The organism is Burkholderia diffusa (genome assembly GCF_001718315.1).
Taxonomy (GTDB): domain Bacteria; phylum Pseudomonadota; class Gammaproteobacteria; order Burkholderiales; family Burkholderiaceae; genus Burkholderia; species Burkholderia diffusa_B.
On sequence record NZ_CP013364.1, the window covers coordinates 229886 to 284363 of the forward strand.

Sequence of the window (54478 nt, forward strand, 5' to 3'; positions counted from 1 at the left end):
CAATCGCGCGATGATCGCGCCGCTGGTGGCGTCGACGTTGTCGGTCCTCGCGAGCGTGCACGGCCACGCGGACGACACGCCCGAACGCCACCGGCTGCGCGACGCGGTGCATGTGGCATCGGCTGCCGTGGGCATCGCCGGGTCGGCGTTTCACCTGTACAACGTGACGAAGCGGCCGGGCGGTTTCAGCTGGCACAACCTGTTCTACGGTGCGCCGCTCGGCGCGCCGTTCGCGCTGCTGCTGTCGGGCATGCTCGGCGCGGCCGGCGAGCGGCTGCGGGCGTGCCCGGCCGACGCGCCGCAGCTCGTCGGCTTGCCGGCCGGCCGTGCACTGGCCGGCTTGGTCGCGGCAGGGCTCGTCGGCACGCTCGGCGAAGTCGGATTGCTGCATTTTCGCGGCGCGTTCCAGCATCGCGCGATGTTCATGCCGATCGTCGTGCCGCCGGTGGCCGCGCTGACGGCCGCGCAGCTCGCACTGTCGCGGCCGTCCGCCGACCGGCGTTGGTGCCGCTGGTCGATGCGCGTGACGGCGCTGCTCGGCTTCGTCGGCGTCGCGTTTCATGCGCGCGGCATCGCGCGGCAGATGGGCGGCTGGCGCAACTGGTCGCAGAACGTGCTGTCGGGGCCGCCGCTGCCGGCGCCGCCGAGCTTCACGGCGCTCGCGATCGCAGGCCTCGCCGCGACGGCGCTTGCCGAACGGGAGGCGCGATGAAGCCCGCGAACGACAAGGCGCTCGCGCTGCCGCGCTATTCCGGATACGACGTACTGGCCAAGCGCGACACGCCGTCGTGGAACGATGCGACGCGCCGCGCGATCGACGCACGAATGCGTGTCGCCGCGTCCGCGCCGCGCCATCTCGATGCCGCGCAGTTCGCGACGCTCGACGCGCTGTGCGCGCGCATCGTGCCGCAGCAGCAGGGCGGCGCCAGCACGGTGCCGACTGCCGCGCTGGTCGATGCGCGGCTCGCGGCCGACGAGGGCGACGGCTATCGCGACGCGCGTCTGCCGCCGCTGCGCGCCGCGTGGCATACGGGGCTCGCGGCGCTCGACGCGATGGCGCGCCATGCGCACGATCGCCCGTTCGCATCGCTCGACGCGAAGGCGGCCGATGCGCTGCTGCACGCGGTCCAGCAAGGCCGGGTCGATCGGCAGGTCGAATCGGCGTGGGCCGGCATGGATCCGCGCACGTTCTTCGCGAAGCGCGTACTGATGGACCTGTGCGGCGCGTACTACAGCCATCCGTTCGCATGGAACGAGATCGGCTTCGGCGGGCCGGCGAGCCCGCGCGGCTACGTGCGGATGGATTTCAACCGGCGCGATCCGTGGGAGGCACAAGTGGACGGGGAGGGCGATCGTGATGGCCGCTGACGCATCGTCGTTCGACGGCAGGCCGCGCGGTTGCGACGGCCGTGCACCCGATCCGCTGCGCGTGGGCGGCTGGTCGCCGATGCGGATGTTCCGCGACGACGAGCCGGTCGACTTCGTGATCGTCGGCACCGGCGCCGGCGGTGGCACGCTCGCGTGCCGCCTCGCCGAACACGGGTTCTCGGTCGTCGCGCTCGATGCGGGCGCATGGTGGCGCCCGCTCGAGGAATTCGCATCGGACGAGTCGCATCAGCACAAGCTGTTCTGGACCGACGAGCGCATCTGCGACGGCGCCGATCCGCTGACGCTCGGCACCAACAACAGCGGGCGGGCGGTCGGCGGCAGTACCGTCCACTTCGCGATGGTGTCGTTGCGCTTTCGGCCCGAGTGGTTCCGCTCGCGCACCGCGCTGGGCTACGGCGTCGACTGGCCGCTCGACTGGCGCGAGATGTGGCGCTACTACCGCGAGGTCGAGCAGGCATTGAAGATCAGCGGGCCGGTGCGCTACCCGTGGGGCCCGCCGCGCCCGCGCTATCCGTACCGCGCGCACGAACTCAACGCGGCCGCGCTCGTACTCGCGCGCGGCGCCGAGGCGCTCGGCATCGACTGGACGCCGACGCCGCTCGCGACACTGTCCGCGCCGCGCGGCCGCGCCCATCCGTGCGTGTATCGCGGTTTCTGCATCGCCGGCTGCGCGACCAACGCGAAGCAGAGCGCGCTCGTCACGTGGATTCCGCGCGCGGTCGCGGCGGGCGCCGAAGTGCGCGACCTTGCGATGGCGTTGCGGATCGAGGCGGAAGGCGATCGCGTGACGGGCGTGCATTACCGGCGCGACGGCCGCACGCATTTCCAGCGCGCGCGCAACGTCGTGGTCGCCGGTTATGCGATCGAGACGCCGCGGTTGCTGCTGCTGTCCGCGACCGGACGCCATCCGCAAGGGCTCGCGAACAGCTCGGGTCTCGTCGGCCGCTACATGATGGCGCAACTGAACCAGGCATCGTGGGGAACGATGGACGACGAGGTGCGCTGGTACAAGGGACCGCCGTCGCTGTCGCTCACCGAGCACTGGAATTACGCGGACGAAGGCAAGGATTTCTTCGGCGGCTACTGCTGGATGAGCCAGGGGCCGCTGCCGATCGAATGGGCGCGCAAGATCGCCGGACGCGGGCTGTGGGGCGACGCGCTTAAGTGCGAAATGGCGCGCTACAACTTCCAGGCCGGACTGAAGATCGTCGGCGAGACGCTGCCGCGCGCGGAGAACCGCGTGACGCTCGCCGACGAGCGCGACCCATTCGGGCTGCCGATCGCGCGCGTCACCTATTCGTACGACGACAACGACCGCCGGATGATGCGTCACGCATTCGCGCAGATGGGACGATCGCTCGAAGCCGCCGGCGCGCGCGACATCTGGCACGAGCAGGACGACACCTGCCATCTCGCGGGCACCGCGCGGATGGGCGACGACCCGGCGACGAGCGTCGTCGACGCCGACTGTCGCAGCTGGGACATCCCGAACCTGTGGGTCTGCGACGGTTCGGTGTTTCCGACCGTCGGCGGCGTGAATCCGTCGCTGACGATCCAGGCGATCGCATGCCGCACGGCCGATCGCATCCGCGCGCTTGTCGCGCGCGGCGACGCGCATGCGCGCGCACGCTGGCGATAGGTGACGGCCTTCCACGCACGGCCTGCGGCCGCGCACTTCTCTTTCAACCATCCAGGAGCCACGACATGGACGTTTTCATTCGCCGCCCGGCCCGCGCGATCCGGCGCTGCGCCGCATGCGCGCTGCTGGCCGCGTCCGCGACAGCAGCCGTAGCGCCGGGTTGGGGCCAGCTGCGCCCGCCGGACACCGCGCACGTGCCCGACACGTCGACGCAGGCGTACAAGCGCGCGGATAGCAAGATGATGGACGCGATGGAGGGCGCGCGTTACACCGGCGACGCCGATCGCGATTTCGTGTCGCACATGGCGCCGCATCATCAGGGCGCGATCGACATGGCGCAAGTGGAGTTGAAGTACGGCAAGGACCCGACACTGCGGCAGCTCGCGACGCGCATCATCGCCGCGCAGCGAGACGAGATCGCGCTGATGGAGCGCTGGCAGAAGGAGCATGGCGCGACGCCCTGACCCGCGATCACCGCGCACCGCCGATCGTGGAACGACGATTCGCGGCTGCGTGCCGAGGCGGTACCGCCCGTGCGCGATACCGCGCATCGAAGCCGGAAGGAATCCCATATGGAAATCGATGCATTGCTGTTGTCGCGGTTGCAGTTTGCGTGGGTGATCGCGCTGCATATCCTGCTGCCGGCGTTCACCGTCGGGCTGTCGTGCTACATCGCGACGCTGGAGTTGCTGCACTGGGCGACCGGACGCGACGTGTACGCGCGGCTCTCGCGGTTCTGGTTGCGGATCTTCGCGGTGTCGTTCGGGATGGGCGTCGTGTCGGGCATCGTGATGCCGTTCCAGTTCGGGACGAACTGGAGCCGCTTCGTCGCGGCAACGTCGAACGTGGTCGGCGGGTTCATGGCCTACGAGGTGCTGACCGCGTTCTTCCTCGAATCGGCGTTTCTCGGCGTACTGCTGTTCGGCCGCGCCCGCGTGCCGCGCTGGGCGCATGCGATGTCCGCCGCGATGGTCGCGCTCGGCACGCTGCTGTCGTCGTTCTGGATTCTCGCGGTCAACAGCTGGATGCAGACGCCCGCCGGCTACCGGATCGTCGACGGCCGTTTCTATCCGGACAGCATGCTGTCGGTGCTGCTGAGCCCGTCGTTCCCTTATCGCCTCGCGCATACCGTCACCGCGTTTCTCGTGACGACGGCATTCGTGATACTCGGTGTCGGTGCGCATTACCTGCTGCAACGGCGCGCGGTGGAGGAAAGCCGCGTGATGGTCAGGATGGGGTTGCTGTTCCTGACGATCGCGGTGCCGGTGCAGATCGTGCTTGGCGACGCGCATGGACTCAACACGCTCGAACACCAGCCCACCAAGCTCGCCGCAATGGAGGGGCTGTGGGACACGGGGCGCGGCGTGCGCGCAACGCTGTTCGCGTTGCCGGACGACGCGAACGAGACGAATCGCTTCGAGGTGTCGATTCCGAAGCTCGGCAGTCTGTACCTGACGCACGACTGGAACGGCCTCGTGCACGGATTGAAGGACTGGCCGCGCGACCGGCGGCCGCCTGTCGCGGTCGTTTTCTTCGCGTTCCATCTGATGGTCGGGCTCGGCGTCGTGATGCTGCTGATCGTCGTGCGCGGGCTCACGCTATGGCGCGGCAGACGGCTTTATGAAGCGCGCGGCTGGCTCGCCGCGTGCCGCACGGCCATCCCGATCGGTTTTCTGGCGGTGCTGGCCGGCTGGACGACGACCGAGGCAGGACGGCAGCCGTGGACCGTGTACGGGCTGATGCGCACCGCGGATTCGGTCACGCCGTCGCTGACGACGGGCGATGTCGCGCTGTCGCTCGCGCTGTATGTGATCAGCTACATCGCGATCTTCGGCTCGGGCTTCGTGCTGCTGCGCCGGCTCGTGCGGATCGGCCCGGCCGCGCCCGTGCGCCCGCACGCCGCCGCATCGGAGGACGACGTGTCGGCGCGTTCCGCGCGGCCGCTGTCGGCCGTGTCGGGCAGCGGCGCCGTACCACAGGAGGCGAACGATGAGCGGACTTGATCTCGTACCGCTGTGGGCCGCCGTGCTCGCGCTGTCGGTGCTGATGTACGTGCTGCTCGACGGCTTCGATCTCGGCGTCGGGATGCTGTTCTTCTGGCGCACCGACGAGGCCGAGCGCGACCGGATGATCGCGTCGGTGTCGCCGGTATGGGACTTCAACGAAACGTGGCTCGTGCTCGGCGGCACGCTGCTGCTCGCCGCGTTCCCGGGCGCGTTCTCGGTGATCGTGCCGGGTGTGTATTTCCCCGTGTTGCTGATGTTGCTCGGGTTGCTGTTTCGCGGCGTCGCGTTCGAGTTTCGCGGTGTGACCGGCGCGCGCAAGCGACTGTGGAGCGGCGCGTTCGCGTGCGGATCGCTGGTCGCGACCGCCGCGCAGGGCGCGGTGCTCGGCATGTTCGTGCAGGGCTTCAAGGTCGCCGACGGCCGTTTCGCCGGCACCAGCTGGGACTGGCTCGCGCCGTTTCCGCTGTTGACCGCGGCCGGGCTCGTGGTCGGCTACCTGCTGCTCGGCTCGACATGGCTCGTGATGAAAACCGAAGGGCCGTTGCACGCGGCCGCGCAGCGCGGCGCGCGTCGTGCGCTCGTCGGCGTGATCGTGTTCATCGTCGCGGTCAGCATATGGACGCCGCTCGCCGATCCCCGCATCGCCGCGCGCTGGTTCGCATGGCCGAATCTGCTGTTCTTCTCGCCGGTGCCGGTGCTGACCGCCGTGCTCGCGTGGCTCGCCGAACGGGCGCTGCGGCGCGGTCGCGACGTGTTGCCGTTCGTCGCGTCGATCGGGCTGTTCTTTCTCGGTTTCACCGGGCTGACGATCAGCCTGTGGCCGCACGTCGCGCCGCCGTCGGTTACGTTGTGGTCGGCGGCGTCCGCGCAGATGTCGCAGGAATTTCTGATGATCGGCACCGCGTTCATGCTGCCCGTGCTGCTGCTCTACGTGTGCTGGTCGTATTGGGTGTTTCGCGGAAAGGTGCGCGGCGATGTCGGCTACGAGCACATGTGACGATGCAGCGCGGAGGCGGCAATGGGGAGTGAACGACGCGTGACGAGCGACGCGATAGAAAGCGTCGCCGATTACATGAGCATGATCGGCACCGCGAAGGATGCGACCGCTTCGCGGCTGTTTCGCGGCCAATGCAATGTCGGCTGGCCGCTCGTGCCGAGCATCGCCAGGCAACGCGCGTCGCCCGACGTGGAGGCGCGCATGCTCGACGAGTTCATGCGGCGCGCGCTGCCGCACCTCGACCCGGCGCCGAATCTCGACGCGTGCGACTGGCTTGCGCTCGCGCAGCAGCACGGGATGCACACGCGATTGCTCGACTGGTCGGGCAATGCGCTGGCGGCGCTATGGTTCGCGGTCAGGAACGCGAACGGCACCGGCGACGACGGGGTGGTGTGGTGCCTGTCGTACGACGCGGACGACATCGCGATGGCCGGCGAGCGGCGCGCGCCGCTCGAGGTGACTCGCACGAAGGTGTTTCGGCCGCGTCACGTGATGCCGCGAATCACCGCGCAGGACGGCTGGTTCACGATTCACCGCTACGATGCCGGCGCGCGGCGCTTTCAGCCGCTCGACGAGGATCCCGATCTGGCCGGGCGGCTCACGCGCATCGTCGTGCCGGGCGAGCGCTTTGCCGCGATCCGTCGCCAGCTTGCCGGCGTTGGCGTGAGTATCGGTACGATCTTTCCGGACCTCGACGGCATTGCGCAACTAACGGTCATCCGCTTTTTTCCCGACGACGAGGATACGCATGCGCCGCGATGAGCGCGGCGGTATGGCCTGCGTGTCTACAGGGACGTGAGCGCGCTCATGCCCGGCAGGCGGGTTTGACGTGCCATCCGCATTCGTTGTCCGATCGCCGGGAATGGCTGCGCGCGGCCGGTGGATGCGCCGAGCGCCATCCTTCGGGCATGCCGGGCGAATGCGCAAACCGGGCGATCCATCAAGCGCCAGCGGCCCGCATGACGTGCGGTGCGGGTCAGCCCGCGCGCCGCGCGAACCGATGATTTTTCAAGCGCTTGTCATTTCGGGCGCGTCGCGTTGCCGGGCGACGGGCCGCGGCTGCCGGCCGCCGCGCCCGCGCATCGCCATGCGGCCGAGGAACGGCGCATGCTGCCCGTGACGACGAAGCCCGGCGGTTCCGGGTATCGATTACGGTGCTCACATGACTTCCAGAACACGTTCGAACAACCCGCTGTTGAATCTTGCGGTGGCCGTCGCGTGCGGGGCGGCGGCAATGTATTTCCTCGATCCGGCGTCGGGCAGGCGGCGGCGCGCCTATGTGCGCGACAAGGCCGTTGCCGGCCAGCACGGCGTGGCCCACTACGCGAGCACGCAGGCAAAGCGCGCGGCCGACCGTGCGCGTGGCACGATTGCCGGGCTGCGCGCCGACTGGCTCGCCGGCGACGCGGACGATGCGCAAGTCGCCGAACGCGTGCGCGCCGCGCTGGGCCATCTGGTCGGCCGTCCGCGCGACGTCGACGTGACGGTCGAGCATGGACATGTGCGCTTGAGCGGGCAGGTGGAAGAAGCGGAACGTCATGCCGTCGTCGACGGCGTGGCCGGACTGCGCGGCGTGCAGACCGTCGAGGACGCGATGGGCGCGCGCAGCGAATACAAGGCGCCGCCCGGCAGCCCGATGCACTGACGCTGCGCGGCGGCGTGCCGCGCGGCTGCGGCGCATGTCGGCGGCGCGGCCCCCGGCCGCTGCCGGCCGGCAATTTCCGCTACGGCGCGCGTACGCCGAACGCGGGCATCGACGCCGAGGCCAAATGGTCGCGGCCCGACTACGTTGCGCCGCCCGATGCGGCGCCCCATCCGGAGAAAAGCTGATGGCCGAACGCCTGCCCCACGATGTGACGCCTCCCCAGACAGAGCCCGATGCGCACGACGCGCTCGAACGCCTGCTCGGCAGCCTGCACCGGCACGGTTTCCTGCGCTTCGCAAACGATGTCGTAAGCGCGAACGCGCGCATCGCGGAGGTGCTGGTCGGCGCGCTCGACAAACCCGCCACGCAAAGCGGCGTGCAGAACCTCGCAATGCTGGTGATGGCGTTGTCAAGCATCCCGCCTGAGCAGTTCGGCAAGACGATGTTCGCGGCAGCCGATGCACTGCGTCACGTCGGCGCGTGGGAGCCGTCCGAACACGAGCATGCGGCGCCTGGCGTGAGCGGCGTTTATCGGCTGCTGCACGACGAAGCGTTGTGGGATGCGCTTGCACCGCTGCTCGAAGGGTTGAAGGTATTCGCCCAAGGCCTCGCGCGGGAACCGGAGAAGCCGATCACCGCGTTCAGCGGGAAGCCGACCGACGCGTGACGCGGCTGCCCGCCGACATCTCCTGCGCGTGAATCAGGCTTGCGATCCGCTGCACGATCCGCTGCGTCGGCGCGCTTGCGGGCCAGCGCGATACCGCGTCGAGGTGCGCCCAGCGGCACAATGCGATCTCGTGGCCCGGACACGCACGGCGGCCGGGCGGCAGCATCGCGACGAACACATGATGACGCTTGACGCTGCCGTCCACGTAGAAGAAATAGGCGAGTTCGAGATCGACGAGCCCGGTCTCCTCCCGCAATTCGCGATGCGCGGCGTCGAGCGCCGATTCCCCGCGCCGGATCACGCCGCCGGGCAGCGTCCATCGCGACGTCGGCCGGCGTGCGACCAGCAGCACGCGATTGTTGCGGTGGCACACGATCGTCGCGCGCTCCTTCGCGAGCGGGGCCAAAGGCACCGCGCGCACGGGGAAGTCGGACGGGTCGGGGAGTGTCATGCCGGGCAGGCGGCGAAGAAGTGCGAGGTCCATGGCGACTGCTGTCGCAACCGGCGTGCCCGCGCGCGGCTGCCCGCCGTCCCGTCTCGTTGCGCGACGGCGGGCCGCGCTGCGCGCCGCGCATTCACGCGGCGCACGGGCGCTCAGGGCTTGGCTGGCGGCGTGTTGCCCGGCGACGCGGCGACGCTGTCGCGTGGCGCGCCTGCGCCCAGCTCGGCGCCTGTCACCGGATCGCAACGCGGGTCGGACGCGAGTCGCCGCGCCATTGCTTCGAGTGCCTGCGACTGCTGCGGCTCGACCGTGCCCTTCGCGGCGCCGTCGCCGCCATCAACCGCCGGCTCGCCGCGCCGCAGCGACAGCGAATCGCCGCGATTCCACGGGCCCGGCACCGGCTCGCCATCCTGCATCCGGAAGTACACGCGGTCGTACGGGGGCTTCGGCGGCAGCTTGCCCGGCGGGAAATTGCCGGTGATCGCATACAGCGCCTTCTCGAACGAGACCTGATGCGAGACCTCGCGCGTCATCAGGAAACCCAGTGCGTCGCGGATGCCCGGATCGTCCGTCACGTTGATGAGCCGCTCGTAGATGATCTTCGCGCGCGCTTCGGCCGCGATGTTCGAGCGCAGGTCGGCCGTCGGTTCGCCGATCGTGTCGATGTACGCGGAGGACCACGGCACGCCGCCCGAATTGGTCAGCGGCGCGCCTGCGCCGTACAGCACCTGCGTCACGTGGCTGTCGTTGCCCGCGCCGTGCAGCTTGCGGTAGAGCTCGGCCTGTTCGTCGACGGCTTCGGCGAGCTCGCCCTTCGCGCCGCGGTTCAACATCGCGGCCATCGAGCCGATGACTTCGAGATGGCTCAGTTCCTCGGTCGCGATGTCGAGCAGCATGTCCTTGCGACCGGGATCCTCCTCGGTGATCGCTTGCGTGAAATAGCGCATCGCGGCCGCGAGTTCGCCCTGCGGCCCGCCAAACTGTTCGAGCAGCAGGTTGGCAAGCCCCGGATTCGGCGCGCCGACGCGCACCGTGTACTGAAGCCGTGTGTTGTGGATGAACATGAATCCTCCGTTGAAGAAGTGGACGGCACCTGCGACGCAGGCAGAGCACGACGCGCGCCCATAGTGACGGCGTCGTGCGTTGCGAATGCACGCTTGCTTCCGTGCGCGCTGCGGCCGACGGGTCTGCGCCCGTGCGCATGGGCGAACGGGCGCCGGCCCCGCATCGGCGATGCCTGCATGCGACGCATCCGTCCGCGATTTTTCAACGCGTTGTCATTTCTGCCGGGGGCCTGCGCGCTCGTCATCGGCGAGCCGGACTGGCGCTCGTCGTCGCGCCGTCCGGCGACGTGCGATGTTGCTGCGTGTCGGATTGCTGCGACGGCTGTCGGCCGTCGGGTGTCTGCCGCTTGCCTTCGGCGGGATCGTGCGCGCTACGCGGCGGCGGCGTATCCGTGCCGCGACGCTTGCCTTCGGGGCCGGGTGTGCTGTCGCCGCGGTCCTGTCCTTGCGAATCGGTGTCGAGCGAAGTCGATCGTGTCATCGGGCGAGTGTCCTGTCGTGATGAGGGGCGCAAGCGCGACGCATCGGGCGTGCCGCCGCATGCGGGCGGCGCTTCGCACCACGACATGCCCGCCGGGCGCGACGTTTGCTTGCTCGCCCGCCCGAGGCCGGCGCGTGCAATGGCGCACGCGGTCCATGCCCGGGAGAATCTTCGATGTCCGATGCGACCCTGTTCCCTTTGTCCGTTCGTGAGCAATTGCGCGTGGTGTTCCGGCGTGCGTTCACGCCCGGGCAGCGCGGTGCGCAGGCGCGGAAAACCGACTTCGTCTGCTTCCCGGCACGCGCGGAACCGGCATTTGCAGCAGCCGGCCTGCCGGGCGGGCTCGCGCCGTCAATCGCCGTCGCGCGCGCGGGCGATGGCGGTGCCGACGGCGGCAGCGGCGGCAGCACCGGACAACGCCACCAGGACGACCGCGACACCGACGCGCCCGGCGGTGGCGGAGGCGACGGCCATCCGCACGACGATCGCGGCGGCCGCACCGGCGGCGATGGCGATGGCGACAACGGTGAAGGCGAGCGCAAGCGGCCCGGCAAGAAGCCGTTGATCATTCTGGGCGCGGTGCTGTTCGTGCTGGTGATCGCGGGGCTCGTGTGGTGGCTCATGACGCGCGATCAGGAAAGCACCGACGATGCGTATACCGACGGCAACGCGGTGGCCGTCGCGCCGCACGTGTCCGGCTATGTGACACGGCTCGCGGTCGACGACAACACCTTCGTGCATCGCGGCGACGTGATGGTCGAGATCGACCCGCGCGACTACCGCGCGCAGGTCGACGCGGCGCGCGCGCAACTCGGCCTCGCTCAGGCCCAGCTCGACGCGGCGCGCGTGCAGCTCGACATCGCGCGCGTGCAGTATCCGGCGCAGTACCGGCAAGCGCGCGCGCAGATCGAGTCGGCGGAAGCTGCGTACCGTCAGGCGCTTGCCGCGCAGGAACGGCAGCGCGCGGTCGATGCGCGCGCGACGTCGCAACAGGCGATCGACGCGGCCGACGCACAGCGTGCGAGCGCCGATGCGAACGTCGCGATGGCCCAGGCGCAGGCGCGTACCGCGAGCCTGGTCCCGCAGCAGATCCGGCAGGCCGAAACGGCCGTCGAGGAGCGGCGCCAGCAGGTGCTGCAGGCGCGTGCGCAACTCGATACGGCCGACCTGAATCTGTCGTACTGCGAACTGCGCGCATCGTCAGACGGCTGGGTCACGCGCAGGAACGTGCAACTGGGCTCATACCTGCAGGCGGGCGCGTCGATCTTCTCGATCGTCACTCCGCGCGTCTGGATTACCGCGAACTTCAAGGAGTCGCAACTGGAGCGGATGCGTATCGGCGATCGCGTCGACGTGTCGGTCGACGCGTATCCCGATCTGGACCTGCACGGCCACGTCGACAGCATCCAGCTCGGCAGCGGTGCGCGCTTCTCCGCATTCCCGCCCGAGAACGCGACCGGCAACTTCGTGAAGATCGTGCAGCGCGTGCCCGTGAAGATCGTGCTCGACGGCGCGCTGCCGAACAATCCGCCGCTCGGTCTCGGCTTGTCGGTCGAACCGACCGTGCACCTGAAATGACCGGCCACCGCGCGATGGCCCGCCATCACCGGAGCGATCCGATGCCTGACATCCATACGCCCGCCTCGTCACACGGAGCCCGCCCATGAACCGCCCGCCCGACCGCCCGGCATCGTCCGGCGGCGGCGCCTGGCGGCCGGCCGCGAATCCGTGGGTCGTCGCGATCGTCGTCACGCTTGCCGCATTCATGGAAGTGCTCGACACGACGATCGTCAACGTCGCGCTGCCGCATATCGCGGGCACGATGTCGGCGAGCTACGACGAGGCAACCTGGACGCTCACGTCCTATCTCGTCGCGAACGGCATCGTGCTGCCGATTTCGGGTTTCTTCGGGCGTCTGCTCGGCCGCAAGCGCTACTTCGTGCTGTGCATCGCCGCGTTCACCGTGTGCTCGTTCCTGTGCGGCGTCGCGACCAATCTCGGCGAACTGATCGTGTTCCGCGTACTGCAAGGGCTGTTCGGCGGCGGGCTGCAGCCGAACCAGCAATCGATCATCCTCGACACGTTCCCTCCCGAACAGCGAAACCGTGCGTTCTCGATCTCGGCGATCGCGATCGTCGTCGCACCGGTGCTCGGGCCGACGCTCGGCGGCTGGATCACCGATCATTTCTCGTGGCGCTGGGTGTTCCTGCTCAACGTGCCGATAGGCGCGCTGACCGTGCTCGCGGTGATGCAGCTCGTCGAGGATCCGCCGTGGCGGCGCGGCGCCGAGCGGGGGATATCGGTCGACTATATCGGCATCGGGCTGATCGCGATCGGGCTCGGCTGCCTGCAGGTCATGCTCGATCGCGGCGAGGACGAAGACTGGTTCGGCTCGAACTTCATCCGCATCTTCGCGGCGCTGTCCGCACTCGGGTTGATCGGCGCGACGTTGTGGCTGCTGCACACGAGGAAACCGGTGGTCGACCTGTCGTGCCTGCGCGACCGGAATTTCGCGCTTGGCTGCGTGGCGATCGCGACGTTCGCGGCCGTGCTGTACGGCAGCGCGGTGATCGTGCCGCAGCTCGCGCAGCAGCACCTCGGCTATACGGCCACGCTCGCGGGCCTCGTGCTGTCGCCCGGCGCGCTGCTGATCACGATGGAGATCCCGATCGTGAGCCGCCTGATGCCGCACGTGCAGACGCGCTATCTGGTCGGCTTCGGTTTCGTGCTTCTGGCGTGCGCGCTGATCTATTCGCGGATGCTGGTGCCGGACATCGACTACAAGCACCTGGTAATGATCCGCTGCGCGCAGTCGCTCGCGATCGGCTTCATGTTCGTGCCGATCACGACGCTTGCGTATCTGACCGTGCCGCGGCGGCTCAACGACGACGCGTCCGCGCTGTTCACGATGTTCCGCAACGTCGCGGGCTCCATCGGCATCTCGGTGTCGACCGCGCTGATCCGCGAGCGCACGCAGGCGCGCCTGGCGCACCTGTCCACGCACATGTCGCCGCTGTCCCAGAACTTTCAGGAGGCGCTGCAAGAGAATGCCCGCACGATCGGCGCGCTGTCGGGCGCGCCGCCGCCGGCCGCGCTACAGACCGCCACCGGCCGGCTGTACGAGACGTTCATCTCGCAGGCGACGATCCTCGCGTATATCGACGTGTTCGCGATCCTCGCGGTGTTCTGCGCGTGCAGCATTCCGCTGACGTTCCTGTTCTCGCCGGTGAAGGCCGCTCGCGGCGCGGGAGGGCATTGACGATGACGAAGCATCGACAGCGCGCTCGGCGCCGCGGGCATGCGCGGCAAGCACGCGGTCTCGCCGCGATGCTCGCGGTGTGCACGGCACTCACGGGCTGCACCGTCGGGCCGGATTTCAAGCCGCCGCACGCCGAGGTGCCGGCGAACTGGCATGATCTGCAGGCGCCGACATCGGCGGCTTCAGGCGCATCGGCGGCATCGACGCCCGGCGCATCCGCGCCATCGTCGCCGGTGACCAGCGCAGATCCCGACCCGCGCTGGTGGCGGGTGTTCGGCGACCCGCTGCTCGACCGGCTCGTCGAGCGCGCCGCGCATGACAACCTCGACGTGCAGGCCGCCGTGCTGCGTATCGCGCAGGCGCGGGCGCAGGTGCGCGCGGCCGCCGCGCAGGGCTTGCCCAACGTGCGCGCGAGCGCGAGCTACCAGCGCGAGCAGTTGGGCCTGAAAGGCCTCATTGAGGAACAGGGCATCGACCAGCGCGTGGACCGTCTCGGCGCACCGGGTTCGCCGCTCGACCGATACGGTCCGGGCACCGGTGCGAGCGTGCAGCAGGGCGCTCGGGGCGCAATCGATGCCCTCGAGGCGCCGGTCAACCTGTGGCAGGCCGGATTCGACGCTTCGTGGGAACTCGACCTGTTCGGGCGTGTGCGCCGCTCGGTCGAATCGGCCGGCGCGCAGGCAAGCGCGGCGGTCGCGAGCCGTGACGACGCACTGTTGTCGCTCGAGGCCGAAGTCGCGCAGACCTATCTGCAACTGCGCGGCGCCGAAGCGCAGCGCGCGCTGGCCGACGAACTCCAGCGCGCGCAGCGCGATTTGCTCGACCTCACGCGCGAGCAGGCCGTGCACGGCCTTGCGAGCGACCTCGATGTACGCAGCGCCGACGCGCGGCTCGCGCAGATCCGCGCGCAGCTGCCGCAATTCGACCAGCAGATCGCGTTGCTTCGCAATGGCCTCGCGTACCTGGTCGGGGGGCCGCCGGGTGCGCTTGACGACTGGCTCGACGTGCCGCGCGCATTGCCGGGCGTGCCGCCCGCCGTGCCGGTCGGACTGCCGTCGACGCTCGCGCGGCGGCGGCCCGATATCCGCCGCGCGGAGGCCGACCTGCATGCGGCGACCGCCGATGTCGGCGTCGCCGTCGCGCAGTTCTATCCGGACATCTCCCTGACGGGGCAGGTCGGCCTGCGCGCATCGCACGTTCGCGAACTCGCGCACTGGTCCCATCTGTTCTACGCGTTCGGGCCGGCCGTGTCGCTGCCGATTTTTTCGGGCGGGCAACTGGTGTCGAACCTGCGGCTGTCACGGGCGCGGCAGGCCGAAGCGGCGCTGGCGTACCGGCAGGCGGTGCTCGTCGCGCTGCGCGACGTCGACAATGCGCTGGCTGTCTATCGCACCGACCAGACGCGCGCGGCGGCGCTCGACGACGCGGTGACGGCCGAGCGCAGCGCGCTGGACCTCGCGCGCGATCGTTACCGGAAGGGGTTGTCGCCGTTTCTCGATGTGCTCGACGCCGAGCGGCAATGGTCGGAGGGGCGGCAGCAGGCGGTGCAGGGCGCGTTGCAGACGACGACCGATCTGGTCGCGCTGTACAAGGCGCTGGGTGGCGGCTGGCGAACGAGCGGCCCTGCGCCGGGAGCGGCTACGGTCGGGGCGACGTCGCCGTCGCAGACGGTCCACGCACCTTAGCCGCGACGAAGTGACCGGCGCGCGAGGCCGCGCTTACCGGCACGCGCGCGAAAACAGCAGTGAATCCGCGTCGTTGAAGCGAATCCGCACCGGATCGACATACCCGGCCTTCTGCGCGACGCGTATCGACGCGACGTTGGTCGGTGCGATCAGGCACACGCTGCGCTCGAACCGGTGCTGCATATCGAGCCAGCCGAGCGCATGCGACAACGCTTCGATGGCATAGCCCTTGCCGTGCGCCCAGCTGGCGAGCGCCCAGCCGGCCTCCGGCACGCCGCGAATCGACGGCTCGACTGCACGGTGGAAATCGGCGAAACCGAGATCGCCGACGTAGCGGCCCGACGCCTTCTCGCGAATCGCCCAGTAGCCGTAGCCGAGCAGCGGCCACAGCCCGCGATACGCGAGCAGTCGCATCCACGAGTCGCGTGGCGCCGACGGCTTGCCGTTGAAGATGTGCGCGACGACGGCCGGCTCGGCCCACATCGCCGCGAGCGCGTCGAAGTCGCCGAGCGGGTGGCCTTCGAGGGTCAGGCGGGGGGTATCGAGAACCGGCGGAGACGTGACGGGCGGCAGGGCGCTGGGTGTCATCGGGCGTTCCATGAAGAAATGGAAGGCGGCGCAATGCACCGCGCTTGGGTCCCGTACGATACCGCGGAAACCGCGGTGCGGCCGCAAATCCCCGTCTGCAGCGGGGAATGCGACCGCATCGTCCGGCCTGCCGCCGTCCGACGATTCAGGCGCGAGCCGGCGGCCTCATGGCGGCGTCGCGCCCGTGCCCGGCGATTTCTACTTGCGGCTCTTCAGGAAGCTGCGCCCGTGCGCGGTGATCGACGCGCCGGATCGGCCGTTCGCGGCCTGGCTGACGAAGCCCGCGCCGACGAGTTCCTGCTCGACCGACCAGCCGAGTGCCGGCGCATCGCGGCCGTAGCGGACATCGGCGAGGCGCTCGAGCGCCCAGATCGCGGAGGCTGACAGGTTGGGGGTGTTGGACGTGACGTTGTCGTTCATCGCTTCCTCGGAGAGTGGTGATTCGGAGTGAACGGCACGAGGCCGTGGGATCGGGCTGACGCAGCGTCAGCCTGCCTGCAGCAACGGCAGCAGCGCCTGGAGCGCGGCGTCTTCGTCGGGGCCGGTGGCGAGCACCTGCGCCGACGTGCCGCCATGCATCTGTAGCGCCGCGATGGCCGTCGCGTCCTTCGCGCTGCCGCTGAGCCCGTTGGCCAGCAGCAGGATGTCGCTTTCGAAGCGGTGTGCCGCCGCGACGATCGCATCACGCGACGCGATCGCACGGCCGCGGTTCCAGGCGGGGCCGATTTCAACGTAGACGACGGTTGCCACGATGTGGATCAGCCTCGGGGAAAGTTGCCGGAACGGCGTGCAACGGCCGGCCGGCAGCACGGCGGAACCGCGCGGAGCGCGGTTTTCCGACGGGGCGCCGGGCGTTGTACGCCAGGCGTCGGCGCGTCATTCATCTCGAACATGTCGACATCCTCAGCGAAACCGCCATCAAGTCCGGCGAATGATCGAAAGTTGACGATTATAATACAGCCGCGTGTTTATGTGAATTGCATTATAATGTCGTGTGCGTGACGTGCTGTCCGGCCGCTTTGTCGACGGGGCAGTGCCGCGCGCGGTCCGGGTCACGTGCTTGTGTGCCCGGCATTTTTTATCGATTGACCCGAACTCCCAACGAATGGAAGCTGCAATGAACGCCGCCCCCGCCTGCCCGCAATGCGCGATGGAAAACACCTACCCGGATGGCACGCTGACCGTGTGCGCGGACTGCGGCCATGAATGGTCGGCTGGCGCCGGCGCCGAAGCGGGCGACGAACCGGCGGGCGACGTCGTCAAGGACGCGAACGGCAACGTGCTGTCGGACGGCGATTCGGTCGTGCTGATCAAGGATTTGCGCGTGAAGGGTTCGTCGATCACGCTGAAGATGGGCACCAAGGTGAAGAGCATTCGCCTCGTCGGCGGCGATCACGAAGTCGATTGCAAGACCGACATGGGCGGCTTCATGCTGAAGGCCTGCTACCTGAAGAAGGTATGACCGCACGCGGTACGAGCGACTCTCCGATCAACCGGGCCTGTCGAGCATGAGCGAGGATCGAATTTCCTATGACGCGTTCCTGCAGTTCCTGGCGGCTCCGTTGAACGACGGCCGTCCGTTCGTGCTCGAGACGAAGCACGCGGTATCGCTGCATTTCGACCACTTCGGCACGCAGAGCTTCATGTCGCTGAAGGATCCGGTCAGGCTCGAACTCGGCTATACGCGCGTGATGATGGGTTTCCTGCTGCTGCAGCCGGCGCCCGCGCGTATCTGCATGATCGGGCTCGGCGGCGGATCGCTGGCGAAGTACTGCTACCGGCACCTGCCCGACACCGCGATCGACGCGGTCGAGATCAACCCCGACGTGATCGCGCTGCGCGACGTGTTCAGGATTCCGCAAGACGACGCGCGCTTCGCGGTGGTCTGCGCCGACGGCGCCGACTACGTCGAAAGGCCGGACGTCCAGGCGGACGTGATTCTGCACGACGCGTTCGTCGCCGACGGCATGCCGGGCCGCTGCACGGGCACCGCGTTTCTTGACGCGTGCCGCGCGCGGCTGAGCGAAACGGGCGTACTCGCGATCAATTTCATGGACGACGATCCGGCATTGCCGCGGCATCTCGAGCAACTGCGCGCGGTGTTCGACGATTCGTTCGCGCTGGTGCCGTGCGGTGATGACAACAACTTCATCGCGTTCGCATGGAAGAACGGCAACCCGCTGCCGTCGCTGCGCGTCTTGCTTGAGCGCGCGCTGGGGTTCGGCTCGGCGGGCGTGCTCAAGCTGTCGTCCACCGCTCGACGCATGAAGGCAGGGGAATGCATCGATCCGGCGCGGCTCGTCTGGCGCGCGCGCGAACATCCGAGATGGGAAATCTGCGCCTGACGGCGCCGCGGGTTCGACCGCGTGTACTTCTTCCGTTACTTCACCCGCTTGCCGATCGCGCTCTTGGTCTTGTACGTGACGCCGTGTTTGTCGAGATACTCGCGGATCAACTGACGCACGACTTGCGACGGTGTGAGATCCTGCTCCGCGCAGAGCATTTCGAACGCTTCTTTCTTGGCGGGATCGATCAGGACGGTCAGGCGGGCGGTTTTCGTTTCCATCGGGATGGCAGGGGTGGTTGATATGTTAATCAAATTATAATCCATGCGCTTTCGGCGCCATATCCGGATGTGTCATGCCAGTGCGTGCGCCGGGTCAACGCAGGTGTTCCAGCCACGTGAACAGGTCGTCGATCACGAGCAGGGCGGCATATCGCCACATGTTTGAGGCCGATCGTGCCGGCAAGCCACCGATGAACAGCGACGCGAGCATCGCCGCGCGTATCGTCAGTCTCGAACGGTTGGCGATTGCCGCATGCGCACCCAAGTCGATGCGTCGACCGGGTTCAGTAGAACAGCTTGTCGAGCTCGGTTACGATGCCGGTCACTGGCGCGAGGCGGCCGCGCGCCGGGAAGCCTCGGATTGCTCGAATCATATGGAAAACATGATAACAAGATTATCATGCTCTGTTGGTTGCATTGGGCTTTAAGTACAATATCGACCGGGCCTGCCGGCTCCGGTTTGCCCGAGTGGCTCCGTTGTCGTCCGCGCGGCCGGGTGCTCGGCTGCTTCCGTTTCCACACGGCGCGTATGCACCGTCACTGCGGTGCTGCTGGTCGTCACTTCGCCGTTACTACATAGCCACCTCGCTATTCGCCTCATGACCCCGATCAAGTTCGTTCTCCGCTACACGGCGATTCCTTTCGCAGCCATCGTGGCCGTCGTGGTGTGGGCAGTCGCGCCGTCGTCGAAGGAGGTCGACGCGCGGCAATATGCGGCGCTGTCGCGCGGATACGCGAGCTTTCCGCTACCGTTTCGACATGAAATCTCGGAAGCGATGGAGCAGGGCCGGATCAGCGACCGGCGTTACCAGACGCTCGTGCGCGATTCGCTGGGTAACGGCGTGGCGCTGGATTGGCCCGCATCGGGCGTTGCCGACGTCGCTGCCGAGCGGCAAAGACTGGCCGAACTGCTGAAGGCCGATTCCGGCCTGGAGGAACATCAACAATGAAGATTGCGCTGGTTTCGGTGGCTTTCGTGATGATTATCGGAAGCCTGGTTTTCGCGCTGTATTTCATGAATCACGACCGGGGCGGCAGCAAGCGGATGGCGTGGTCGCTCGCGGCGCGCGTCGGGCTGTCGATCACGCTGTTTCTGTCGCTGCTGATCGCATACCGGCTCGGGTGGATCGAGCCGACGGGGCTGCCGATCGGGCGATGATGCGCGGCATTCGCCGTCGCGGTCGCAGCACGAGGTATTGCCGACTGAAGGATTGCCGCTGGCATCCGTTTCAGTCTCCGCGTGATCGGCAAGCCGTCAAGATGCCGCGCAGCAGATCGATCGGCGGCGGCGGACATCCAGGAATGGTTACATCGACGGGCAGGACTGACGAAACAGGGCCGCACACGGCGTAGCTGTCGACAAACATACCGCCTGTGCACGCGCACTCGCCGGCTGCGACAACCAGCTTCGGCGCCGGCGTCGCCTCGTACGCGGCGAGCACGGCTGCCTTCATGTTCAGCGTGACCGGGCCGGTCACGAGCAGCAGGTCCGCATGGCGCGGGCTCGCGACGAATTTGATTCCGAGCCCTTCGATGTTGTAGTACGGGTTGTTCAGTGCATGAATCTCCAGTTCGCAGCCGTTGCACGAACCGGCGTCGATCTGCCGGATGCACAACGCGCGGCCCAGGAGGTCGAGAATGTCCTGCCGAATCTGCAGTGCCTCATGTCGCCAGGTCGCTTCGGCGGTCGGCACGGGCTCGTCGGGAAAATCGGTGCGCGCGAATTGACGGATGAGTTGCCACATTAGAGATCGTGCCCCGCGTAGTTCAGGTTGAACGATTTATTGATCAGCGGGAAATCGGGAACGATGTTGCCGATAATCGCGTGCTCGAGCGCGGGCCAGTTCTGCCAGGACGGATCGTGGCAATGGCAGCGCGCGATGGCATCGCCCGATGCCGTCTCGAGCGCGACGAATACGTCGCCGCGCCAGCCTTCCACCCAGCCGATTCCCCTGGATGGCGCCGCCGCGGGCGTGACGCCGATGGCGATCGGCCCTTCCGGAAGATTCGCCAGCAGCACGCCCATCAGACGCAGCGATTCGTCGATTTCGGCAAACCTCACGGCGACCCGCGCGGCGACGTCGCCGCGCGGGTCGCTAACCGCCTTGACGGCCAGGTCGCCGTAAGGGGCCGGTCGCAGGTTCGCGCGCACGTCGAACGTCTGGCCGCTGGCGCGGGCGGCCATGCCGCGCACGCCAAAATGTGCGACGACGTCGGCATTCAATCGGCCGGTGCCGAGAAACCGGTCCTGCAGCCCCGACTGGTCCTCGTAGATCTTCCGCATCACGTGTACTTCGCGCGCGATGTGTTCGCACTGTTCGGTGAGGGCTGCCGCGTCGTCGGAACGAATGTCGACGGCTAGTCCGCCCGGCACGATCCGATCCATCAGGTATCGATGCCCGAAGATCCCGCCGTTGGTCCGAACCCAGTTCTCCTTGAGCCGCGAGAACTGCGCGAGACCGAACGCGAATCCGGCATCGTTGCCGAGCGCGCCGAGGTCGCCGAGGTGATTGGCGATGCGCTCGCGCTCGAGCAGGAGTGCGCGCAAGTACAGCGCACGCGCCGGCACCGCGGTGCCGCACGCCTGCTCGAGTGCCATGCAATAGGCCCACGAGAACGCGACGGTCGAATCGCCGGCGACCCGGCCCGCAACGCGATGGCCTTTCGACGCGGCCGTCCGTTCGAACAGCCGTTCGATGCCGCGATGCACATAGCCGAGCCGCTCCTCGAGCCTCAGCACCTTCTCGCCGACAACCGAAAATCGGAAATGACCCGGCTCGATGATGCCGGCGTGAATCGGTCCGACCGCGATTTCGTGCACGCCGTCGCCGGCAACCTGCACGAACGGATAATCCGCTTCGTTCGATTCGAATCGCTCGGTTCCCGTTGCCCGCTTCTGCAGCGGAAAGTAGTCACCGGGCCAGTTGCCGTGATTGAGCCACGGGCGCATGTCGCGCGCGTCGCGCTCGCGCAGGCCGGTGAGGTCGAAAATTGCGCGCTGCATGCGCGTCGCAGCGGGAAACACGCCCGCGAGATCGGGATAGTCGCCGTCGGCGCGTGGTTGCGCCCCCGTCGCGAGACGCGCCCACAGGACGCCGTCGTCGCATTCGTAAGCCGCGTTGACTGAAAATATGCGCTCGGGCGATTCACTGCCCCACATCGCAACGAGCCGGCTGCGCTCCATGCGCGCGGTATGCGCGATGTCGAGCCATCGCGCTTCGTCGACGTCAACCACGGTAGCCGAAACCTGGCCTGCCTCGCGCGGGAGGCGAGTCGAGCCGTTCGCCTGAATCAAGTCGAGTCGCATCGCTTATCCTGCCAGCATCGTTGCAGCCTGGCGATACCACATCGCCAGATAAGGCGGCACGTACAGCCCCAGCATCAGGCCGAGCCCCAGATGCACGAACACCGGCAGCAGTGCCGGCCGGTGTTCGAGCGGCATCGCCGTCGTCGTTTCGCCGAATACCATCCGCTGCACGCGCGCGAAGATCGCCGCGAACGCGACGGCGAGACCGAGCAGCAGCAACGGCGCGGTCCACGGGAGCGCGTTCATCGCCGTCGTCAGGATCAGAAATTCGCTCGCGAACACGCCGAACGGTGGCAGCCCGAGAATTGCAAGCGCGCCGAGCATCAATGCCCAGCCGACCGTCGGGCTGACCTGCAGCAGCCCGCGAATGCCGTCGATCGCCTGCGTGCCGGCCTTCTGCGCGGCATGGCCGACCGCGAAGAAGATCGCCGACTTGACGAGGGAATGGACCGTCATGTGCAGCAACCCGGCGAACGTCGCGATCGGGCCGCCGAGCCCGAACGCGAATGTCATCAAGCCCATATGCTCGATCGACGAGTACGAGAACAGACGCTTCACGTCCTTCTGCCGGAACAGCGAGAACGACGCGATCAGGACAGACACGAGCCCGAACCCGACCAGCAATCGCCCCGGCAGGCCGTTGCCGAGCGCGCCGTCTGCCAGCACCTTGCAGCGCAGCACCGCATACAGCGCGACGTTCAGCAGCAGGCCGGACAGCACCGCCGAAATCGGCGTCGGGCCTTCGGCGTGCGCATCCGGCAGCCAGCTGTGCATCGGCACGAGGCCGACCTTGGTGCCGTAGCCGACCAGCAGAAACACGAAGGCGATCGACACGATCGTCGGATCGAGGTGCGTTCTGATCGCGGCCAGGCTCGTCCACAGCAGCGCGTCGCCGTCGGTCAGTTGCCGGCTCGCGGCGAGATACAGCAGGATCGTGCCGAACAGCGCCTGGGCGATCCCGACGCCGCACAGGATGAAGTACTTCCAGGCGGCTTCGAGGCTCGCGGCGGTGCGGTAAACGCTGACGAGCAACACGGTGGCGAGCGTCGCGGCTTCCATCGCGACCCACAGCACGCCGACGTTGTCGGTCAGCAGCGCGAGCAGCATCGCGAACATGAAGAGCTGATACATGCTGTGATAGAGCCGCATGCGCGCGGCCGTCATCCGGCCGCGGGCTTCCTCGATCTGCATGTAGGGCCGGGAAAACAACGATGTCGTCCAGCCGACGAATGCCGTGAGCGCCACGAGATAGACATTCAGTGGATCGACGAAAAACGCGCGTCCGAATGCGAACGACGGACCGTGCTCGACGGTGCGCGCGGCAAGCACCAGTGTTGCCGCGAACGTCAGGAAGCTGAAACCGACGTTCAGATGGCGCGCGACCCGGCTCGGCCGCACGCAGGCAAGGCACGCCGCTCCCGCGAGCGGCAGGCCGAGCACGGCGAGCACGACGTGGGCGTCATTCATCTTTGAGTTTCTCGAGGTGATGGATATCCAGGCTGTCGAACTGCTCGCGAATCTGGAACATGAACACGCCCAGGATCAGGATGCCGATCAGCACGTCGAGCCCGATGCCGAGCTCGACGATCATCGGCATGCCGTTGGTCGCGGCCGCCGCCGCGAAGAACAACCCGTTTTCCATCGACAGAAAGCCGATCACCTGCGGAATGGCCTTTGCGCGCGTGATCATCGCCATGAACGACAGGAGCACGCACGCGAGCGCAATGCCGAGCGTGCCGCGTGCGACCGATGTCGCGAGCTGGCTGATCGGCGCGGCGACGTTGAACGCGACGATCACGAGGACGATGCCGATCAGCAGCGTGGTCGGAATATTGATGAGCGGCTCGACGTCGGTCTTGACGTCGAGCTTGCGAACGAGCCGATACAGGAACCACGGGATCACGCCGACCTTCAGCACAAGCGTCAGCCCGGCAGACACGTACAGGTGCACGTCGTCCGTGACGAAGCCCAGGATCAGGTTCGCCGACACGAGCGCAATACCCTGCAGCGTATAGAGATGGATCAGGGACAGGATCCTGCGCTGGCTCAGCATCGCGAACGACAGCATCAGCAGCACGGCCGCGAGGAAATTGATCAGTTGTGTCGCGTAGGCGTGCATTCATGCTCCCAGCAGCAGATGGACGAGCATGCCGATCACGGCGAGCAGGAAAGCCGTCGCCAGGAATTCAGGAACCCTGAAGATGCGCATCTTCGCATTGGCCGTTTCGACTACGGCGAGCGCGACGCCGCCTGCCGTCAGTTTGACGAAGAGCACCGGCACGGCCAGCAGCAGCGCAACCGGATCGCCCGCATTCGCGATGCCCCACGGCACGAACAACGCGAGACCGATGCACGAATACGCGAACAGCTTGAGGCTTGCGGCCCACTCCATCAAGGCAAGGTGCCGTCCCGAATATTCGAGGATCAGCGCCTCGTGGATCATCGTGAGCTCGAGATGAGTGGTGGGATTGTCGACCGGCAGCCGCGCATTTTCGGCCAGTGCGACCAGCGTGAACGCGATGCCGGCAAACGCCAGGCTCGGATAGATCGTGAACTCGCCGCGGCCGAGTGTCGCGACGATGCTTGTCAGCAGCGTCGACTGCGTAATCAGCGAGGCCGACAGGAGCACCATCAGCAGTGCCGGCTCCGCGAGGAAGCCGATCAGCATTTCGCGGCGGGCGCCGAGCGTGCCGAACGCCGTGCCGACGTCCATCGCCGCGAGCGACAGCGCGACGCGGGCGAGCGCAAACAGGCCGACGAGCGCGATTGCATCGGCGGCGGGCGACAGCGGCAACTCGGTCGACAGGGTGGGCACGATCGCGCACGCGAGCGTCATGGCGGCCCAGACGACATAGGGCGCGCCGCGGAACACAGGGCTCGCGCCATGCGCGATGACCGACTCCTTGTTGAACAGCTTGTGAAGCATCCGGTACGGTTGCCAGATGGACGGCGCACGCCGGTTCTGAAGCCAGGCGCGGCATTGGTTGACCCAGCCCGTGAGCAATGGCGCGGCCGCGATCGCTATCACGATTTCGAGAGTCTGCGAGATGACGCCGGACAGGGTTACCATCGTCTCACCAGCATCAGAAGCAGGATCAGCACGGCGAAACTGTATGTCAGGTAAACCGCGATCTTGCCTGTCTGCAGGCGGCCCGCCCAGTCGGCTGTACGTTGCGTCAGTGCAGCGATGCGCAAGTAGAGTGTTGACCAGGTGCGATCGGACACCGACACCCGGTATGCCGGCTGTGCGTCGAACGGCGACGGCAATTGCCGCTCGATGTGCAGCAGCGGTGCAAAGATTTCGCGGATCGGCTGCCCGAATCCTTCCGCCGTATCCTGCATTCGCGCGGTCGTGAACGGGAAGCCGCAGCCCCACGGCGCCGCGCGTCGCAGCCGGCCGTGATAAAAACGCCGCACGAGCACCCACGCGAGGCCGCAGCATGCGATGAAGAACAGCATGAAAGCCGCCGGCATGTAGCTCGCGCGCGCGGCAGACACGGGCGCGAACAGCAGCCAGCCGTGATTTTCCGCGCCGACGCCGGCGCCGACCAGCGTGTGCGTGACGCGATCCAGCAGCTTGACGAACTGCGCCGGCATGAGCCCGAGCAGCACGCTGGCGGTCGCGAACCAACAGAACGCGAGCCGTTCCCACGTGTTCGCATCGCGTGCGCGGTTCAGCTTCGCTTCTCTCGGTTGCCCGAGGAACACGATGCCGAAGAACTTGACCATCGTGTAACCGGCCAGCGCGGCAGACATGGCAATCAGCGCGGCGGCGATCGGCACCGTCATCGCGAGCACCGAATCCGGCAAGCGTGGCGCGAACAGGAAACTCTGCAGCAACAGCCATTCGGCCGCGAAACCGCTGAGCGGCGGCAAGCCCGCGCTCGCCGCGACACCCACAAGCACCGCCCATGCGGTCCAGGGCATGAAGCGAATCAGTCCGCCGAGCTTGCCGAGGTTGCGCTCGCCGGTGGCGTGGAGCACGGCGCCGGTGCCCAGGAACAGCAGGCCCTTGAATGCCGCATGCGCGACGATCTGGTAGAGCATCGCGGTCAGTGCGAGCGCGGACAGGCTCGTCATCCCGTATGCGCGAAACAGCACGGCGAGACCCAGCGCGACGATCATCAGGCCGACGTTGTCGATCGACGAATAGGCGAGCAGGCGCTTCATGTCGACCTGGATGGTGCTGAACACCACGCCCAGCAGCGCGGTGCTGATGCCGAGCACGAGCAGTAGCACGCCCCACCACGCGATCTGCACGTGCAACAGGTCGAACAGGGTGCGCAGCAGGCCATACAGGCCGACTTTCAGCACGAATCCGCTGAGGAGCGCCGAGACCGGCGACGGTGCCGCGGGATGGGCCTCCGGCAGCCACACATGCAGCGGGAAGATGCCGGCTTTCGCGCCGAATCCGACGAGCGCGAACAGGAAGGCGAACGACGCGGAGAAGGTATCCAGCGACTGCGCCCGCAGGTTGGTGAAGGTGTAGTCGCCGGTGCGCGCCTGCAGAATGCCGAAGCAGAGGAGCAGCGCCAGCGCGCCCACGTGCGAGATCAGGAAATACAGATACCCCGCCCGGCGGATCTCTCCGATCCGGTGGTTGGTCATGACGAGAAATGTCGCGGACAGCGTCAGCGTCTCCCAGGCGACCATGAACACGTATGCGTCGTCAGCGATCAGCACCAGTGCGATGCTTGCGACGCAGGCGTGGTATTCGAAGCAGATCAGCCCGGGCGCGGATCCTTCACCCTTGCGGAAATAGCCGGCTGAAAAGGCGCCGATCCCCGTGCTGACGATGCCGAGCACGAACAGGAAATAACCGGACAAGCGATCGAGGCGCAGATGAAAGGGCAGGCCGGGAAGCCCGATCGGCAGCACCGCCGCGGACGGATCGGCAAAGATGCCGGCGAGGCCCGCCGCGCCGGTGAGCAGTCCGACCAACGCGCCGAGCGGAAAGAGGCCGTGGGCCACCAGTCGCGTGCGACGCAGCGCCCCGAGCCCCAGCATGCCGACCGCGAGCCACGCGGCCACGGCCAGCAGGACGAAGTGGACGACCGGCACGGGTGCCATCCGGAATGTCTCCAGTACGCTCGGGTTGGACGAGGTGGTTGGAATGGTCGCATCTCCCGCGACGTATTCCTGCCCCGCATTATGACACCGAAAAACCAATCGGGATAACAAGGTATGATAATGCCGTTATCATCAAAGTCTCATGAATCCTCGGATGGAACGGGTGCCCGTGGCGGTTTGTCGCGGCGCTCGGGGTTCCGCCCAGGGCGTCGTTGTCCCCGATCCGGGCGAATGAGGGAAGATCCTATGCCAGCGCAGTACTTCCGAGGCCTGACGGGAAAACACCGTAGCGCGGCCGCGAACCGCCAGCTCGGGTTTTCGCTCGCCTTTGTGGCCGGCGCAACCAATGCCGGCGGTTTCCTCGCGGTCAAGCAATACACGTCCCACATGAGCGGGATCGTGTCGGCGATTGCGGATCAAACGGCGCTTGGCGATATCCGGCTCGTGCTGGCCGGTGTTGGTTCGCTCGCGTCGTTTCTGGTGGGCGCCGGCTGCTCGGCCGTGCTCGTCAACTGGGGGCGGCGTCGCGGCCTGCAGAGTCAGTATGTGCTGCCGTTGCTGGTCGAAGCCGCGCTGCTGCTCCTGTTCGGGCTGCTCGGCAGCCATCTCGCGCTGTGGGAAGCGTTCTTCATGCCGGTCACGGTCATCTTGCTGTGCTTCATCATGGGGCTGCAAAACGCGATGATCACAAAGCTGTCGGGGGCGGAAATCCGCACGACGCACATGACGGGCATCGTGACGGACCTCGGCATCGAGCTCGGCAAGCTCTTTTACTGGAATCGTTCAAATGCAGACGTGCACGCGCATGCAGTGATCGCGAACCGCGCGAAACTCAGGATTCACGGAACGATGCTGGCGTCGTTCTTCGTCGGGGGGCTGGCCGGCGCAATCGGCTTCAAGCATGTCGGCTACGTGTCGACCGTGCCGCTTGCTGCGGCGCTCGTCACGCTGGCGATCGTGCCCGTTGTCGACGACGTGCTTGAATATCTCTATCGGCTTGACCGCAGGTCGTGAGCCGGTTGTCGAGCCGGGTCAACGCGCGCGTACCGAATGTGTTCCGGTGCCGTGGGCAAGGGCCGGTGCATTATAATTGGATTAGCATATTTGCCGATTCTGTCCTGCAATGGAAACGAAAACCGCACGCTTGACCATCCTGATCGATCCCGCCAAGAAAGAAGCGTTCGACATGCTCTGCGCGGAGCAGGACCTGACGCCGTCGCAAGTCGTGCGGCAGTTGATTCGCGAATATCTCGAGCAACATGGCGTGAGCTACAGGACGAAAAGCGCGCTGGGCAAGCGGGTGAAGCGAAGCGCGGGCTGAATTCGCAAGCCGTCTAGACGTCGATTTCCCAGTGTGCATGCCCCTGCGCATGCCAGACCAACCGCCTCGGATCGAGGCGCTCTCCCTCCTTCATGCGCCGAGCGGTTGACGACAGCTTGAGTTCGCCGGCAAACGCGAACGAGAGCGCACGTTCGAACAGAACTCGCCTCGATGGCAAACGAAGCGGCCCTTTTCCAGGCGAAAGCAACGAAATTGCTGTCGTCGTCGCAGCGGACAATCGCATACGAAGGGCCGAACACGCAGCCCAGTCGCTCGATGTATGCGGGTAGCGACGGGTCGTCGTCAGCCAGATTGATCGCGAGCACTCCGGAACCGCTCAATCGCTCGCGACAGGCGGTAAAGAACGCGATATCCGCGCACCGGCTCAGCATGCCTTCCGCGACGAAGGCATCCAGCAGGATCACGTCGGTGTGGACAGCTTCGCGTGTCACGTACTCCGCGCCATCTGCACAGATCACCTTGAATCGAGTGTCGTCCGCGGGAATCCGGAACGTATCGCGCAATGCGATCACTTCCGGATTGATTTCGACCGCGTCGATGGTTACGCCGGGCAGATGCCGATAACAGTACTTTGCCAGCGAGCCGCCCCCGAGCCCGATCATGCACATGTGTTCGGCGGCCGGGTGCAGCAGCAGACACCCCATCATGGTTCGCGTATAGCCGAGCGCCAGTTTGTCGGGTGTGCGCAGCGACATGAAGCTTTGGGTGGCCTGGTGATCGAAGTGCAGCGAGATTGCGTGATGCGTCGCCAAAACGTACGGTCGCCCGTCATGCAGCGGGGTCGACAGAAATTCGACGAACGCGTCGTAGGATGTTCGGTCATGCTCCATGCTTGATCGATCCGGGTAGGCAAGTTTGTTGGTGGGGGCGCGTGCAGCGAACTGCAACGACAAGCGGGTGCGCCGTGGGTGAGTGCGCGACGTCACGTTTTCTGGAGGAATCGCGCCTCGAGCACGAAGCCGCCCATGTCGGTCTTGCGATCGACCTCGTGATCGCCGCCGACGAGACGGGGCCCCTGATCTTGGCGCCCATCTTCAGCGTGGTCGACGAACCCTTCGCGACCAAATCCTCGATCTGTACGACGGAATCGCCGTTCGACAGCACGTTGCCGTTCATGTCGTTGACCATGAGCTCGACCGATTCGTCAGCGGATTCGGCGCCGGCCGCCCATCTCCGACCGCGGTCTGCGCACACGATAAGCGCGCCGTCCGGGTCTGTGTTCTCCATTGCGCGCGGCGGGCAAGCCGGGGCACGGTTCGGTGCGACTTCCATCTGGCAGATGCGGGGCGGTCGGGTGGGGCGGGCGCTTTCATCACCGAGGGTGCCATCGTTCCGTCGGCCCCCGGAGCGCGCCCAACTCAATGTTTTGATGCGCATCAAATTATAATGCCATACACATTTGCTTATTGCTGTCTTATAATCGCAGCTTGCCGCCGATCGCTGGAGTTGCGGGCGGATTCGCTGAGGTAGTCGACATGTTCGATCTGGATGGAGTGCTACTGCTGCCCGATCGGCGGCCCGTATTCCTGCCGGAGGTCGCCGGAAGCCGAGGGCTTATCGTTGTGGGCGTCGGACGTGGTGGCGAGCGCGGCTTCCAGATGGTCCATCGCTTCCATGACGCGGCTGATCGGCTTGCGGCAGCCGGTATCCATCTGGCCTTCGTTTATCCGAGGGAATCCGCTCGGCATGTGATGGATCCGATCTCGGTGGCCAGCGCGCGGTTCCGGCACCACCCGCGTTTGCTTCTCGATGCAGATGGTTGCTGTTTCGCGCAGGGCGTGCCTCCTCGATTGCTTAATGCCGTGTATCTGAGCAGCGAGATGAAGCGTCTCGCCGGTTTTGAAATCGACGTGCGCAACGCAGCATGGGAAATCGAGTTCCAGGCGTTTCTGATGACCTGCCAGGTCGCCCAGTCCCGCTGAATACTGGGATCTATCTCATGGCACATGCGACGAACATGGCAACCGTCGTCTATTTCGAAATAGGCCCAGCCTGGAGCCGGGACGGCGCGAACGCCGTCCGCGATGTATTCGTGGGCACGGCGCGCCGTTTTGGCAGCGACATCCTGTTGATCGCGAACGAGCGTCGCGGGAATGCAAAGGACGGCACGTCCTCCGTACGCATCGAGGTCGGCGCCGGTTGCGGCTGGCCAAGGCTGAGTGCGTGTCTTGCCATTTGAGCCCGGGAAATGCAGCGTCCTTGACCATGATCAAATCTTTGGAGGCGCCATGAGCGATAACCAAACTTCGACGGTTCCGACTGTCTCGGCATCCGCGATCTGGGCGCTCGAGCGCCTTGCCGATATTCGTTATGGTCGTGATACGCCTGCGCTCGGCTGGTCCGTTACCCGCGAGCTCATCGGCGCGGGATTCGTGCGCTATCCGGCGGGCGGCCGTGGGAGCGTTTCGATTACAGCGGCCGGACAGACGTTCCTGAAGAACCGAAAATAATCCAGGCGGAGTCGTTCATGTTGCGGGCGGTTGCGTCGGATATGGAAAGCGCCAACGCGGAAATGCGCGGCTGCGGATTGCTGTCGCGCGCGAAGATGAAGAAACGTATCGCTGCGGACATGACAAAAGGTTGAACGTGTTTTCCTTCCTGCGGCCCCTTTTTGCCTGGCGCAAATTTCGCCGGCTTCCCGTGGTTCGTTTTCAATCCAGGCCGATCGATCTGGGCATCGACGGCGCCCCGCATGCAGGCTGGGAAGTCGCGATCCTGGAAGCGTCCGGCGGTACCGTCGGCGCGGCGACATACAGTCTGGCGCCCCGAACCGATCGCGTATACGTCCATCGACTGGAAGTTCTCGCGTCAATGAGACGCCGCGGCTATGGTCTTGCCTTCCTGTCGTATTTGCATCGAACGTACCAATTGCCTATTACCGCCATTGACGATAAACCGGATGTCCGGCCGTTCTGGCGCGCCGCGAGAACCTTTCAATCCGGAGCCTTGCAGGTAACGTCCGGGCAATCATCCGATGAGTTCCGCGACGAGTTGCTTCAATGGCGGCATCGGCAGGCGGTCATGCTCGGGTTGTGCCCTCAGTCGCAGAAATCATCGGATTCCTAGGCAAACTTGCATGCCGCCCCGCGTGTAAGCGAACTTGCTCGCTGGTCATGCGCGACATAGATTGTTTTCATCGAGGTCCGGATTTTCTGGAGGGACCATGGAACTGTCTGTCGAACGCGTTGACGTCTGGGCGGCCACCATTGAGGACAAGCCCGGCGGCCTCGCGCACGCGTTGAGCGCGTTGCGGGATGCTGGCGCGGACCTGCAATTCGTTGTCGCCCGGCGCACACCGGAAGCGCCCGGCAAAGGGGTCGTGTTTGTCGCGCCGCTGCAGGGAGACAAGGAGATCCGTGCTGCCACGCAGGCGGGATTCAATGCCACCTCCGGCTTGCATTCCATCCGCGTGATGGGACTGGACCAAGCGGGAATCATCGCAGGGCTGACCCAGAAATTGTCGGATGCCGGAATCAATCTCCGCGGCGTATCCGCTGCCGTGCTCGGCTCGCAGTTCATCGCTTATCTCGCGCTCGACTCGCTCGCCGAAGCCGAGCGGGCGATGGACATTTTGCAGAGGGCTTGACTGGCGGTTGTCTTCCCATGTCCTTGCGTGCCTTCGCGCTTCGTCGTGCCATGTACGGCAAGGATGGCGTGCAGGGCAGGCGGACTGAATCGCTCGACGGCAATCGTTCACCGTCGAGTTTTAGGGAAAAAGCGAGGCATTGTGATAAGAATACTTATCCCGACAATGTCGATGCGAATGAAATTCGCTGTTGAAATCGCCGCCCCGCACGGTCGGCCGGAAGGGGCGGCGCTGCGGTATCGACGTGCATGGCGCACGGGCGTCGAAGTCCCGAACGAGATCGGAGCCGGATGCAGGGCGGACGCCGCCGCCCGCGCATCCCCTGCTCAATCGCGCGTTCGCCGAAGCGCCCGCCCCATTTCCGCGATCGGCATCGCCGCGATCGAATTCAGCAGCCGCGTCTCGCCGGCGTCCGGGCGCGCGATTGCCCGCACGTCATCGAGGGTCTGCGCGACGTGGCGATCGAGCGGTTCGAGAAAGCGCTGCAGCTCGCTGGCCGCTGCCTTGTCCCTGAGCCCGATTGCCTGTCCGAATGCGATCAGTGCATCCACATCGATATCGACAAACCGCGTCGCGGTGCCTAGCGGCATCGTCAGTTCGCAGTGCGGCCAATGATCGCCGCGATGGTCGGGCCGGTGCGTCGGCGTGTGATACACGACCGTGCTGACGATGTCGTAGAACGGTGCGAGCCGGTAACCGCGCGCGTCGACGAAGAACGACAGGTTCTTCAGGTGCGCGTCGGCATTGCCGACCACCACGTTGAAGACGGTCCAGCGGAACACCGACAGGCGGGCCAGTGCGCGCGTGCTCGTGCGGTCGATCGCGCGGGCAAGCTCCTGCGCATTCGCGCGCTGGTACTTGAAGCCGCGGTCGTAGTTGAGCAGCTGCATCGCATCGATCGTATGCACGCGCGCGGCCGGCGCCGACGCGACGTCGCGGTCGAACCGGTCGATCACGTAGCACGCCGACGGCGCGCGCAGGAAGTGCACGTCGGGCACGTCGAGCCCCATCCTCTTGGCGAGCTTCATGCAGAAGAATTCGTTGATCGCCGAGTGCGGGTAGCCGGCCGCGCGCATGTCCGGCTTGAGCAGGTGCATCGACGGCTCGCTGCCGACCGGCTCGTACAGCGCGTAGTCGGGCGCGTCGCCCCGCAGCACCACCAGCAGCTTCTGCTGCGCGCCGGCCGCCGACATGCGCTTGGGTGCGGTGGCCGTCAGCGCGCGCTCGGGCATCGCCTGGATCCGGCGGTCGAGCTCGTCGAGCGGCAGCGGCTGCAGGCTGCCGGGTGCTTCCTGTTCGCCGTCGGCCAGCAGCGTCAGCGCGCCGGCCGATTCGCGCCCGAAGTATGCGAGCAAGCCCCAGGCGTCGGCGGCATCGATCTTCGCCTCGCGCGCGAGCGACGTGCGCATGCCTTCCTCCGGCAGCAGATTGTCGAAGAACCACTGGACCGGGCGATCGGTCGACGTGTCCGTGAAGGTGCCGGCGCGCAGCGCGAACGCCGGCGACAGCGGATAGGCGGTCGGGGACGCGAGCCATTGCGGGTCGTATGCGAACGACCAGATGCCCTTGTCGTCGGTCAGCGTGCCCATGCGCTCGCCATTGGCAAAGGCGATCAGCGTTCTAGCCGCCATGGCTGCTCCTGCGGCGTTGCGCGGCCTTCAGCGCGGTGGCTTCCGAAATCTCGACCGACGACTCGGCGTACAGGCGCACGCCGAGTTCGCCGAGCAGCAGCATGACCTTGCCGATTTGCGCGGTCGGCTTCCCGGCTTCCACCTGGCTGATGAATTTCGGCGACAGCCCGGTCGCGTTCGCCAGTTCATCGCGCGTGAAGCCCTGCTGGAGCCGCGCCGCGCGGATGAGGTGGGCGAGCGCGCCGATCGTGTCGACGGACTGATGCTCCGACATGACGTTCTCCGTGCTTCGTATCTGATCGGGAACAGTATTGCATAACTCGTCGGTTAAAGCATTGTTCCGTTTCCGTACGGGAACGAAAATGGTGAAAAAGAATCGCTGGCGTCATTTCGTACCTGATCGGGAACCAAACGCGGTCGAGGGGCGATGTTGATCTGTTTCCGTATTCGATCGAATACGGAAACGGAGCTGGCGTTGCGCCGCTCGCATGCTCGGACGGCCAGCTCGGCCGCGGCATTCAGAGGGCAAACGCCGTCGCCGACGACCCGCGCGGCGCGCGCGTCCGTCATTCCGCAAACAGCCGGGCCCGAACCTTGCGTCCGGCTAAACGCCGTTCGTGGCCGCACTACGCGCGTCACGCGTGACGGATCTGCATGGAGGCGCGCATGGAGCCGATGCCGGTCGTACTTCAATGGCACGACGTTCTCGTCAGAATCGCACTGGCGCTGGTTGCTGGCGGGCTGATCGGCTTCGATCGCAGCGAATCCGGCAAGACGGCCGGGCTGCGCACGACGATTCTCGTATGCCTCGCCGCGTGCATGTCTATGCTGCAGGTCAATGCGTTGCTGCTGCAGGCCGGCAAGCCGCAAGGCGCGTTCTCGGTGCTCGATCTGATGCGGCTGCCGCTCGGCATCCTGACCGGAATGGGGTTCATCGGCGGTGGCGCCATCCTGCATCGCGACGGCCTCGTGTCGGGCGTGACCACGGCCGCGACGCTATGGTTCGTGACGGTCATCGGCCTGTGTCTAGGGGGCGGGCAACTGTCGCTCGGCGCACTCGGTGCCGTGCTCGCTCTCCTGGTGGTGTGGCCGCTGCGGATGGTGGAGCGGCGTATGCGCAGCGTCAGGAGCGCGCTGATCACGGTCGGATATGAACGCGGCTCGACGGCACGCGATCGTCTGACGGCCGGCCTGCGCCAGGCGGGCTTCACGTGCCGCACGCGCGGGTTTCGGGAAACGGCCGCGCATGCAGTACGCGAGGAAGAGCTGTTCGTGCAGTGGCGCGAACCGGCCAACACCGACGTGATGGTGCCGCAGCTGATCCGGATCCTGGAATCGGCCGGCCTCGCATCGGTGCGCTGTTCACCCGAGAACTGAGCCCAACATCGGGAGAAGGCTCGCGCTGCATACGTGGATGGCCGGAACGGCCGATGCTCATGCAGCAGGCCGCAATAAGCGGTTCGAACAGGAGTGAACCATGACCTTGGTATCCGAAGTAATGACACGCGACGCCGCGACGATCGGCCCGACGCAGAGCCTGCGCGACGCGGCGAAGCTGATGCGGGACCTGAACGTCGGTGCGCTACCGGTGTGCGATGGCACGCGATTGATCGGAATGTTGACGGATCGCGACATCGTCGTGCGCGCGGTGTCGCAAGGCGTGCGGCCCGATGAACCGATCGAGGGCGTCGTCAGCGGGCCGGCCGACTGGTGTTACGAGGATGACGATATTTCAGCGGTGCAGAAGAAAATGGAAGACTCGCAGATTCGTCGCGTTCCGGTGGTCGACCGGGAAAAGCGGCTCGTCGGTATCGTGGCGCTTGGCGATCTGGCGACGTCGGCCGACGGCGGAATGTCGTCGACGCTCGGAGCCGTGTCGTCGCCGTCGCACCCGGAGCGCTGAGCGCGCGAGCCGATACGCAAGGAGAGCGACATGAACCAACAAAGGGAAGCGCAGGTGCGCGAGCGCGCCTATCGGTTGTGGGAAGCGGACGGCGCACCGGACGGCAAGGCTGACGAATACTGGTTGCGAGCCGAACAGTTGCTCGACGCGGAGGATGGCACGACCGCGAGCATGGACGACCGCGATGACGGCAATCCGGAGGACGGCTCCCGATCTGCCGCGACGCGGCCGCTCGAGCAATCCGCGAAGCGCCGCATCCCCGGCGAGCCGCTCCAGGACGCCGGTGCTGTGCCGCCCGGCGAGGTTGCGCACGAAAGGCGGCGCAAACGGTGAGCCGCGCGCCGATGCCGCGACGCATCGCACGCCGCGTAGCGCGCATTCGCGCACCACCACGCACTGGCCCGCCGCCGCAGGCCCCCGCGCGGCGACGGGCGAGGTACTTGTCATTGGCACACTGGCCAGCTAGCCGTCCTCACCCACTTCGGTCGGATCCGGCAGGTCGGGCAGGTCGTCGTTGCGTTGCGGCGGGGGAATGTCGGGCGTGTCGGCCGGAGCTTCGTCGGGGGCCGGATTTGTCGTGTGGGTCGAGTTCATGATCGTTTTCCTCTGCGTCGGAAGGGCGCCGGCGTGCAGCCGGCATGCCGCTTCCGAGCATTACGCGTGCCGCGTTCAGCGCCCGGGTTGCGCGCCCGTGCCGTCGTGCGTATTGCCACTCGGCGTTGGCTGGCTCATCGCGAGGTGGAGCGCGGCCGGGTCGACAGGCTTCACGAAATGCTGCAGAAACCCGGTCGCGAGGCAGCGTTCGCGATCCGCGTTGCGACCATAGCCGGTCAGCGCGAGAAAGATGCACGGCGTGACTTCGTTGATCGCCTTCAGCCGTCTGAGCAGCTCGTAGCCGTCCATCACCGGCAGCCCGATGTCGAGGATCGCGACGTCGGGACGGTAAGCGCGGTACGCGGCCAGCGCGGTCACGGGGTCGTGCACGACCGCGACTTCGTGACCGGCCTCGCGCAGCCATTGCGCGAGCGTCGACGCGGCATCCTCGTTGTCGTCGACCAGCATCACGCGCCGGCCGGTGCGGCCCGGCGCCATGTCGTGAATGCCGAGCGGCGGCTGCGGAGCAGCCAGCGCCACGGCTTTCGGCCGGTACTCGGGCAGCGAGATCGTAAACGTGCTGCCGCAGCCGGGTCCGGCGCTATCCGCGCGAACCGTGCCGCCATGCAGGGTCACGAGGCTGCGCACGAGCGCGAGCCCGATGCCGAGGCCGCCGTGCGCCTGCTTCACGTCGCCGTCGAGCCGGTAGAACGGCTCGAAGATGCTGTCGAGGCGGTCGCGCGGAATGCCGGCGCCGTTGTCGCATACCTCGACGAACGCGGTGCCGTCCGCACCGTGGGCGGCGCGCACCGTGATGTCGCCGCCCGGCAGCGTGTATTTCGCCGCGTTGGTCAGCAGGTTCGCGACGACCTGCGACAGGCGCACCGGATCGCCGTGGCAGCGCGCGTCGGGATCGGCGTCGACATGCAGGCGGTGACGGCGCTGCTCGAACAGCGGACTCGCGACCTCGACCGCGCGGTCGACGATGTCCGTGAGCTGCACGACTTCCTTTTTCAGCGTGATCTTGCCGCGCGTGATGCGCGACACGTCGAGCAGGTCATCGATCAGCCGGACCATGTGATCGAGCTGCCGCTGGATGATCGCGATCTCGTTCGGCGTCGCGTGGCCGTCGCGGTTGCGAATCAGCTCCAGCGCGAGCGAGATCGGCGTCAGCGGATTACGCAGCTCGTGGCCGAGCACCGCGAGAAACTGGTCCTTCGCCTGATTCGCGTCGCGCAATTCGCCGAGCAGCCGGTCGCGCTCGGCATTCGCGGCGACAAGTTTCTCGCGCGCGGCGACGTGCTCGGTCACCTCGACCGCGCTGACGATCACGCCGAGCCCGTCCGCGAGCGGCTGCGGGTTGAAATGCAGCCGGTACACGCGGGCGCCGTCCGGCTCGGGCCGATCGTGGTGCTCGCCGATCGTCGTCGAGCGGCCCAGCGCGTGAGCAGTTTCGAGCGCGCGCACGATCGCCGGCGTATCGCCGCCGGGGAGCACCGCGGTCAGCGGCTGGTCGACGATGTCGGCTCGGCCGCACAGCGCGGCGAAGCGATGATTCGCGAGCACGATCCGGTGTGCCGGCCCCGACAGCAGCGCGATCGGCAATGGCGCGTGCATCAGGACGCCATTGCGTTGCTGTTCGGCGTCTTCGCGTCGGCGGATCTCGTCGCTCAGCGCGCGCGAGCGCTGTTGCGACAGGGCCAGCGTCAGATGCAGCGCGTTCTCGTCGTTGCGCAGCGATGCGGCGGGCAGGATGCGGCGATGCAGCGCGCATACGTGTCGGAATGTCTCCGACTGCTCGGCGCCTGGAAACACGCTGGCCGGATAGCCGCAGTAAAGCGAGAAGCGGTGTCGCTCGATCAGTTCGTTCCATAGCGCTTCCAGCCGCAGCGCACCGGCGTACCGCTCTTGCGCGCACAGCAGCGCGACCATTTCGCCGAACGCATGCACGGGGCGACCGGCGCGGACCGCCGCTTCGACGATCGTGCCGATCGAGCGGTGAAAGCGCGCGGGGTCGGGGAGGTCGCCGTCCATGAAGCTGTCGAGCAGCGGCTGCGCGCTCGACATGAAGATGCGCTCGCGGGCCGCGTCGCCGATCGCCGCGCCGAGTGTGCGCAGGCGTTCGTGCACCGCCGCGAGGCAGTCGGGTCGCGCGATCACGATCGCGCTGCCGCCGTCGCGCAGCGCATCGGCCGCGAACAGTGCGACTTCCGACACAAGCTGCGCATCGGACTCGTAGAACTGGACGAAGTGATCGGCCCGCAACGGTGCCGATTCCAGCAGGGGAGACGCAGTTTTCATAGCTCACGACCAGGCAATGGCGTTGGCGGGCCGGCAATTCCGTGCCGCAGCCATATCCGGGCCGACGCGAGCAAGCCGCGTGCCGCGCGCCCCCGCAGGTCCGGCGGCCGTGCGTTACAAGCCCGGCGCGCGCGGGCGGTGCCGGGTGACGCAGCGTTTGTAAATTCTGCCGCGGGTCGCAGGACGGATGCGCGATCCGTGGGGCGCGGCAGCGGGCGGCTCGACGGCCCGTTCCGAGCCGGCGTCGCAGCCGGCGAGTGAAGGCCGGCGGAGCCCGCGGCGCGTCCGGCGGCGCGGCGCCATGCCCGGTGCCCGACGGCCGAATGTTCAGATCCCGGCCATTCAAGCTATTCGACAAATGCTCGACGGAAACCGGGTATCGTGCGCGGCATGGGACGATTCGCCGTGGTATCCGTCGGCGAGGATGTTTCGGCAGGCGCAGCCGGGGCGGCGGGACGATGTGATCGAGCGGACGGCGCATGTACTGGAAACCAACCACGGGACTGCAACATGATCGAACATCTGACCAATCATCCGGCGACGATCGCCTGCAAGGTGTGCGGTGCCGACGCGGACATCTGCGGCGTGGTCGACTTCTCGCGGTGCGGCGCTGACATGATTGCCGGGAAAAAAAGTCGATCCGTTCGTCGGCGTGCCGATCTATTACTACGCGTGCAGGCAATGCGGATTCACGTGCACGCCGGCCTTCGATCACTGGACGCACGATGATTTCGCGCGTCACGTGTACAACGACGACTACGCGCGCCACGATCCGGAGTATCTCGAGCATCGTCCGCAGCAGCACGCCGACCTGATCTGCACGAGCTTTCCGTCGATGCGCGAGAACCGCATTCTCGATTTCGGCTCTGGGCTCGGGCTGCTGGAAAAGAAGCTGTCCGCGCGCGGGTTCACGGATGTGACCTCGTACGATCCGTTCAGCCATCCCGTCGCGCCACTGGGGCAGTTCGATGCGATCCTGTCGTTCGAAGTCTTCGAGCATCATCCGGATCCCCGAAGCCTGTTCGCCGACATCATCCGGTACCGGGCGCCGGCCGGCGCACTGCTGTTTCAGACGTCGCTGATCACGCCGGAGATTCTCGCGCGGGGGATCGAGCAATGGTGGTACTGCGTGCCGCGCAACGGACATATTTCCTTTTACACGAGCCAGGCGCTGACGCTGCTGGCGACGCAGCATGGGCTCGAATTCGGCTCGTTCAGTCCGGAATTGCACGTGGCTTTCGACCGTGCGGCGGCGCCGGGGTGGCTTTCGAAATTCTTTCGGTGAATTGGGGCTCAGTCAGTCGCGACATCGCCCAGGCGTTCGCGACGCCCTTGTGCAGGAAGCGATCCATCATCCCGAGCCGGATATTCGCGCCGGCGCGCCCGGCCCTGCAGGCTTGAGACCGGCTTTGTTCGCGGCTTTCAGCGTCAATGCCGCGCGGCCACGGGGATGACGCCACGCGCAGGGCGGCGCCGTCCGCGCGCCGGCCGCCGTTCTTGATGCAGGTCACGGGAGACGCCGAAGCGTCGGGCCACGATGAACGTGTTCGACCGACGGCGCCGGCCAATGCCGGACCACGCCTGTCGCACGCGGCCAGGCCGCGACCATCGGAGGGCTCGTCATGGATCACGGGAAAGCACATGTCGTCTGGTTCGACGAGCTGCGGCGCGGCGACGTGGCACGCGTTGGCGGCAAGAATGCGTCTCTGGGCGAATTGATCGGCAACCTGTCCGCGCAGGGCGTGAGCGTGCCACCCGGGTTCGCGTCGACCGCGGATGCATACTGGCGATTCATCGATGCAAACGGATTGAGACAAGCCATCGGCAGCACGCTCGAGGCGCTCGGAGCACGCAAGATTGCGCTGGCCGAGGCCGGTGCGTCGATCAGGCACGCGATTCTCCACGGAGACTGGCCCGACGACGTTGCCGACGCGATCCGGGACGCGTATCGGCAACTGTGCCGGCAGGCCGGCGCAGAGGATGTCGATGTGGCCGTGCGATCGAGCGCGACCGCCGAGGATCTGCCCGACGCGAGCTTCGCGGGTCAGCAGGAAACCTACCTGAACGTGCGCGGCGAGCATGCGTTGCTCGCGGCTTGCCGCCGGTGCTACGCGTCGCTGTTCACCGACCGCGCGATTGCCTACCGCGAGGAAAAGGGCTTCGATCACCTGCGCGTTGCGCTGTCGATCGGCGTGCAGCGGATGGTGCGTTCGGACCTCGGCGCGGCCGGCGTGATGTTTTCGCTCGACACGGAAACAGGATTCGACAAGGTGGTGCTGATCAGCGCGGCGTGGGGGCTTGGCGAGAACGTCGTGCAGGGCACCGTGGACCCCGACGAATACGAGGTGTTCAAGCCATTGCTCGGCGATCCGGCGCGCACGCCCGTCATCGGCAAGACGCTCGGCGGCAAGGCACGCAAGCTGATCTATGCGCGTGACGAGGATGCGCCGACCCGCAACGTGCCGACCTCGAAAGCCGAGCGCGCCACGTTCGTGCTGGCGGATCGCGACATTCTGGCGCTGGCGAACTGGGCCTGCGCGATCGAAGCGCACTACGGCCAGCCGATGGACATCGAGTGGGCAAAGGACGGCGTAAGCGGAGCACTGTTCGTCGTGCAGGCACGTCCCGAAACGGTGCAGTCCCGGCGTGAAGCGAGCGCCATCAAGACCTACCGACTGGGCGAGACCGGCCGCAAGCTGCTCACCGGCGTCAGTGTCGGCGAGGCGATCGCGGCCGGCAGCGTGTGCGTGATCGACAGTCCGCACGACATGGGGCGATTCGTCGACGGCGCGGTACTGGTGACGCACACGACCGATCCCGACTGGCTGCCGGTGATGCGCCGCGCCGCGGCGATCGTCACCGATCATGGCGGCCGCACGTCGCATGCCGCGATCGTGAGCCGCGAGCTCGGATTGCCGGCCATCGTCGGCACTGGCAACGCGACCCGCGTGCTGCACGATCAGCAGGAAGTGACGGTATCGTGCGCGGAGGGCGAGGCCGGGTTCGTGTACGAAGGCATCGCGCAATATCACGTGGAGGCGATCGACCTGACCGACCTGCCGCCCACGCGTACGAAGGTCATGCTGAACCTCGCGAATCCGGCCGCGGCGTTCAGATGGTGGCGACTGCCTGCCGACGGAATCGGGCTCGCGCGCATGGAGTTCGTGATCAGCAACCATATCAAGGTTCACCCGATGGCGCTGGCTCACTACGATGCGCTGACGGATGCGCATGCGAAGCGCGAGATCGCTGCCCTGACGTCGGGGTACGACGACCCGTCCGACTATTTCGTCGACCGGCTGGCGCACGGCCTTGCGCGTATCGCGGCGGTCTGTCATCCGGCGCCGGTGATCGTCCGCATGAGCGACTTCAAGACGAACGAGTACGCGCATCTGGTCGGCGGTGCGCAGTTCGAGCCGCGGGAAGAGAATCCGATGCTCGGATTTCGCGGTGCGTCGCGCTACTATTCGCCGCGCTACCGTGACGGATTCGCGCTCGAATGCCGGGCGATCGCGCGGCTGCGAAGCGACATGGGATTCAGGAACGTGGTCGTGATGATCCCGTTCTGCCGGACGCTCGACGAGGCGGACCGCGTGCTCGACGTCCTGGCCGCCAACGGCCTGAAGCGCGGCGAGGACGGATTGCAGATCTACGTGATGTGCGAAATCCCGTCGAACGTCATTCTGGCGAGCCGGTTTGCGCAGCGCTTCGACGGCTTCTCGATCGGAAGCAACGATCTGACCCAACTGACGCTTGGTGTGGATCGCGATTCGGCGGAACTGGCCGGGTTGTTCGACGAACAGAACGAAGCCGTGAAGTGGATGATCGCCCGCGTGATCGAGTCGGCCCGCGACGCGGGGGCGAAAGTCGGCCTCTGTGGCCAGGCGCCGAGCGATCATCCGGCATTCGCCGATTTTCTCGTCGCGTGCGGCATCGATTCGATTTCCGTCAGTCCCGACAGCTTCATCGCGGTCAAGCGTCGCGTGGCCGCCGCGGAAAACGCCGCGCCCGGCGAGCGTGCGTCGCCGGAATGAGTCGCCGCATGCGCGGGCGCCACCCGCGCTATCGACGAGCGAGCAACGACAAACTCACGACGAGTTCCTGTCCGCCGCTTCGAAGCGTCTTCCAGTCGGCGTCGCCGCCAATCGTGGCAACCTGCTCGCGTATTGAAAAGAGTGCTGACGAGCGCTCGCCGCTGACGAACGCGTCGTCGGTCGCACCGTCCTCTCGTACCGTCAATCTGACGAAGCCGCCGGATTTCAGCAACTGCACGGAAATGCGCGAAACCGGAACACGAAGCCTCGCGTGCTCGAGCGCTTCCCGTGTGACTCGATAAAGAACGGAGGCTGTCGCCGCGTCCACACCGGTCTCGGCCACATCGGTATCGATCTTCACGCCATGTCGCGAGAACAAGTCCTGCGCGAGCCATTCGAGCGTCGCTGCAAGCCCCAGATCGTCAAGCATCGGTGGCCGGAGTTCCGCTGTCATTTGCCGTACGTGAGCGACGAGATTGTCCAGATGCGCGCCGATCTTCCGATTGGCGGCATTCACGAATTCGTTTCGGTTCGTCAGGGCCGGATAACGTGCATTCAGCGCGGCAATCTCCATCTTGATGACATTGATCTGTTGCGCGAACCCTTCGTGAAGCTCGGAAGCGAGACTGGTCCGTTCGGCCTCGCGGGTGCGCTGCAACGTGCGCGCCAGTTCGCGCAGCGCGTGTCGCGATTCCCGCAATTCCCGCTCGGTCGCATTGCGCCGCGTGACGTCCTGGAAGGTCAGCAGAACCGATGCTCGGCACACGTGGCCCGATGCGATCACCATCACGTCGACGTCCCTCGTCAGTCCATCCCGGCGGTTCACCTTGCCTGCTGTTGGCTCCGGGCCCGCTTGCCGCGTGCTCGGTATGCCGGCCAGCTGACGGCGCACGCCTTTCAGGCCTTCCGCATCGAGCCAGTCCGACGATGAAGTGCCGACGACTTCCGCCGGTCCGGCCGCGCCGAGCAGCGTGAGACAGGCGTCGTTGACACAGACGATGACGCCGTGATGCATCAGCCATGTCGCGACCGGATTGAATTCGACAAACGCCCGGGAGCGTGCTTCATTCCCGGTCGATGCATCGCATCCGCACCGTGTTGCGGCGACGTCGCAAGGCGTGGGGAAGCCAGGTCGCGTGATGTCGCGACGCGGTCCCGATTGTTCTCTTGATTGCGCGGTCGGGCGGTGCGGGTGCAAGTCAGCCGGATGGCCCGCCGGCACGTGCGCCGCGATGGCGGTGCCGGCCGCGAACAGTGCATTGCGCCCGACCATGCGCTCGGCCGTCGGGTTGAACAAGACGACGTGATCGTGATTGTCGGGCGCGGGGATCGGCTCGCCACAGGTGTTCCGCAGGGCATTCGTCTGACCATCGGAAGTGGCGGCATGGCCCATCCTGCGCAAAACCCAGGCCCAGGTTACGACGTTGACGACCAGCCCGGCGATAACCAGTACATCGATGGAATTGTCATGCATCATCTTCGCGAGTCTCCGGGTGTCAAATATACTTGACGCCGGGATCATGACGGAAGAAAAATGGCGAGCCGGTGACGTCTGTCAAAGTTTGGATGGCAGAGGAGGGCGTAATAGGCGCTCCGCGCCAGCGTCCCTTCTCTTTCGAGGCCTGCGGTATGAATATGTCTTTCCGGTTGCCCATGGCACTACAGGGGCACGAGCACGAACGGTTCGAGATTGGCGAGCAGGACGATGAATCGTTTGCGGCGCGTCAGATCGACTTCATTTGCGCGCTTTACGGGCGGGCCGAATACCTCCGGGCATGCGGTCGCGAGAACCCGATCGGAGACGCGTTCCTGGCCGGTTTGGTGAACGTGCTCGAAGCGCTCGAGCTCAACTCCCCGGACGACGCACAAGGGTGTCTGGCGAGGCTGCAGCAGATCATCGACGCCGTGTTCGCGTGTCGCGTCCGGACGGCCGAGCCGAGCGCGCCGAACGTCTGAGAGGCGTCGAGAACCGTATTACCTGATGCCGAACATGCGCGCGTCGTTTCGCTTGAGGACGCGATGACATTCGCACGCACGATGCTCGATCGCGGCGCGATCAAGTATCGTGATCAGGCCGGGGCGATAACGGATTGCCCCGTCAGCCTCCAGTCTCCGCAACTCCCCGGATGCAAGCGCGCCGTTGACCCCGAGGACGCCCGGAAACACTTTCCTGCTGACCTGGACGGTATCGGAATCCAGTCGGTCGAGCGTTTGCAGAAGCCAACGGCAGAGTTGCTCCAGCGGTGAGTGATGATGTCCGCACACGGCGATCTGCGACATCTGGGCGAGCAGGGCCTGCGTGTAACGGAGCAGCAGTCGCTGGAAATTGCCCGCACGTGAGAATTCGCGCCTGGCGACCTCGGCATCGAGCCGGTAGGCGTACCCCGCCTCTTGTACGATCACACGATTCGACGCACGCGGCTCGCCGATACACGCGGGCAATCCGACGAGCCCGTCGTTGCCCACCATCGCGAGGCCGACCGGTGTGCCGGTCTTCGTGGAATGGAAAATGACGCACGCTGCCGTGGTGGGCAGATAAACCTGATTAAGGATTTCGCCCTGCCTGTGCAGGACTTGCCCGAGCGCGAGCTCCACGGGCACCAGATGCGGTACGAGCCGGTCTAGTTCACCGTCCGACAGGGCCGCCAGCAACCTGTTGGCCGAGGGCGCCGCGTCGGATGCGTGATTTTCGGCAGGACCGCAGTGAACCGACGGTGTGCCGCGCGCCACGCGGGCAACGAGTTCGAGGTGCTGCTGGATCAGCGTCTCGCGGTTCTTTTCCGGCAGAAGACTGAGCACCGCGGAGCGGACGTCGTCGTGGCCAAGTGCATCCAGGATGCGCAGTTTGGACAGCGTGCCCAGGTCACTCTTGCCCGTGCGCCATGCCGAGATTTGCGCGCGGGTGAGGGCGAGCGCTTCGGCGAGCCGGGCGTCGCTGTGGTAGCTGCCCAGCTTCTTTACTTCGTCGAATAATGCATACCAGTCGTGCACGATGTTCAGCCTGCGACGCAGTCCTGTCGAGATGGCAACAGGGGATCGGATCAGGCGCACATTTATAGCATAAATGGCGCATCGATCCTTGATCTCGCGGCAGGATTCTGCTGGACCGGACGATTCCCGCGTGTGACGGCGCGCACTCGACCGTACCGGATTGGAATGAAGGCAGGGTCACGTGATGCCCGTGCGCGGCCGGCTGTCTTCCGAGCGGGCGAATGCCGCCTGGAGTACGGGGTGCACGTCGGTGCGCCAGCGCTCGCCGGTAAAGAGCCCGTAGTGATCGCAATCGTCGATGTCGGCGCGTTGCCGCGCATCCGCTGCGAGACCGCTGCACATGGCCAGCGCGGCATGCGTCTGGCCCGCACCGGTGACTGCATCGCACTTGCCTTCGACGGTCAGCAACACGATCGAGCGCAACGCGGCGGGCTCGACCCGCTGGCCGTGAACGTGCCACGTTCCATTCGCCAGGCACGTTCGCTGGAAAACGATGTCGACCGTATCGAGGAAATACTCGGCGGGCATGTCGAGGAGCGTCAGGTATTCCCGCAGCGCCCGGCGTGCGCTTGCGAGTTCGTCCGTGGCGCCGCTCGACGCCGCGCGCCGATAGCGATCGACCAGCGCCATGTAGCGTTGCGGATAGGTGACCGCGATCTCGGCACGCTGCAGATAGGCGGGAAATACCTGTCGCCCGTATCCGGCGAAGCCGTGCGGCACCGTATCGATCAGCGTGGCGCGACACCAGGCGAGCGAGTGCGAGCGGGCCGCGGTGCCGAGCGCGCTCGGGTTGATGCGAGCATCGAGGGGGCCGCCGATCAACGTCAGGCTCGCCGGCAGCGCGACATCGCGTTGCGCGCGCAGTGCGATGGCGCCGAGCGACGGAAACGTCGCCTGGCACACCGCGACGACGTGCATCGGCCGGGCGTCGGCCACCAGGGTATCGATGAAGCGGTCGAGCATCGACACGTATTCGTCGAGGCCGAATCGGCCCGCGTCGCACGGCACGTCGCGCGCATCGATCCAGTCGGTGATGCACACGTCACCGTCGACAAGCAGGGTCTCGACCGTCTCCCGCATCATCACGGCCGCATGGCCGGCCAGCGGCACGCAGAGCAGGATCACGCGTCGCGCGCCTGCGCGCGCGAAGCGGCGCAACGTGCAAAACGGCGTGCGCGCGACGATCGACTCGTCGACGTCGGCGCGACGGCCGTCCACGTCGACCGAATCGATGGCGAACCGTGGTGCGTCGGCCTGGACGTCGAGCAGAGGTTCAACCAGGTCGGCGTAGCACGACGCCGCGGCATCGGGCCAAAGACCGCGTGTGAACCGCGCCGCCGCGCTCCACGTCCGCAACCATTGCCGTTGTCGTTCGATCAGGTCATACCACATGACGCACGGGCGGAAAACCGCCGGGAATTCGGACAAACCTACTGTCGCCGGATCGTGCGGCGACGGGTTGACCTGCATCAGTGTCGCGCCGATCGCGGGTGCATAAGCTGGTCTACGCATCAAGGACGGATGCACACGGACGGAGTCGAACATGGACGCATCTCGACGCATGCTCGTCGTTTTCTATTCGCGCAGTGAAACGACGGCGGCGATTGCACACCAGCTTGCCGCCGAGCTTGGCGCGGATTGCGAGCGGCTGCGGGAAGCCGACGATCGGCGGCGGACGGGGGCCATCGGCTTCCTGCGTTCGCTCGTGGACGTGATCCGCGACCGTGCCGTGGACCTGCGGCCGACGATCTGTTCGCCGTCGGCATACGATGCGGTCGTGATAGGCACGCCGGTCTGGGCGGGCCGCGCATCGACGCCGGTTTCGACCTGGCTGGCGCGGCACGGGAGCGAACTGCGCGCGACCGCATTCTTTTGCACGATGGGCCGGCGCGGCGACCTGACGGCATTCGGGCAGATGCAGGCACTGGCGCGGCAAGCGCCGCTCGCGACTTGCGCGATTTCCGGGCGCGATATCGGTCGCGGCCTGGCCGCCCGAAAGCTCGCGCGTTTTGCGCGGTCGATCGCCCGCCGGCTTGCCGCCGGCGAACGGCACACGAGCGCGGAGCAGGCAACGTGACGGCGCGGTCGGGGGGCGAGCGCGACTACGATCATGTGCTGGTCGGCGGCGGCATCGCCGGCGTGTCCGCCGCGCATGCGTTGCGGCGCGAAGATCCGTTCGCTCGTATCGCGATCCTGTGCGGCGAACACGTGCTTCCGTATCAGAGACAGCCGCTGACGAAGGAATTCCTCGCGGGAAACGTTGCCCCGGCGGCAATCGCGATCCACCCGGCAGGGTTCTACGAGATGCGCAGGATCGACCTGCATCTGGGCGCAAGGGTTGCGTCGGTCGACTGCGGTACGCACGTCGTCAGGCTGGAGGATGGCGCCCCGATACGGTACGGCAAGCTGCTGATCGCGACCGGTGCGGCGCCGCGACGCCTGACGGTCCCGGGGGCAACGCTGGCGGGCATCGGTCACCTTCACGATCTCGACGACGCGCTTGCGCTTCGCGACAACGCCGCCCGGCACCGACGCCTGCTGGTCTTGGGCGGGGGCTTCACGGGTATCGAGGCGGCGGCCACGCTGCGCGAGCGCGGTCTGGAGGTCACGCTTGTCGAACGCTGCGAGCGGCTGTTGCCGCAACTGAATTCCGCTCGACTGTCCGATCACTTTGCCGGGTTGTGTGCGACACACGGTGTCGACGTTCGAACCGGAACGACGGTGGAGCGCTTCATCGGCACGCAATCGGTCGAGGCCGCCGTGCTCGCCGACGGCTGCGTCATCCAATGCGACCTCGTCGTGGTTGCCGTGGGCGTCGAGCCGAACTGCGGGTTTCTCGCAGGCAGCGGCATCGCGACAGCGGATGGCGTGCTTGTCGACGAATGCCTGCAAGCGTCGGACCCGGATGTCCACGCCGCCGGCGACGTCGCGCGGTTTCGCGATCCTGTATTCGGCGTGCAGAGGCGTATCGAGCATTGGGACAACGCGGTGCGCCAGGGGCGCCTTGCCGCCAGGAACATGCGCGGCGCGCGCCTGCCTTATCGCGATGTGTCGATTTTCTACGGAAATGTATTCGATGTGCCGTACAACTTCCTCGGCAACGCTGCCGATGCGACCGAAGTCGTCGAACAGGGCCGGTTCCCGCATGCTCCGTATTCGTTGCTCTATCTGAGACATCATGTCCTGCGTGCGGTGTTCTCGATCGGTGTGCGCGCGGACGAAATGACCGCTGCCGAGGAGACGATCCGCCATCGGGTCAATCTCGGCGCGCAAGTCGAGGCCGCGACGCACGGCGGATTGCGGCTGCGCGAGCTGCCTGCGCAAACGGTCCTGATCCTGCAGGGCGGCGGTGCGCTCGGCGCATTCGAAAGCGGCGCGATCGCCGCGCTCGAGGCGCGGGGCGTTCGTCCGGATGTGGTCGCGGCCGTGTCGATCGGCGCGTTCAACGGCGCGATCGCCGCGAGCCATCCCGGGCATGCGGCCGAAGCACTCGACGCATTCTGGCGCGAATTGTCGATAAGGAGTCCGGTGGGTGTTCCATCGTGCGCCTATGCGGAACATGCGTTGCTCGCGTGGCACGTCGCGCTGTTCGGCGTTCCGAATTTCCTGCGGCCACATTGGTGGCCTGACGGGATTCCGCCGCCCGGGCTTGCTCCGTGGTGGACGAGTTGCTACGACACCCAACCAATGCTCGCGCTGCTGCGCCGCCATGTCGATTTCGATGCCCTGGCGGGCAGCGCCACGCGCCTGCTGCTCGGAGCCGTGGACGTGGAAAGCGGGGAGCGGCGCATCTTCGACAGCTATGTCGATCGCATCACGCCCGAGCATTTGCTCGCCAGCGGCAGCCTGCCGCCCGCGATGCCATGGACGCAAATCGATGGTCGTGCTTACTGGGATGGCGGCATCATCAGCAACTCGCCGCTCGATCTCGTGATCGAACGATGCGGGCGGATAGCAGGGCGCGTGTTCGTCGTCGATCTGTTTTCCGGGTCGCGCCCGTTACCGTCGAACCTGCTCGAGGTCATGTTGCGGCGCGACGAGATCGTCTACGCCGATCGGGTTCGCAACGACCTGCGGTTCGAGGAAAACGCGAACGATTTTCGCGATCTCGTCGAACGTATCACCAGCCGGCTCGATCCCGAAACGGCGGCGCGCATGCGACAACTCCCGGAATACATACGGCTGATGGGGAATCGTGCGCCCGTTCGGGTCTTCCGGATCGCGCTGGATCGCCTCGCCGGAGGCCGGGATACGTTCGCGCGCGACTTCGATTTTTCCGATACATCGATTGCGACGCTGTTCGAGCTCGGCCGCACCGCGGCGCTCGGGGTGCTCGCATCCGATGCGACGGAACCGCTCGGAGGCGCCGCCGGCCACCCTGGTCGAGCGAGGCCACCAGCGCCTTGAACGCCTTCCACTCCACGGCGAGGAGGACTTCGACGCTCGCGTGGCCCAGTGTGCGCATGTCGGTGGAAATTTCGAAGGCGGTGTCCAGATCCGGGGCGGTGAAAATGTCGAGATAGTCTTGGGAACCCACCAATGCGAAATTGTGCAGCCATTCGATCTGACCGCACGTTTTCTACAATCGGCGGACGGCGTGATGCTCGAGCTCGGCCAGTTTCTACGGCCTCCTGACTGCGTCCGGCGACAGGCGTGTGAGCATGACAAAGGCGGGCATGGCGAATCCTCGGCGTGTCGCTCTGCACAGGAGCCGGGAATGGGCGGCGATCACGCGACCGACGAAGTGCGTGCCGGACGTCGGCCGGACGAACACGATGGTCCCATCCCTTGGCCGAACCACGGAATCTCGGCACCGAGCGACGCGACATACCGTGTCCAGCCCCCAGGGTTGTCGGCGAACAGCCACGCGCATACGGGCTCGGCGAGCGCATCGCGGTCGAGCGGTTCGTCGAGCAATAGTTGCGGCCACAGGCAGTACGCGTGGAGGACCGCGCGCGTGAACTCGCGCACGGTCATGTGCGCGAACACCTGGTTCAGCAGTGGGATGTCCGCGAGCATCGGCTGCGCGGCAAGTAGCGAATCGAGCGTCCTGTCATCCGGTTCGTATTCGAGCACGCAACTGAGCGTTCGCAGAATGCTGCCGAGGTGCACGAGCAAGGCGCGGCGAGCTTCGGTTTCGTTTGGCATGGGTGGCGTCCGGAGTGGCGGAACGGATAGCTCCGCGTGTTCCCTTGAAATCTATGAGCGATATCGCGCGCGAACGTTGATGGAAGTCAAGCGCGGTAGTCAGGGTCCGTCCGGAAATCGGCCGTCGCGGCATTGGCCGCGCATGCGCCGCCGCCCGTGCCGTCAGCAAGGCGCCGCGTCGTTTCCGATCGGTGCCATGTGCGCCGCAGCCAGTATCGCGACGGCCTTGTCGTCGTCCATCTGCGAAAACGCTCGATAGAGCGCGCCGACCGAGAAGGCTTCGTCGGACTGCTCGATGCACACCACGTCGTCGGCATAGGGGCGGACTTCACATGGCGCACGCAACTTGCGCACGAGCACGGCGTCGAGAGCGCCATGCAGGTGCGTTGCTGCGCGCTTGCGCGAAATCCGGTTGTTGAAGTCGGGGCACGGTCGAGCCGGCGGCCGTACCGATCATCTTCGAACCCCATGTGGCGATCAAAGCCGTTCGAGCCGTGCGAGGATCTCGTCGGTCCGGCGCAGCAGCGTGCTGTTCCGCTCGGCCGTCTGCCTGACGGTATTCAGTCTTGCGCGCCAGTACGCGGGGTCGGTTACGGATGTCTGCGTATGGAAGCAGGATCGGGTCCGCTCCAGCAGCCGAATGGATCCCTCGATGTGTGAAAGCTCGCGTTCGACGTCGCAGTACCAGTTCATGCGTGGTCTCCATTGCATTCGTTGACTCATGTTGGATTCCCGCTGTCCGTCGCGTGTTGATTTCACGCAATGCATCGAATTCGTCTGCTTTTTCGACGACTGAAAAACGATTCGCGGTATTGGGTCGAGCGTTTTTGACGCCGCACCGGGCGACGTGAAATTCGACGCGAAGACCTGACAAACAATCCGGCCCGGTTTCGCGAGACATGCGCATCGGTGTTTCAACGGCATTGCGTCAGACGAATCGGGGAACGTTTCGATCGCGCGCCGGCCGGATGACCTGCATCAACAACGATTGCCCGGCAGGAGCGAATATTGACGTTCTCGCATGTCGATCCCGACCGCGATCGACATGTTCCGTGCCGTCTGCGTCTTCACGTTCATGATACGGAAACCATCATGCTCGCCTCGTTTACGAACACGTCAAATCGTCAGATCATTTCGCGCTCCGAAGCATCGACGCTGAACATGTCGGCTGCCACACATCACCAGCATCACCCGGTCGACGCCGATGGCGACTGGCTGCTGAGTCCCCACGAAATCGCGATCCTGATGGTGCTCGCCAGCGAGCCGCGGCGCCAGCAGGGCGATCCCGCCGATCTGCGCTGCCTCGTCGATCGCGGCCTCGTTCGACTGGGTGCGGCGTCGCTCGACGAGGCGCCCGCCTGCCTGTCGGCCGACGGTCGTCAGATGGTGTTGCGACTCGCCAGACGCGATCGCGTCTGGCAACGGAAAAATGTTGACGTCACGATTGCGTGGCGCGCGATCGCGTCGGAGACATTGGCCGGGATGGCTCACCACGCCGCGCGCTGACCTGTATCAATTCCACGCGGTGCAGCGGGAATTACCGTTGTTTTCATCGATCGCAGACAGGAGTCGATGGTCATGAAAAGCGACAGCGAGCTGAAGAAGGACGTCGAGCAGGAGCTCGAGTGGGACCCGTCATTCAATGCGGTGCGCATCGGTGTGGAAGTGCACGAACGCATCGTGACGTTGACCGGACATGTCGGCAGCTATCTGGAAAAAGTCGCGGTGCGCAAGGCCGTCGAGCGTATCGAAGGCGTGCGCGGCATCGTGCTGGAACTCGGGGTGCAAACCGACGATGGCAAGCGTCGCTCGGACGAGGACATCGCCATCGCGGCACGCTCGCTCCTGAAGTGGGATGCGGGACTTGGCGAGCAGGCCGTGCAGGTGACGGTCGAGAACGGGTGCGTGACGCTGTCGGGCGAGGTGATGTGGAGTTACCAGATGCAGGAGGCGGAGCGGGCTGTCGAGCGGCTGCGCGGCGTCACCCGGATCATCAACGAGATTCATGTCCGGCCGCACCCGACACATTCCGACATCGCCGGCAAGATCCAGGCGGCCTTGATTCGGCATGCAACGGAAGAGGCTGCACACGTCGGCATTACCGTCCAGGATGGTTGCGTGACGTTGACCGGTCAGGTGGGCTCGCTGAGTGAGCGGCGGCTTGCCTTCGATGCCGCGTGGTCGGCGCCGGGCGTGCGCGACGTAGTCGATCAACTTACCGTTGCATGATGATCCGGGCGGCGGCGGACCTCGATCGAGCGTCCGCCTCGCCCCGGCCGGGAGAACGAACATGAATGCCGCGATGCTTTGTACCCGCGATGTCGCCATGTGTTCGGCACGGGCAACCGTCGTCGAGGCGGCGGAAATGATGCGCGACGCGCACGCCGGCGATCTGATCGTCGTGCGCGAACAGGAGGGGCGATGCGTGCCGGTCGGTATGGTGACCGATCGCGACATCGTGCTGACGGTGGTCAGCCCCGATGCGGAAGCCGGCTCGCTGTTCGTCGGTGACATCATGTCGACGCCTGTCGCAATCGCGAACGCCGACGACGACATCTGGCTGCTTGCGAAGCGGATGCGCCAGCACGGCGTCCGACGATTGCCGGTCGTCGGCGGCGACGGCGAGCTGATCGGCATTGTCTCGCTCGACGATCTGCTGCGCGCGGCCGCGGCGCTGCTCGACGAGTTGCGGCTCGTGGCGGCCCGCCAACCGTATTTCGAGGAGAAGCAGCGTGGCTGATTCGGTCGGTTCCCGCTCCCGTCGCGCCGCGCATGATGCGGCGGCGGTCTCGATGCCGGTGCGATGTGCCCTTCGGGCGCGCGCAATCCCATGACACGCGGCCGGCATACCGGCCCGCGCACCTGGATGCGCCGGTGGCTCGGTGCAATCGGTTTCTGCCTGCTGCTGTCGAGCGCGACGACGTGGCTCGGCGCGATCCACGACCATCCTGTGAGCCCCGGTGTCGTGGCCGGCATGAACGCGCCGGAATGCGGGCGCGTGGGTGCTCGGCCGGCCGGATCGATGCTGACGACGCCGATTCCCGAACAGGACGTCTGCCTGTCGCTGTTCGTTTATCGCGCGTCGTATCCCGATGCCGCGAGCGACGTCGCGTCATACCGCACGTGGATCCTGCAGCAGCGGGTCGGTGAATTCTGGCAATTGTTCGGCTATGTGCTTCTGTTGTGGGCGGCGGTCCTGGGCCTTGTCGCCGGGCCGATATGGATCTTCATGCGGCGGGCCGGATATCGCCATCGCGGCTCGCGGCGCGGCCGATGATGGACGCGGCATGCGTTCGCACGGCAAAAGGAGAGGAACGATCATGACGATTTCCGGTGAACTGAACGACGCGGACTGGACCGTGGCGATCGAAACGGTTGGCGTCGCGACCGGCGGCTACCGCTGCCGTGTCCACGTGACGGTCCGCTCACCCGATTGCAGGTGCGAGCATGTCTTTCCACACCATCGGGTATTCGCGACTGAGCGCGAGGCAGCGCTGGAGGGGCTGCGCAGCGGAATGACATGGGTGGAAATGAAGAAATCGGACACGTTCACGTACTGACCGGCGGCGCTGCATGTGAACCGGCGAGCACGGTGGCACGAACGCTGCGCGTGCGGCACGACCTGGAGCCTGCAAATGCCGGGGCGCCGGCATCCCGCCGGGCGGCGGGCATGCGTTGATCCCGGTCAAAGCCGCGCGGGACGGCCTCAATACGATGGATCGCATCTCTGCACAGAAATGACGACCATGAACAGGCTCAGTCGCGCATGCCGTGTGCTCGTGCTGTGCGCGGCGGCCTGCTGCGTGCCGACGCAGCAGGCGCATGCGCAGCATGCACGCCACGTCCCCCGCCAGGATGTCCACGGCAGGGATTTCCACGGGCGGGACTTTCGCCACTTCGCGCCGACGGAGCGTGCGCGGTGGCGGGGCGGTCGATGGGTCCAGGACTGGCACGGCGGGCGTTACGCGTGGTGGTGGATCGTCGACGGCTACTGGTACATCTATCCTGAACCGATGTATCCGTACCCGACCTACATTCCGCCGGCGATCGTCGTTCAGCGGCCGCCGCCGACCCCGGCCCGGCTGCCGCCGGCACGCGCGTGGTACTACTGCAACGACCCGCGCGGATACTATCCATATGTCG

Annotated in this window: 60 protein-coding genes and 3 pseudogenes (2 of these 63 cut by a window edge); 37 read left to right on the forward strand and 26 right to left on the reverse strand. The window is 66.3% G+C overall.

The window, feature by feature from the left end:
• The 9 genes from WI26_RS27745 to WI26_RS27785 form a co-directional block, all read left to right on the forward strand.
• Positions 1-712, forward strand: the 3' portion of a protein-coding gene (locus WI26_RS27745) for a hypothetical protein (protein WP_069227986.1). Its footprint begins 140 nt before the window's first position; only the last 712 of its 852 coding nucleotides appear in the window; its start codon lies off the left edge, out of view; the stop codon is at positions 710-712.
• The gene (locus tag WI26_RS27750) at positions 709-1368 is read left to right on the forward strand and encodes a gluconate 2-dehydrogenase subunit 3 family protein (RefSeq protein ID WP_069227987.1); all 660 of its coding nucleotides are present in this window, start codon (positions 709-711) and stop codon (positions 1366-1368) included. Before WI26_RS27745 ends, WI26_RS27750 begins: the two co-directional genes overlap by 4 nt.
• Positions 1358-3028 (forward strand): GMC family oxidoreductase, encoded by a 1671-nt coding sequence (locus tag WI26_RS27755; protein WP_069227988.1) that lies wholly within the window; start codon positions 1358-1360, stop codon positions 3026-3028. Before WI26_RS27750 ends, WI26_RS27755 begins: the two co-directional genes overlap by 11 nt.
• Before the next feature lie 65 nt (positions 3029-3093).
• Positions 3094-3492, forward strand: coding sequence for a DUF305 domain-containing protein (locus WI26_RS27760; RefSeq protein ID WP_069227989.1), 399 nt, complete (start codon positions 3094-3096; stop codon positions 3490-3492).
• 108 nt (positions 3493-3600) lie between these two features.
• A complete protein-coding gene (locus WI26_RS27765; protein WP_069227990.1) occupies positions 3601-5031 on the forward strand; it encodes a cytochrome ubiquinol oxidase subunit I in 1431 nt (476 codons plus the stop codon).
• On the forward strand, positions 5018-6031 hold the full coding sequence (gene cydB / locus WI26_RS27770) for a cytochrome d ubiquinol oxidase subunit II (RefSeq protein ID WP_069227991.1): 1014 nt from the start codon (positions 5018-5020) through the stop codon (positions 6029-6031). The genes WI26_RS27765 and cydB overlap by 14 nt, the downstream gene beginning before the upstream one ends.
• A gap of 21 nt (positions 6032-6052) precedes the next feature.
• Positions 6053-6793 (forward strand): FRG domain-containing protein, encoded by a 741-nt coding sequence (locus tag WI26_RS27775; RefSeq protein WP_059511458.1) that lies wholly within the window; start codon positions 6053-6055, stop codon positions 6791-6793.
• A 400-nt stretch (positions 6794-7193) separates the two neighbouring features.
• Positions 7194-7676 (forward strand): BON domain-containing protein, encoded by a 483-nt coding sequence (locus WI26_RS27780; protein ID WP_059540747.1) that lies wholly within the window; start codon positions 7194-7196, stop codon positions 7674-7676.
• Positions 7677-7860: 184 nt separating this feature from the next.
• On the forward strand, positions 7861-8343 hold the full coding sequence (locus WI26_RS27785) for a hypothetical protein (protein ID WP_069227992.1): 483 nt from the start codon (positions 7861-7863) through the stop codon (positions 8341-8343).
• On the opposite strand, the gene WI26_RS27790 is transcribed toward WI26_RS27785, so the two are convergent.
• The 3 genes from WI26_RS27790 to WI26_RS27800 form a co-directional block, all read right to left on the reverse strand.
• Positions 8318-8794 carry an NUDIX hydrolase gene (locus WI26_RS27790; RefSeq protein ID WP_059511455.1) on the reverse strand — a complete coding sequence of 159 codons (477 nt, stop codon included), beginning with the start codon at positions 8792-8794 and terminating at the stop codon, positions 8318-8320. The genes WI26_RS27785 and WI26_RS27790 overlap by 26 nt on opposite strands.
• A 143-nt stretch (positions 8795-8937) precedes the next feature.
• A complete protein-coding gene (locus WI26_RS27795; RefSeq protein WP_069227993.1) occupies positions 8938-9849 on the reverse strand; it encodes a manganese catalase family protein in 912 nt (303 codons plus the stop codon).
• A 241-nt stretch (positions 9850-10090) separates the two neighbouring features.
• Complete coding sequence (locus WI26_RS27800) at positions 10091-10330, reverse strand: hypothetical protein (protein WP_059511453.1); 240 nt, start codon at positions 10328-10330, stop codon at positions 10091-10093.
• 174 nt (positions 10331-10504) lie between these two features.
• Between WI26_RS27800 and WI26_RS27805 the strand changes: the two genes are divergently transcribed.
• From WI26_RS27805 to WI26_RS27815, 3 genes are all read left to right on the forward strand, one after another.
• Positions 10505-11908 carry an HlyD family secretion protein gene (locus WI26_RS27805; protein WP_069227994.1) on the forward strand — a complete coding sequence of 468 codons (1404 nt, stop codon included), beginning with the start codon at positions 10505-10507 and terminating at the stop codon, positions 11906-11908.
• Between the two features lie 85 nt (positions 11909-11993).
• Positions 11994-13589: a DHA2 family efflux MFS transporter permease subunit gene (locus WI26_RS27810; RefSeq protein WP_069227995.1), complete on the forward strand. Its 1596-nt coding sequence runs from the start codon at positions 11994-11996 to the stop codon at positions 13587-13589.
• A 2-nt stretch (positions 13590-13591) separates the two neighbouring features.
• Positions 13592-15274, forward strand: coding sequence for an efflux transporter outer membrane subunit (locus tag WI26_RS27815; RefSeq protein ID WP_069227996.1), 1683 nt, complete (start codon positions 13592-13594; stop codon positions 15272-15274).
• Between the two features lie 33 nt (positions 15275-15307).
• On the opposite strand, the gene WI26_RS27820 is transcribed toward WI26_RS27815, so the two are convergent.
• The 3 genes from WI26_RS27820 to WI26_RS27830 form a co-directional block, all read right to left on the reverse strand.
• Positions 15308-15862, reverse strand: coding sequence for a GNAT family N-acetyltransferase (locus WI26_RS27820; protein ID WP_230951633.1), 555 nt, complete (start codon positions 15860-15862; stop codon positions 15308-15310).
• 198 nt (positions 15863-16060) lie between these two features.
• Positions 16061-16282, reverse strand: coding sequence for a hypothetical protein (locus tag WI26_RS27825; protein WP_059511448.1), 222 nt, complete (start codon positions 16280-16282; stop codon positions 16061-16063).
• Positions 16283-16348: 66 nt separating this feature from the next.
• On the reverse strand, positions 16349-16612 hold the full coding sequence (locus WI26_RS27830) for an HPr family phosphocarrier protein (protein ID WP_060021675.1): 264 nt from the start codon (positions 16610-16612) through the stop codon (positions 16349-16351).
• Positions 16613-16979: 367 nt separating this feature from the next.
• On the opposite strand from WI26_RS27830, the gene WI26_RS27835 reads away from it, so the two are divergent.
• Both WI26_RS27835 and WI26_RS27840 read left to right on the forward strand, forming a co-directional pair.
• The gene (locus tag WI26_RS27835; RefSeq protein ID WP_031401187.1) at positions 16980-17324 is read left to right on the forward strand and encodes a zinc ribbon domain-containing protein YjdM; all 345 of its coding nucleotides are present in this window, start codon (positions 16980-16982) and stop codon (positions 17322-17324) included.
• 46 nt (positions 17325-17370) lie between these two features.
• Positions 17371-18207 carry a hypothetical protein gene (locus tag WI26_RS27840; RefSeq protein ID WP_059540731.1) on the forward strand — a complete coding sequence of 279 codons (837 nt, stop codon included), beginning with the start codon at positions 17371-17373 and terminating at the stop codon, positions 18205-18207.
• 35 nt (positions 18208-18242) lie between these two features.
• Here WI26_RS27840 and WI26_RS27845 read toward each other — a convergent pair whose 3' ends face one another.
• Positions 18243-18428: a ribbon-helix-helix protein, CopG family gene (locus tag WI26_RS27845; protein ID WP_059511445.1), complete on the reverse strand. Its 186-nt coding sequence runs from the start codon at positions 18426-18428 to the stop codon at positions 18243-18245.
• 599 nt (positions 18429-19027) lie between these two features.
• Here WI26_RS27845 and WI26_RS27850 point away from each other — a divergent pair.
• Positions 19028-19378: a hypothetical protein gene (locus WI26_RS27850; protein ID WP_059511444.1), complete on the forward strand. Its 351-nt coding sequence runs from the start codon at positions 19028-19030 to the stop codon at positions 19376-19378.
• Complete coding sequence (locus tag WI26_RS27855) at positions 19375-19587, forward strand: DUF2909 domain-containing protein (RefSeq protein WP_059511443.1); 213 nt, start codon at positions 19375-19377, stop codon at positions 19585-19587. The genes WI26_RS27850 and WI26_RS27855 overlap by 4 nt, the downstream gene beginning before the upstream one ends.
• A 70-nt stretch (positions 19588-19657) precedes the next feature.
• Here the strand turns inward: WI26_RS27855 and WI26_RS27860 are convergent, their stop codons facing one another.
• Genes WI26_RS27860 through hyfB form a run of 6 tightly spaced genes read right to left on the reverse strand, consistent with a single transcriptional unit; the run spans position 19658 to position 26805 of the window.
• The gene (locus WI26_RS27860) at positions 19658-20173 is read right to left on the reverse strand and encodes an NADH-quinone oxidoreductase subunit B family protein (protein ID WP_069227997.1); all 516 of its coding nucleotides are present in this window, start codon (positions 20171-20173) and stop codon (positions 19658-19660) included.
• Positions 20173-21735, reverse strand: coding sequence for an NADH-quinone oxidoreductase subunit C (locus tag WI26_RS27865; protein ID WP_069227998.1), 1563 nt, complete (start codon positions 21733-21735; stop codon positions 20173-20175). The genes WI26_RS27860 and WI26_RS27865 overlap by 1 nt, the downstream gene beginning before the upstream one ends.
• A gap of 3 nt (positions 21736-21738) precedes the next feature.
• Positions 21739-23202 carry a hydrogenase 4 subunit F gene (locus tag WI26_RS27870; RefSeq protein ID WP_069227999.1) on the reverse strand — a complete coding sequence of 488 codons (1464 nt, stop codon included), beginning with the start codon at positions 23200-23202 and terminating at the stop codon, positions 21739-21741.
• Positions 23195-23854, reverse strand: coding sequence for a formate hydrogenlyase (locus tag WI26_RS27875; RefSeq protein ID WP_069228000.1), 660 nt, complete (start codon positions 23852-23854; stop codon positions 23195-23197). The genes WI26_RS27870 and WI26_RS27875 overlap by 8 nt, the downstream gene beginning before the upstream one ends.
• Positions 23855-24805, reverse strand: coding sequence for a respiratory chain complex I subunit 1 family protein (locus tag WI26_RS27880; protein WP_069228001.1), 951 nt, complete (start codon positions 24803-24805; stop codon positions 23855-23857).
• The gene (gene hyfB / locus WI26_RS27885; protein WP_069228002.1) at positions 24799-26805 is read right to left on the reverse strand and encodes a hydrogenase 4 subunit B; all 2007 of its coding nucleotides are present in this window, start codon (positions 26803-26805) and stop codon (positions 24799-24801) included. The genes WI26_RS27880 and hyfB overlap by 7 nt, the downstream gene beginning before the upstream one ends.
• 246 nt (positions 26806-27051) lie before the next feature.
• Between hyfB and WI26_RS27890 the strand changes: the two genes are divergently transcribed.
• Together WI26_RS27890 and WI26_RS27895 are read left to right on the forward strand one after the other, a co-directional pair.
• Complete coding sequence (locus WI26_RS27890; RefSeq protein ID WP_059511436.1) at positions 27052-27819, forward strand: YoaK family protein; 768 nt, start codon at positions 27052-27054, stop codon at positions 27817-27819.
• Between the two features lie 109 nt (positions 27820-27928).
• Positions 27929-28126, forward strand: a complete 198-nt coding sequence (locus WI26_RS27895; protein ID WP_069228003.1) for a ribbon-helix-helix protein, CopG family — start codon at positions 27929-27931, stop codon at positions 28124-28126.
• A 13-nt stretch (positions 28127-28139) separates the two neighbouring features.
• On the opposite strand, the pseudogene WI26_RS27900 reads toward WI26_RS27895, so the two are convergent.
• Positions 28140-28977 (reverse strand): annotated as a pseudogene (locus tag WI26_RS27900) (spermidine synthase).
• Positions 28978-29069: 92 nt separating this feature from the next.
• Positions 29070-29419, reverse strand: a pseudogene (locus WI26_RS31900) (zinc ribbon domain-containing protein YjdM).
• A 203-nt stretch (positions 29420-29622) separates the two neighbouring features.
• Between WI26_RS31900 and WI26_RS31905 the strand changes: the two are divergent.
• From WI26_RS31905 to WI26_RS27920, 5 genes are all read left to right on the forward strand, one after another.
• Positions 29623-30069 carry a hypothetical protein gene (locus WI26_RS31905; RefSeq protein ID WP_081334384.1) on the forward strand — a complete coding sequence of 149 codons (447 nt, stop codon included), beginning with the start codon at positions 29623-29625 and terminating at the stop codon, positions 30067-30069.
• Positions 30070-30104: 35 nt separating this feature from the next.
• Complete coding sequence (locus WI26_RS27910) at positions 30105-30326, forward strand: HPr family phosphocarrier protein (RefSeq protein WP_155768839.1); 222 nt, start codon at positions 30105-30107, stop codon at positions 30324-30326.
• A gap of 49 nt (positions 30327-30375) precedes the next feature.
• The gene (locus WI26_RS31910) at positions 30376-30597 is read left to right on the forward strand and encodes a hypothetical protein (protein ID WP_060324522.1); all 222 of its coding nucleotides are present in this window, start codon (positions 30376-30378) and stop codon (positions 30595-30597) included.
• A 136-nt stretch (positions 30598-30733) separates the two neighbouring features.
• Positions 30734-31213 (forward strand): hypothetical protein, encoded by a 480-nt coding sequence (locus WI26_RS33160; protein WP_230957965.1) that lies wholly within the window; start codon positions 30734-30736, stop codon positions 31211-31213.
• 97 nt (positions 31214-31310) lie between these two features.
• Positions 31311-31733: an amino acid-binding protein gene (locus WI26_RS27920; RefSeq protein ID WP_069228006.1), complete on the forward strand. Its 423-nt coding sequence runs from the start codon at positions 31311-31313 to the stop codon at positions 31731-31733.
• 326 nt (positions 31734-32059) lie between these two features.
• Here the strand turns inward: WI26_RS27920 and WI26_RS27925 are convergent, their stop codons facing one another.
• Positions 32060-33364, reverse strand: a complete 1305-nt coding sequence (locus WI26_RS27925; RefSeq protein WP_069228007.1) for a HipA domain-containing protein — start codon at positions 33362-33364, stop codon at positions 32060-32062.
• Positions 33354-33638: a helix-turn-helix domain-containing protein gene (locus tag WI26_RS27930; protein WP_059540704.1), complete on the reverse strand. Its 285-nt coding sequence runs from the start codon at positions 33636-33638 to the stop codon at positions 33354-33356. Before WI26_RS27930 ends, WI26_RS27925 begins: the two co-directional genes overlap by 11 nt.
• A gap of 392 nt (positions 33639-34030) precedes the next feature.
• On the opposite strand from WI26_RS27930, the gene WI26_RS27935 reads away from it, so the two are divergent.
• From WI26_RS27935 to WI26_RS27945, 3 genes are all read left to right on the forward strand, one after another.
• Positions 34031-34741 (forward strand): MgtC/SapB family protein, encoded by a 711-nt coding sequence (locus WI26_RS27935; RefSeq protein WP_069228339.1) that lies wholly within the window; start codon positions 34031-34033, stop codon positions 34739-34741.
• A 100-nt stretch (positions 34742-34841) separates the two neighbouring features.
• Positions 34842-35267, forward strand: coding sequence for a CBS domain-containing protein (locus WI26_RS27940; RefSeq protein WP_069228008.1), 426 nt, complete (start codon positions 34842-34844; stop codon positions 35265-35267).
• A gap of 30 nt (positions 35268-35297) precedes the next feature.
• Complete coding sequence (locus WI26_RS27945; RefSeq protein WP_059540702.1) at positions 35298-35600, forward strand: DUF2934 domain-containing protein; 303 nt, start codon at positions 35298-35300, stop codon at positions 35598-35600.
• Positions 35601-35729: 129 nt separating this feature from the next.
• On the opposite strand, the gene WI26_RS33280 is transcribed toward WI26_RS27945, so the two are convergent.
• Positions 35730-35861 (reverse strand): hypothetical protein, encoded by a 132-nt coding sequence (locus WI26_RS33280; RefSeq protein ID WP_257785620.1) that lies wholly within the window; start codon positions 35859-35861, stop codon positions 35730-35732.
• Between the two features lie 75 nt (positions 35862-35936).
• A complete protein-coding gene (locus tag WI26_RS27950; RefSeq protein WP_069228009.1) occupies positions 35937-38162 on the reverse strand; it encodes a hybrid sensor histidine kinase/response regulator in 2226 nt (741 codons plus the stop codon).
• Positions 38163-38781: 619 nt separating this feature from the next.
• Between WI26_RS27950 and WI26_RS27955 the strand changes: the two genes are divergently transcribed.
• Positions 38782-39447, forward strand: coding sequence for a class I SAM-dependent methyltransferase (locus tag WI26_RS27955; RefSeq protein WP_236849378.1), 666 nt, complete (start codon positions 38782-38784; stop codon positions 39445-39447).
• Positions 39448-39784: 337 nt separating this feature from the next.
• Positions 39785-42196: a phosphoenolpyruvate synthase gene (gene ppsA, locus WI26_RS27960; protein WP_069228010.1), complete on the forward strand. Its 2412-nt coding sequence runs from the start codon at positions 39785-39787 to the stop codon at positions 42194-42196.
• 28 nt (positions 42197-42224) lie between these two features.
• On the opposite strand, the gene WI26_RS27965 is transcribed toward ppsA, so the two are convergent.
• Positions 42225-43673, reverse strand: coding sequence for a PAS domain S-box protein (locus WI26_RS27965; RefSeq protein WP_069228011.1), 1449 nt, complete (start codon positions 43671-43673; stop codon positions 42225-42227).
• 158 nt (positions 43674-43831) lie between these two features.
• Between WI26_RS27965 and WI26_RS27970 the strand changes: the two genes are divergently transcribed.
• Positions 43832-44152, forward strand: a complete 321-nt coding sequence (locus WI26_RS27970; RefSeq protein ID WP_236849379.1) for a hypothetical protein — start codon at positions 43832-43834, stop codon at positions 44150-44152.
• Positions 44153-44170: 18 nt separating this feature from the next.
• Here WI26_RS27970 and WI26_RS27975 read toward each other — a convergent pair whose 3' ends face one another.
• Both WI26_RS27975 and phaZ read right to left on the reverse strand, forming a co-directional pair.
• Positions 44171-45187 (reverse strand): Crp/Fnr family transcriptional regulator, encoded by a 1017-nt coding sequence (locus WI26_RS27975; RefSeq protein ID WP_059951745.1) that lies wholly within the window; start codon positions 45185-45187, stop codon positions 44171-44173.
• Positions 45188-45364: 177 nt separating this feature from the next.
• Positions 45365-46579 (reverse strand): polyhydroxyalkanoate depolymerase, encoded by a 1215-nt coding sequence (phaZ, locus tag WI26_RS27980; RefSeq protein WP_069228341.1) that lies wholly within the window; start codon positions 46577-46579, stop codon positions 45365-45367.
• Positions 46580-46730: 151 nt separating this feature from the next.
• On the opposite strand from phaZ, the gene WI26_RS27985 reads away from it, so the two are divergent.
• On the forward strand, positions 46731-47264 hold the full coding sequence (locus tag WI26_RS27985) for a flavodoxin family protein (protein WP_069228013.1): 534 nt from the start codon (positions 46731-46733) through the stop codon (positions 47262-47264).
• A complete protein-coding gene (locus WI26_RS27990; RefSeq protein ID WP_069228014.1) occupies positions 47261-49594 on the forward strand; it encodes an FAD-dependent oxidoreductase in 2334 nt (777 codons plus the stop codon). The genes WI26_RS27985 and WI26_RS27990 overlap by 4 nt, the downstream gene beginning before the upstream one ends.
• 46 nt (positions 49595-49640) lie before the next feature.
• Here the strand turns inward: WI26_RS27990 and WI26_RS33165 are convergent.
• The 4 genes and pseudogenes from WI26_RS33165 to WI26_RS28005 form a co-directional block, all read right to left on the reverse strand.
• A pseudogene (locus tag WI26_RS33165) lies at positions 49641-49724 on the reverse strand (GYD family protein); the annotation flags it as partial.
• Positions 49725-49915: 191 nt separating this feature from the next.
• Positions 49916-50335 carry a hypothetical protein gene (locus WI26_RS27995; protein ID WP_059540685.1) on the reverse strand — a complete coding sequence of 140 codons (420 nt, stop codon included), beginning with the start codon at positions 50333-50335 and terminating at the stop codon, positions 49916-49918.
• 162 nt (positions 50336-50497) lie between these two features.
• Complete coding sequence (locus tag WI26_RS28000) at positions 50498-50695, reverse strand: hypothetical protein (protein ID WP_038442345.1); 198 nt, start codon at positions 50693-50695, stop codon at positions 50498-50500.
• A 117-nt stretch (positions 50696-50812) separates the two neighbouring features.
• The gene (locus WI26_RS28005) at positions 50813-51028 is read right to left on the reverse strand and encodes a hypothetical protein (RefSeq protein ID WP_012464858.1); all 216 of its coding nucleotides are present in this window, start codon (positions 51026-51028) and stop codon (positions 50813-50815) included.
• A 399-nt stretch (positions 51029-51427) separates the two neighbouring features.
• Here WI26_RS28005 and WI26_RS28010 point away from each other — a divergent pair, with 399 nt between their 5' ends.
• The 6 genes from WI26_RS28010 to WI26_RS28035 all read left to right on the forward strand — a co-directional run.
• Entirely contained in the window at positions 51428-51841 is a 414-nt protein-coding gene (locus tag WI26_RS28010; protein ID WP_069228015.1) for a hypothetical protein, read from the forward strand.
• Between the two features lie 72 nt (positions 51842-51913).
• A complete protein-coding gene (locus tag WI26_RS28015) occupies positions 51914-52564 on the forward strand; it encodes a BON domain-containing protein (protein ID WP_069228342.1) in 651 nt (216 codons plus the stop codon).
• A gap of 61 nt (positions 52565-52625) precedes the next feature.
• Positions 52626-53075: a CBS domain-containing protein gene (locus WI26_RS28020; RefSeq protein ID WP_069228016.1), complete on the forward strand. Its 450-nt coding sequence runs from the start codon at positions 52626-52628 to the stop codon at positions 53073-53075.
• Between the two features lie 90 nt (positions 53076-53165).
• Positions 53166-53612, forward strand: coding sequence for a hypothetical protein (locus WI26_RS28025; protein WP_069228017.1), 447 nt, complete (start codon positions 53166-53168; stop codon positions 53610-53612).
• 43 nt (positions 53613-53655) lie between these two features.
• Positions 53656-53895: a hypothetical protein gene (locus tag WI26_RS28030; RefSeq protein ID WP_059505006.1), complete on the forward strand. Its 240-nt coding sequence runs from the start codon at positions 53656-53658 to the stop codon at positions 53893-53895.
• Between the two features lie 186 nt (positions 53896-54081).
• A protein-coding gene (locus tag WI26_RS28035; RefSeq protein ID WP_069228343.1) for a hypothetical protein crosses the window boundary here: on the forward strand, positions 54082-54478 show its 5' portion. Its footprint extends 59 nt past the window's final position; only the first 397 of its 456 coding nucleotides appear in the window; it begins with the start codon at positions 54082-54084; its stop codon lies off the right edge, out of view.

Bases quoted from the DNA above. Each gene is read 5' to 3' on its own strand.
- WI26_RS31905 (WP_081334384.1), top strand. From the start codon at position 29,623: ATGTTCGATCTGGATGGAGTGCTACTGCTGCCCGATCGGCGGCCCGTA.
- WI26_RS27810 (WP_069227995.1), top strand. From the start codon at position 11,994: ATGAACCGCCCGCCCGACCGCCCGGCATCGTCCGGCGGCGGCGCCTGG.
- WI26_RS27775 (WP_059511458.1), top strand. From the start codon at position 6,053: ATGGGGAGTGAACGACGCGTGACGAGCGACGCGATAGAAAGCGTCGCC.
- WI26_RS27995 (WP_059540685.1), bottom strand. From the start codon at position 50,335: ATGCCAAACGAAACCGAAGCTCGCCGCGCCTTGCTCGTGCACCTCGGC.
- WI26_RS27805 (WP_069227994.1), top strand. From the start codon at position 10,505: ATGTCCGATGCGACCCTGTTCCCTTTGTCCGTTCGTGAGCAATTGCGC.
- WI26_RS27795 (WP_069227993.1), bottom strand. From the start codon at position 9,849: ATGTTCATCCACAACACACGGCTTCAGTACACGGTGCGCGTCGGCGCG.
- WI26_RS27755 (WP_069227988.1), top strand. From the start codon at position 1,358: ATGGCCGCTGACGCATCGTCGTTCGACGGCAGGCCGCGCGGTTGCGAC.
- WI26_RS27825 (WP_059511448.1), bottom strand. From the start codon at position 16,282: ATGAACGACAACGTCACGTCCAACACCCCCAACCTGTCAGCCTCCGCG.
- hyfB (WP_069228002.1), bottom strand. From the start codon at position 26,805: ATGGCACCCGTGCCGGTCGTCCACTTCGTCCTGCTGGCCGTGGCCGCG.
- WI26_RS27945 (WP_059540702.1), top strand. From the start codon at position 35,298: ATGAACCAACAAAGGGAAGCGCAGGTGCGCGAGCGCGCCTATCGGTTG.
- WI26_RS28010 (WP_069228015.1), top strand. From the start codon at position 51,428: ATGCTCGCCTCGTTTACGAACACGTCAAATCGTCAGATCATTTCGCGC.
- WI26_RS27835 (WP_031401187.1), top strand. From the start codon at position 16,980: ATGAACGCCGCCCCCGCCTGCCCGCAATGCGCGATGGAAAACACCTAC.
- WI26_RS28005 (WP_012464858.1), bottom strand. From the start codon at position 51,028: ATGAACTGGTACTGCGACGTCGAACGCGAGCTTTCACACATCGAGGGA.
- WI26_RS28020 (WP_069228016.1), top strand. From the start codon at position 52,626: ATGAATGCCGCGATGCTTTGTACCCGCGATGTCGCCATGTGTTCGGCA.
- WI26_RS27970 (WP_236849379.1), top strand. From the start codon at position 43,832: ATGTCTTTCCGGTTGCCCATGGCACTACAGGGGCACGAGCACGAACGG.
- WI26_RS27895 (WP_069228003.1), top strand. From the start codon at position 27,929: ATGGAAACGAAAACCGCACGCTTGACCATCCTGATCGATCCCGCCAAG.
- WI26_RS27855 (WP_059511443.1), top strand. From the start codon at position 19,375: ATGAAGATTGCGCTGGTTTCGGTGGCTTTCGTGATGATTATCGGAAGC.
- WI26_RS27800 (WP_059511453.1), bottom strand. From the start codon at position 10,330: ATGACACGATCGACTTCGCTCGACACCGATTCGCAAGGACAGGACCGC.
- WI26_RS27870 (WP_069227999.1), bottom strand. From the start codon at position 23,202: ATGAATGACGCCCACGTCGTGCTCGCCGTGCTCGGCCTGCCGCTCGCG.
- WI26_RS27935 (WP_069228339.1), top strand. From the start codon at position 34,031: ATGGAGCCGATGCCGGTCGTACTTCAATGGCACGACGTTCTCGTCAGA.
- WI26_RS27875 (WP_069228000.1), bottom strand. From the start codon at position 23,854: ATGCACGCCTACGCGACACAACTGATCAATTTCCTCGCGGCCGTGCTG.
- WI26_RS27815 (WP_069227996.1), top strand. From the start codon at position 13,592: ATGACGAAGCATCGACAGCGCGCTCGGCGCCGCGGGCATGCGCGGCAA.
- WI26_RS27765 (WP_069227990.1), top strand. From the start codon at position 3,601: ATGGAAATCGATGCATTGCTGTTGTCGCGGTTGCAGTTTGCGTGGGTG.
- WI26_RS27850 (WP_059511444.1), top strand. From the start codon at position 19,028: ATGACCCCGATCAAGTTCGTTCTCCGCTACACGGCGATTCCTTTCGCA.
- WI26_RS27965 (WP_069228011.1), bottom strand. From the start codon at position 43,673: ATGATGCATGACAATTCCATCGATGTACTGGTTATCGCCGGGCTGGTC.
- WI26_RS27845 (WP_059511445.1), bottom strand. From the start codon at position 18,428: ATGGAAACGAAAACCGCCCGCCTGACCGTCCTGATCGATCCCGCCAAG.
- ppsA (WP_069228010.1), top strand. From the start codon at position 39,785: ATGGATCACGGGAAAGCACATGTCGTCTGGTTCGACGAGCTGCGGCGC.
- WI26_RS27910 (WP_155768839.1), top strand. From the start codon at position 30,105: ATGGCAACCGTCGTCTATTTCGAAATAGGCCCAGCCTGGAGCCGGGAC.
- WI26_RS27760 (WP_069227989.1), top strand. From the start codon at position 3,094: ATGGACGTTTTCATTCGCCGCCCGGCCCGCGCGATCCGGCGCTGCGCC.
- WI26_RS27840 (WP_059540731.1), top strand. From the start codon at position 17,371: ATGAGCGAGGATCGAATTTCCTATGACGCGTTCCTGCAGTTCCTGGCG.
- WI26_RS27790 (WP_059511455.1), bottom strand. From the start codon at position 8,794: ATGACACTCCCCGACCCGTCCGACTTCCCCGTGCGCGCGGTGCCTTTG.
- WI26_RS31910 (WP_060324522.1), top strand. From the start codon at position 30,376: ATGAGCGATAACCAAACTTCGACGGTTCCGACTGTCTCGGCATCCGCG.
- WI26_RS27880 (WP_069228001.1), bottom strand. From the start codon at position 24,805: ATGGTAACCCTGTCCGGCGTCATCTCGCAGACTCTCGAAATCGTGATA.
- WI26_RS27985 (WP_069228013.1), top strand. From the start codon at position 46,731: ATGGACGCATCTCGACGCATGCTCGTCGTTTTCTATTCGCGCAGTGAA.
- WI26_RS28015 (WP_069228342.1), top strand. From the start codon at position 51,914: ATGAAAAGCGACAGCGAGCTGAAGAAGGACGTCGAGCAGGAGCTCGAG.
- WI26_RS27950 (WP_069228009.1), bottom strand. From the start codon at position 38,162: ATGAAAACTGCGTCTCCCCTGCTGGAATCGGCACCGTTGCGGGCCGAT.
- WI26_RS33280 (WP_257785620.1), bottom strand. From the start codon at position 35,861: ATGAACTCGACCCACACGACAAATCCGGCCCCCGACGAAGCTCCGGCC.
- WI26_RS27785 (WP_069227992.1), top strand. From the start codon at position 7,861: ATGGCCGAACGCCTGCCCCACGATGTGACGCCTCCCCAGACAGAGCCC.
- WI26_RS27890 (WP_059511436.1), top strand. From the start codon at position 27,052: ATGCCAGCGCAGTACTTCCGAGGCCTGACGGGAAAACACCGTAGCGCG.
- WI26_RS28025 (WP_069228017.1), top strand. From the start codon at position 53,166: ATGACACGCGGCCGGCATACCGGCCCGCGCACCTGGATGCGCCGGTGG.
- WI26_RS27920 (WP_069228006.1), top strand. From the start codon at position 31,311: ATGGAACTGTCTGTCGAACGCGTTGACGTCTGGGCGGCCACCATTGAG.
- WI26_RS27780 (WP_059540747.1), top strand. From the start codon at position 7,194: ATGACTTCCAGAACACGTTCGAACAACCCGCTGTTGAATCTTGCGGTG.
- phaZ (WP_069228341.1), bottom strand. From the start codon at position 46,579: ATGTGGTATGACCTGATCGAACGACAACGGCAATGGTTGCGGACGTGG.
- WI26_RS27940 (WP_069228008.1), top strand. From the start codon at position 34,842: ATGACCTTGGTATCCGAAGTAATGACACGCGACGCCGCGACGATCGGC.
- WI26_RS27925 (WP_069228007.1), bottom strand. From the start codon at position 33,364: ATGGCGGCTAGAACGCTGATCGCCTTTGCCAATGGCGAGCGCATGGGC.
- WI26_RS27820 (WP_230951633.1), bottom strand. From the start codon at position 15,862: ATGACACCCAGCGCCCTGCCGCCCGTCACGTCTCCGCCGGTTCTCGAT.
- cydB (WP_069227991.1), top strand. From the start codon at position 5,018: ATGAGCGGACTTGATCTCGTACCGCTGTGGGCCGCCGTGCTCGCGCTG.
- WI26_RS27860 (WP_069227997.1), bottom strand. From the start codon at position 20,173: ATGTGGCAACTCATCCGTCAATTCGCGCGCACCGATTTTCCCGACGAG.
- WI26_RS27750 (WP_069227987.1), top strand. From the start codon at position 709: ATGAAGCCCGCGAACGACAAGGCGCTCGCGCTGCCGCGCTATTCCGGA.
- WI26_RS27865 (WP_069227998.1), bottom strand. From the start codon at position 21,735: ATGCGACTCGACTTGATTCAGGCGAACGGCTCGACTCGCCTCCCGCGC.
- WI26_RS28030 (WP_059505006.1), top strand. From the start codon at position 53,656: ATGACGATTTCCGGTGAACTGAACGACGCGGACTGGACCGTGGCGATC.
- WI26_RS27930 (WP_059540704.1), bottom strand. From the start codon at position 33,638: ATGTCGGAGCATCAGTCCGTCGACACGATCGGCGCGCTCGCCCACCTC.